Raw genomic sequence first — 57,671 nt, forward strand, 5'->3', positions numbered from 1 at the left:
CGAAGCCAACGCCACCCGTAGGAGGCAGGCCACTTTCGATAGCGTGCATGAAGTTCTCGTCCATCGGGTGCGTTTCGCCTTCGCCACCGCGGCCGCGGCGCACCTGGTCTTCCAGGAGCTCACGCTGACGGATGGGGTCGTTAAGTTCGGTATAGGCGTTGCCCAGCTCCCATCCGTTAGCGTACGGCTCGAACTGTTCGATGAGCCCTTCGATGGTGCGGTGCTTCTTGCAGAGCGGGGTGCTCTCGGTCGGCATGTCCTTGATGAAGGTCGGCTGGATGAGCTTGTCTTCCACGGTAAGCTCGAACAGTTCGAGGATACCGCGGCCGCGGCTGAATTCGCCGTCGAGGTGGCCGCCGAGTTCTTCCATCTTGGCCTTGGTTTCGTCATCGCTCATCTCGTTCACCTTGAGGCCGCCGAACTTCTCGATGGCTTCGATCATGCTGTAGCGGGGCCACGGAGCCTTGAAGTCGATTTCTTTACCCTGGTAGTCAATCTTGGTGGTGCCGTTCGCGGCAATGCAAGCGCGTTCGTAGATGTTTTCGAAGTGCACCATCATGTCGTTGTAGTCGGCGTAGGCTTCGTAGAACTCGAGGCCGGTGAATTCCGGGCTGTGCGTGCGGTCCATGCCTTCGTTACGGAAGTTCTTGGAGAACTCGAACACCTTTTCCATGCCGCCCACGATGCAGCGCTTGAGGTAAAGTTCCGGGGCCACGCGCAGGTAGAGCGTCATGTCGCAGGCGTTGTGGTGCGTGGTGAACGGGCGGGCGTTCGCGCCACCGTAAATCGGCTGGAGCGTCGGGGTCTCGACCTCGATAAAGCCCTTCTCGATGAGGTATTCGCGGATAGCCTGCAGAATCTTGAAGCGCTTGATGAACACGTCCTTCACGTCGTCGTTCAGGGCCATGTCGATGTAACGCTGGCGGTAGCGGGTATCCACGTCGGCAAATTCGTTGAACACGACCTTGTTGCCGTTTTCGTCGACCTTTTCCTTGGCCACCGGAAGCGGTCGCACGGCCTTACTGAGCATGGTCACCTTCTTCACGTGCACGGAGTATTCGCCCGTCTGGGTTTCGAACATAGTACCGTTCACGCCGATGAAGTCGCCCAGGTCGGTCATCTTCACGATTTCGTAGTTTTCTTCGCCCACTTCGTCACGAGCGACCACCACCTGCAAGCGACCATAACGGTCCTTGAGGTGCATAAAGCACATTTTACCCTTGCGATTAAAGCGAACCACACGGCCAGCAAAAGCAATACTTTCGCCCGATGCCATCAGGGCATCCTTATTTTCTTTCAAAACCTTGGAATCATGCGTGCGGTTGAACTTGTGCGGATAAGCCTCCACACCCATTTCCTTAAACTTGTCGAGCTTAGCGAGGCGCGCTTGCACCTGGTCGTTCATATCTTGCATTGCCATAATTTGGTCCTTGTTAATTTTACGGCGATAAATGTAGAAAAATCGTAGCTTTGTCATTCCAATGAAAGCGGGAATCTCCTTTCCTTGCTACCAAAAAACGCCCCGACTAGCGGGGCGTCTCTTCGTCTTCCTTAATATAGGAGTGCTTTAGGAATTTGACAAATTCTTAGCGAGTCACGCGAACCTGCTGGAACTTGCTACCCTGCTTCACCATGTAGATTCCAACCTTCTGGAACTTGGCGAAGAGAGCGTCGGCAACGGAGGCGCCATTGGCAACATCGACCTTGCCGAGGTTACGGCCCTGCATGTCGAACACCTGATAGGTCTTACCAGCGGCGTTCAAGCGCAGCATCGGTGCGATTGCCTGGATTTCACCACCTTCGGAACCCGGTTCAGCATTGGTGAAGACCAGCTTGACGTCACTAATCTTGACTGTACCTGTAGTTTGTCCCAAGTTGAAGGCAAACTGAGCGGCTTCATCAGTATCTTCTTCCATAGCAAAGATAAATGAGTATTCCTTTTCCGTAGTGGTAATGTCAAATTCCTTAGTGGCGTATGCACCCCAGGGGTCTACGGATTGTTGGAAATTAACTTCAATCTTGCGATCTACATCAGCGCTAGCCTTAAAGGACAACTTGTACTTCATGCCCTTATCAAGAGCCAGATTGTACTGAACAAGCTGCGGCTGGTAAGTTTCTGCACCAATAGTGGTAACGTCAACCATAGCCGTGCCACCAGAAACAGATGTCTTTGCAGCAGAGTTACCCCAGTTTGTACCCTGACCCAGGAACCAAGATGCATCTTGGCTTGTAGAAATCACGCTGCTGCTCGGGAAATCACCATCCTTAAGAAGGTTCACCGTGGTTTCACCAACCAATTCAAACTTGGCGACAACAGACTTTTCCTTGTCCATGGTTACAGAAATGGTTTCGGTAGAGCCGGTAGCATCACCTTCCCAACCCACAAACTTCCAGCCTTCGTTGGCTTTGGCGGTGAGCTGTACAGCTGTCTTGGGAGCATAATAGTTAGCGCTGGGGCTCTTTGTCACCGTACCTGCCGCAGCCGGAGAGGCAGTTACATTGAGACCAAGTTCATCGGCACTGCCACCGATTTTCAGCAGGTTCTTCTTAACTTTAGCCCAACCTTTTGCAGTGCCCGTATTTCCGGTGTAGGATTCAATTTTCATGGAAGCAACTTCATACAGTTTACCCATCTTCATACCCGCATCAGCCCATGCTTTGAAGTGCTTGGAAATAGAAATGGTTCCCTTGGTGCGATGCTGGCTCGTATTCGACGGGATGGACCAATACTGCTTAAAGGTGCTGGTACCCGAAAGAGAAGGTTGCTGAATACGGTCGGTAGTATAGAAATCGTAGTCAATACCATCGATCTTTGCAGAACCCCACTTTTTACCGCCCTGGGTAGGATTGTAGGTTCCGCGATCCTGGATAATGTAGTATTCAATTTCATTGCTGAAACCACTGGGAATGTCCTGCTGGTCGTAATAGCCCCAGCCATAGACACTGACATACTTCACGTTGTCGGAGGAGCTCCATTCCACTTCAAATTCGGAGGTAATATTACCCACATTCTGTACGGTAACAGTGGAGTTAGACCCCCAACGCTTTCCGGTACGGGCCAACATGTTGATAGTACCCTGCCATTCAACTTCGAAAGCACCACCATTTTCGGTGCTTGTGTGAAGCGTCATAGTTGCGGTACCGGCACCATTCTGGCTCCAGAGTTCGTAATCATAGCCACCGGCGCTACCCATTTGCTGATCTCTGCCACCAGAGCAGGTAACGGTCTGCCCCCAGGAAATGGATGACGAAATTGCGGCCATGGCAAAGGCTGTTGTTAAAACTTTTTTGATACTCATACTTTTCCTCTCAGGGGGTGGTTTGTACTCCCCTCTAATTTATACTATTCTACATAGGCAATCAAGTTCTACTGGATAAAATCCGTTGTTACCTTTTACAACAGAAAAAAAAGGGAAAAACGGCGATTTTTGAGTAAAAAAGCCTGTTTTTGATACAGAAAAGCCCCTCTCAAACATGAGAGGAGCGTTATTTATATAACAAATTGCATAGGCCCCTTTCGAGGCCCCGCACCATTTTATTCTTCGTCGTTTGCCGGCACACCGATCTGCTGTTCCGGCTTGTCTTCGACCTTTTCCACAGAATCGTCGTCAACTTCGACGCCTTCCACCTTGTCGAAGGTTTCCTTCGCCTCGGCGCTATCCTGTTCGATATCTTCGACGCTCGGGAGCGCTGTTGCATCTTGCACCACATCGCCTTCGCGCAGGCTGATGGCCTTGACGCCCTGGGCGTTACGGCCCGTGAGGCGGATATCGGCAGCCTTGATACGAATCACCTGGCCTTCGCGGCTGGTAATGATCAAGTCGTAGTCATCGGCGACGCTTTCCACGAACACGGCGGAGCCCACCTTATCGGTCACGTTCAGGTTGCGCACGCCCTTGCTTCCGCGACGGGTAATACGGTAGGTCGAAGGTTCGCTGCGCTTGCCGTAGCCGTTTTCAGTGATGGTCACAATCTTGTTGCCGGCCTTGAGCCACAACAGAGAAATCACTTCGTCGCCTTCGGCCAAGGTGATGCCCTTCACACCGTGCGTGCCGCGGCCCATGGCGCGGAAGCAGCTAATCGGGAAGGTCACAGCCTGACCGTTCTTGGTGGCAAGCATCAGCAAGTCCTTCGGAATCGGGCGGCCTTCGATATCTTCGGCGTCTTCGGATTCTTCGGCGATGGCGGCCTCTGCAGCCTGAGTTTCGGTTTCGGCATCGGCTTCTTCACCTTCAGCGGCCTGGCTAGCCTTGAAGTCTTCGGCAGACATGCCCACGAGCTGCACCTTCACCAATTCATCGTCTTCATCGAGGCTAATGGCGTTCACGCCCGCCTTGCGCGGACGGCTAAACAAGGTGAGGTCCATCTTGTTGATGACACCCTTCTTGGTCGCAAACACGAGACAGAAGTAACCGCCGAACTTGCGCACCGGCACAATCGCCTGTACCTTTTCGCCTTCGGTAAGACCGATAAAGTTGATAATCGGGCGGCCCTTGCCGTTGCGGGTACCTTCGGGGAGTCGGTAAACCTTGGTCCAGTAAGCGCGACCCTTGTTCGTAAACACCAGCAGGTAGCTGTGGGTCGATGCCGTGAAAATCTGATCCACGTTGTCTTCGTCCTTGAGGGTCGCACCGATAATTCCCTTGCCGCCACGGTTCTGGGCCTTGAAGGTATCGATCGGAAGTCTCTTGATGTAGCCTTCGCGGCTGAGCGTAATCACCTGTTCTTCTTCGGCAATCAGGTCTTCGTAATCGTAGTCATCGACAGCATCTTCGATAGAAGTACGGCGGTCATCGCCACACTTGTCCACGATTGCATCGAGACGGTCGAGCATAATCTTCACGCGGCGTTCGCGCTTTGCGAGAATATCCTTCAAGTCGGCAACAGTTGCAACAAGTTCGTTGTATTCGTTTTCCAACTTTTCCAAGTTCAGGCCCGTGAGCTGAGCAAGACGCATGTCCACGATAGCCTGGGACTGGATTTCGTCCAGGTTGAAGCGGTCCTGCAAGGCAGTCTTTGCCGCTTCGGTCGTCGGACTCGACTTGATAATCTGCACCACTTCGTCGATGTTCTGCGTTGCAATGCGCAGACCTTCGATAATGTGCAAGCGGGCTTCGGCCTTGTTCAAGTCAAACTGCGTGGAACGCGTAATCACTTCCAAGCGGTGATCCACGTAAACCTGGATAAGTTCCTTGAGGGTCAAAAGCTTCGGCAGGTTGTTGACGAGCGCCAAATTGTAAATACTGAACGTCGTCTGCAACTGCGTATTTTTGAACAAATTATTCAAGACAACTTCGGCGACCACATCCTTGCGCATTTCAATCACGATGCGCATGCCTTCGCGGCTAGATTCGTCGCGGATGTCGGTAATGCCGTCAACGCGCTTGTCCTTTACAAGTTCTGCAATCTTCTTGCAGAGTTCGGCCTTGTTGACCATGTAAGGAATTTCAGAAACGATAATGCGCGGCTTGCCTCGGCTATCCACATCGATTTCGGTACGGGCACGCACGCGCACGCGGCCATGACCCGTGAGGTAAGCATCACGGATGCCCGCGCGGCCGCAAATCACGCCGCCGGTCGGGAAGTCCGGACCGGACACATACTGCAAAAGGTCTTCGCCAGAGATATCCGGATTTTCAGCCACTGCATGAATGGCGTTTGCAATTTCGCGGAGGTTGTGCGGAGCCATCGAGGTAGCCATACCCACGGCAATACCGGTGGTACCGTTCACGAGCATATTCGGGAGAGCGGAAGGCAGCACCTTCGGTTCTTCCAAAGACTCGTCGAAGTTCGGGCCCATATCCACAGTATCTTTTTCCAAGTCTTCCAACATGAGCGCACCCATGTTGTTCATCTTGGCTTCGGTATAACGCATTGCGGCAGCACCGTCACCGTCGATAGAACCGAAGTTACCCTGACCGAACACCAGCGGGTAGCGCAGCGAGAAGTCCTGCGCCATACGCACCAAGGTTTCGTACACGGCAGAGTCGCCATGCGGGTGGTACTTACCGATCACGTCACCCACGATACGGGCGGACTTCACCGTCGGCTTGTTCGGCACCACGCCGAGCTTATGCATACTGTACATCACGCGGCGGTGCACCGGCTTAAAGCCGTCACGCGCATCAGGGAGTGCACGAGCCACAATCACGCTCATGGAATAGCGCAAGTAGCAATCCTGCATGTCCTTTTCGATCAAGGACCTGATTTGCGAACCTGGTACCAATTCTTCTGACATTCTTTTTCCTCAATTAGTGGTTAGTGGTTAGTGGTTAGTGGTTAGGACATCCTAGCCGCAAACACCTCCCGCTAACATCTCGTTTATTACTTCTAAACTTTCTTCGTCGGTCTGGTCGATGCGGTGGGGAGTAATCGTCGCATAGCCCTGATTCAGCAGATAGTCGTCACTATCCTTGGGCTGTTCATCCCACAGTTTATCGCCATCCAGTTGCCACAGTCCATGTTCGTGGGAGTAGTGGTCCGTAAACATTCCAAGAGCCATCTTGGTCGCCTTGTACCCCTTGAAGGTCTCGGCTGTAGCCTTGGGAAAATTCACGTTCCAGAAAACACCAACAGGAATCCGTTCAAACAGGCGGTCCTTGACCACCTTCACGGCAAATTCCTTTGCGGTTTCGAGCATGTTTGCGGTTGAACCTCGGAGTGAAAGCGCAATGCCCGGCACGCCCCAGAGGGCAGCTTCGCGGGCGCCAGCGACCGTCCCCGAATAGAGTGACGACACGCCGGAATTTTCGCCGAGATTCACACCCGAAAAACACACCTCAAACGGACCCGGACCTACCCCCTCGGTAGCCACCCCATGAAGCGCAAAATGACCGAGCGCAAACTTCGCGCAATCGGCGGGGGTTCCTGACATGGAATAGGCTTCCAAGACGCCACAGTCCCCTTTGACCTCGAGTGAAGGATCCTGGGTAAAATCCACCTTCTTTAGCGAAAGTCCACGACGCACCGTAAAGGCCTGCGAAACGCCGCTCTGTTCCACCTCGGGGGCAAAGACGAATACGTCTGCAATACGCGCAAGGGCGAGCGCCAGCGCGCGCATATAGCCGCTCTGAATTCCGTCATCGTTGACGATGAGGACGCGTGTCTTTAAGTTGTTCTGCATGCTTTCAGAAATATAGTAATTATCGTTCCACCCACAAATCAGGGGTCCACATAGAAACGCCTTCAGACTTGATGAATTTATGCACCGAGGAATGTACATAGTCTATTAGGACGATATCGTAAAAATACTCCGCCTTCGTCAGGAGAATTCCCACCTGCGCGGGAATTCCATCAAGCCACTCCACATGTTCAAAAGTGGTTCCATCAAAGGATTTGATGGCGTTCACAATCTTTCCGTCTTCATCCTGGTAAAATACATAGCGGAGCCAAATTCCCGATTCGTCATGGGTAAAATCACGCCCCATGAAGCCAGCCGTTTCCAAAAAGGAAATCAGCTTCGAGGAATCCCGAGACACGGACACATTGCAAACCTGCTGGTCATTGTAACGATCTTCATAGACAAACTCTTCTGCTTCGGACTTATGGAAAAACAGTCGGGATGCGCCGGTAGCAGCAAAGGAGAAATCGTAGGCCAATCCTCCGTTATAGCTTCGACCATAAATTTCCTCCGGCATTCCAAACTTCGCTCCTTTGTACGAAACGCGCCATGTGGCAGAAGATGACCAGCGTTCATTTCTGTCGTCGCCGCTATAGTCCACATAGACAATGACCGTATCGCCATCCATCACATACCACCTGGGAATTGCCGCACTTTCCACATCCAGCGAATCAATGTCTTCGGGATATCTCAAATCCAAAATGTAAAGTTTTGACTCAAACGAAGCCCCTTCGAACGCCGATGAAAAAGCAACCTTGTTTCCATCTGGCGAAAAAGTCGGATGGTACACATCCATCCCTTGCGCTAAAAGCGTCATCTTCACGCTATCGCCCGTATAGTCCAGCAGTACCAGGTTCCCCACGTCTTCGTTACGAAACACGACCTTAAAGCGGTCACTCCCCAAAAGAGTCTTGATAGAATCGGCATCCATCAGCAGCGTAAAGGAATCAACACTTAAGGAAGAATCTCGCTTGATACCATTCTGCGATTCAGCAGACACATTCGAAGAAGTGTCGCCACCACAGGCCACAAGCAAAAATACCTCGAGAACAACAAGCCATCGGAACAACATTTCAAACTCATTTTTTAGACAAATCTATCACCTGCAATATAGCATTTTATAAAACGAAAGCTATCTTTGGAACATGTTTTCCGAAAAGAAATTTCTAGCGACAAAAGAGACTTCCAAGGCCAAGCGCATGGCGGAGCTTTTGCGCGTCATCATCTTACAGTTGGGCGACGATGTGCCCCGCGCCAGGCGTGAATTCGAAACCTACGCCGAATGGATGAAACTCCCCGAAGCTGAGCGCCTCACCGGGAAAAACCAGGCGCAGATGATTGACCTGTACAAGACATTCCGCACGCGGGCGGGCCTCGGGTTTGAACGGGATGTTTACCTGGAGCAGGAACCGGGGGACCGCGAAGTCGCGAACGAGATGCCGATTCCCTTCGCCGTACTCGTGCACAACTTGCGCAGCGCCTTTAACGTCGGTTCCATTATCCGCAGCACGGACTGCTTCGGGCTCGAAGGAGTCCACCTGAGCGGCTACAGCTGCGGCCCCGACCATGTGACGGTCAAGAGTGCAGCTCGTGGCTGCCAGGAATGGATCCCCATCAAGCGCTGGGACTCCCCCTTCGACTGCGTCAAATGGCACAAGGAAAACGGCTACGAAATTATCGCACTTGAAACCGGCGAAGACATTCCGAGCATCAACGATGTCAAATGGCCCGAAAAAGGCCTGATTATCCTCGGGAACGAAGAACTAGGAATCGCTCCGGAACTGATGGCGGAGGCGACGATGAAGGTGACGATACCCATGGCGGGCCGCAAGGCGAGCATGAACGTCGCCGGGGCGTTTGCCATCATGGCTTTCTGCTTGAGAAGCCCCCAGCGCTAAATTTCTAGCGGAAAAGATACATGCCAGGGGCAGCATTTTCAGCCAGGAACAAACCCGCGACAACACCGAAAAAAAAATTCATAAGCCCCATAAAAAACACCTCACTGTATGGGAATAAATGTTTTTTTGACGGGGGCAGATTTCTACTCGGACACGCCAGAATCTTTAATACACCGCACAGAAAGGCCAACCCTTTTTGCCATGCTTGACTTGCCCGCTTTTTCGGAGTAATCGAAAGATGCACCAAGTGTAAAACCAACATCATCCGAATAACTCTCATCATCGGCACTCCAGAAATATGCCGTAGAACCAACAGAGGAAGATGTCTGATTCCAGTACCCCATGGGAATTATCGAAAAGCCAAAGTCATCCGTACCATTACGAGATTCACCATTATACTTACCCCAACCTGACTTGGACTTCAACATCCTACCAGCCGTATTCATGTCACCCGTGGCCGAGAATAAGGTATCCCATTCTGCCATAGACGGAAGATGCCAATTTTCGGGACATACCCCGCGCACTTTTTGGGGCAATTCACAGGAACTAGCCTTGTAGCCGCACTTTTTTCCTGTTTCATTGAAAATTCGTATGGAGTCGATAGCCGCAGCCCACGAGTAGTACCGTCCCCCGATTTCGCAGTACGCACCATTGTTTTGATGGCACCAGGACATTTTTTTCAAGCTAGGCTCACTTAATGTATCAGCGTAGTTTAGATTCTGCGCCATCCAAACTTGATTGCCAATTTTTATGGTTTTGTAAGTTTTCTGGTCTCTCCCGTCCGTCATGGAGCCATAAACCAAGTCATGGTTCATTCTTAGGTCAAGAGCGTATTTCCAGTCCCATTCGGTAATATCGGTCCATACGTTATTAAGACATCCATATGTTATAGCATCCACTCTCACAATAGAATTCTGCAGACGTTCTCGACATCCGCCAATCTGCTGTTCCAAAGCGGACGCACGCTCCCAACCGGAGGAACTATCTTTATCGGAATCCACGAAATCACATACATAAATGTTGGTTTCATCTATACGCCCATTCATCAAAGCACCATCCGTTTGTGCGTTGCAATTTTTTCGAGCTTCATACGTATCGTTATAGATGGCAGGAGCCTTGGTCCAACGATAAGCTGTATCGGACAACGTGGCCGTTTTCTTTGAACATACATAATAAACATCATTAACCTTCACCGAACTCGTATCGTGCAATACAGCGATTTTTCCCGACTGCGTATTCTTTTTCTGTGCACAGGCAAGCCCACCATTCTTATGCAACAGACTATCTAGCGTCGTTCCACGGCGCCAGTTATGACCATCATACACATATACAAAATCCGTATTCAAATTGCCATTTTTGACATCACCTTCAGTATATTCATGTCCCCATGTAGCAGTATCCTTCGCCATATTGCTCGCAATCTTCCAAGTGCCACCATTATCATCAGCAACGCAAATATAGCGGGTCTTAGTTTTGGTTGTATCGGTGAGACTTTTCGCATAATGAGAACTCATTTCATTTGTCACATAACGCACCTCGCCATTCTTTGCCACGGGGATATCGCCCATCGAAGATAAGCCTTCCGCAAGACTTCCACATACGCCAAGGCCCAATTCCTGATACCAATAATTTCTCAGGAACGGTTCAAATTTCGCAGCCCTTGCGGAAAGTTTCCAGGACTCAATGTTTTCACGGATTCTACTGAGCCCTCCCGATGAATCTAAAGCAGCGGCCCAGTCGGCAATAGCAATTTTCGTAGCTGCGGCATCCCATTTTCCGGTTTCCTTTACAGCAGACGAAATTTCAGCAAGCAGTTCCGTTACATTTGCAGCGTTACGAGTTCCTTGTAGTAATATGGAAATTGCAAGAAGAGCGCCATCATCATTGTGAGGGCCGGCAATGTCCAAATCTTCCGACAAGCTAAAATCCCTTGCATCAATATGGAAAATATCCAGAATTTCTGATTGCGCCTGTTTCTTGGCGGCTTTGAATTTCATTTTTTTCTGGGTCACCAAATAGATTACTCGTTCATATTCCAAATGAGTGAGAAGGTTAATGTTCACCATGTTGCGCAAATTCATGTCGGCTATTCCAGATAGCGTAATGGGGGCATCTGAAGTGTACCCCGTGATCTCTTTACGATAATAGCCCGTAGCCAACAACTTTACATACTGGCTCACCAATTTTTGTGTAGACATTTCAAATTCGCCGTTATCGTTTAGAACTTTCCCATTAAAAACTTTATCCGTCTGGGCAAGCGTGCGACCACTTTCCAATTCATAAAAGAACACCTTGGAATCCAAAAGGAACGGTCCTTTCTGAACTACACCCGTAACGCCATCCAATGAAATGGCAATCTTCTCGGAGTCAAGCGTAACCGTTTCGGCACCACTGACAGATCCCGTCGAATCAAGGTTGAGTAAAACCGCAGAAGCACCGCAGGCAATCTTTATCTGCGAGGGCAGCGTTTCCAGGGAACACCCCTCACCAGCTTCACCTTTTTGACCATGAAAAACAACGCCCACAGAATCTCCCCCGCAAAGCACCTTGAGACCAAGTCCGTCAGGAAGAGGTTTAGTCTCGCAACCGGAACTCGCCAAATAAACAGTATCACCCTTGTCGTGTACATAAATGGTGTCGCCCACAACGTAGACGGTATCAGACATCACATAGATGGTATCCCCTGCAATGTAGACGGTGTCCGATCTGTTTACAATCGAGTCCTTTCCCACCGAGCCGAACCACTTGCCATCTGCACATACCCGTATTTCGTGCTCTTTTTTTACCCACACCATTTCACCGTCATTTTCCGAAGTGCACTCTGGAAGCTCCGAAACTTTGTCGACCGATTCAAGGCCCTCGCTAACATATTCTTTTTCGACTATCGTCTCCGTCGATTCTCCGCATGCCGTAAGCACAAACGACAGAGTAACAAATGCCGATAAAAAAACGTAAGCTAAGGGGGAATGGGCTTTATTTTTCATAAAAGCGCTCCTTCTTGGGGATTCTTTTTACAATAGGACTTCTCTAAAAATACATCTTTTTCGTGAAAAAGGTTGTTCCTGCGCATTCGCGACCTGAAAAAACTCCGCTTTTTTTGGGGACTTTTTTACTTTTTGACATACTCGCATTTAATCGTCATACATTTTCGTCTATATTTATTGACATTTTCATAAAAAGTATATATATTTACAAACATCATGGGAAAGAAAGCAGTCGTTTTAATGCCGAAGACGAGCAAGATACTCGAACAGATGGGTGAACAAATCCGTCTCGCCCGTATGCGCCGTAAAATATCGGTCGCATTGGTCGCCGAACGTGCGGCAGTCAGCCGAGCCTCGGTTTGGGCTGTGGAAAAAGGTTCTGCGGCAGTCGCCATCGGGATATACGCCGCAGTCCTTCACGCCATCAACGGCATGGACTCAGACTTGCTCAAAGTAGCCGCCGATGACGAACTCGGTCAAAAGCTCCGCGACATCGAACTCCTTAGGAAATACCACAAGGATAAAACATAATCAAGAAGCGAACAAGCCTTCATGGCTCCCGCATTCACGGAAGCTGAGAAATAGGCCAGCACGATTGTCAGCCGGTACTTTTGCGATTATGGCTTTCTGCTTGAGAAGCGCCCAGCGCTAAATTTTCAATTACTTGGCCGGGGCCAAAGCCTTGACGGCTTCGGTCAGGCGGTCGATGGCCTGAATAAGTTCATCCATCTTGGCTTCGCTCACACCACCAGCTACAGCGGCAGGCACATTTGCAACAGCTGTGGCGGCTTCGGCAGCAGGTTTCAGAGATTCCTTCACCGGAACCTTGCCAAGCCAGATATCCGGCCAGCGGTCGTTGCCCGTGTGGTAGGTAATGCGGGTCGCCGTTTCTACCGGTTCGCCAATCTTCCAGATGTAGAGTTCGTAATCGAACAGGTCATGGTCGTGGCCTTTGTCGGTTGCACCCCACACGAGCCACTTGCCATCGGGAGAAAGACGCGGGAAGTATTCGTGGCTGCGACGGCCAGGCAAGTCCATCAGCTTCACGTTCTTCGGTATGCCGAAGAAACCCACCTTCTCGATTTGCTTGCCTTCCTTGGCCGAAAACCACAGGATTTCGCTCGGGGCAGCCGTACCGCCGTTACCCGTCGGGTTCACACGGTAGAGCTTGCTTCCGTCAAAATTCCAGTCAATTTGGCAGCCGTCACCGGACTTGGTCCACACGGACTTTTCCAGGTCCCACACGCCCGTTTCACGCATCGAGCCACGCAGCGTAATGGCCAAGTGCTTGCCGTCAGGACTCATGTTCGGTTCCTGCAGAATCACGCCCGCCTTGTTGAAGGCCTTTTCGCCATCGAGCACGAGCGTTTCCTTTTGGCTCGCCAAGTCCATGGAAAATACCTTGCCGGCGCGGCTGAACACGATAGACTTGCCATCGGGCCTCCAGGTGCCCCACGTGGCGTTGTCCACCACCTTGCGGGCGTTTTCACCGGAGATGTCGACCATCCACAAATCCCACTTTTCCGGGTAGTTTGCGTCGTTTTCGGGAACCCAGCCGCCCTTGCTGCGGTTAAAGAGCACCGTCGAGCCATCCGGCGAAATCCTCGGGAACCAGTCCACGTTGTCGCCGCTCGTGAGTGCGCGGGCATTGCTGCCATCGGCGTTCATGATCCAGATATCGTGATGGGAATTTGCGCGGCTCGTCGCCCAGACAATCGCACCTTCGAGCTTACCCTTCAGGGCATCGAGAGCTTTCTGTTCGTCAGCGGTAGGATCAATGGCGGCCCCCGTCGGGGCACCCTGCTGGGCAAAAACCGTGGTCACACCAAAAAAGGCACAGGCGCAAATCTTCGCAATCTTATTCATGCCCCTAAAGATACGAAAAAAAAGAAGCAGGAACTGAGAATGCTCCTGCTTTTTTCGTAGAATCAAGAAAATATCGCGCTACTGCAGGCGAATTTTCTGCATGACCGTCGCATTTTTCGTCTGGACGCGAACCACATAGACTCCCGCTGGAATCCCCTGCAGGCTGAGCGCCTTGCCGCCCTTATTCCAAAGGGTCTTCACCGCATTGCCGGTCACGTTGAACACATCGACGCGGGCTGCACCATCGAAATGGACCTGGAGCATGCGACCCTGCAGCAACAGGCTCGGAGCCACCGCACCCTTGGCATTCACCAAGGCATCGGTATCTCCGCTGGAACTGGATCCCGGATTGTCGGAACCGCCCGGATTGGAACCCGGATTCATCAAATTCGGCATGTTGCCCGAAACCAGAAGACCGTTCAAGAGCTTGAGCGACTGGTTAAAGTAGTTTTCATCGCCGAGCGCCACCGCCTCCTTCCAGTATTCGTCGAGCTTGGACTGGTACTTGGAATCGGAAATGAGCGCCGTCATCAAGGATGTCACGAACGTACTGTTGTGGTCGTTGCCGAGAGAGCCCGAAGAACGAATCACGGGACCCTTCATATTCGAAGCATTCACCGTAGACACGAACTCCGCCATCTTCTTGTCGATAGCGAGCGCACGCTGGTCGCCATGCCAGCACACGGCCTTCGCGTTACGCCACGGGGCGCGCGAGGCATCGTAGCTATAATAATCGTCTTCACTCTTGCCGTTTTTGTCGGTCCAGTCGTCGACAAGACCCGTCTTAACTTCGGCGGAACTCGCTTCGTAAAGCTTCATGTTGGCGTCGTAGGCATCCTTGCTCCAGAAGTCGGCATTTTCTTCATCAATCGCCGCGAACAAGGGCATGTAAGCCGGGTCGAAGTAGCCAGGATTCTTGCGCGTATAGCCGCCATCTCCCCAGGAGTCGCCGGGCATGTGCAGGCCGCTACTTTCGAACTCGTACTTCTTCATCGCCTGAATGAGCTTCTTGGCATCTTCCTTGTACTTTTCATCGCCAAACTGGTAATAAGCCATAATCAGAGCCGCTGCGGCATCGATATCGCCATCGAGAGCAGCACCTTTGCCCCAAACTTCGTTCATTTTTCCAATTTGCCAATGCATCAAACCATTGCCATCGTCAAACTTTTTATAAAAGTTCCAGATTTTATCAAACTGGGGCTGGTAACTGGTCGTGTTGTCGCTAAAGTAAACCATCAGAAGCATGCCGTAGCCGACACCTTCCGAAAAATATTCATCGGAACCCGGATTGGAACGAACAGCGGCAATATCCCCCTGCTCATTATACATATCCTTCATCCAATAGGCAAACTGCTGTTTCAGCTGCTCCGAAGCGGCAGCCTTGTCGCTCAGAAGAGTCGCATTGCCACCATAGTCAGACATCTGCGGAAACGGATAGTTCACCGTCGCCTGCGAAAGACCAAAAGCCAACGCCAAGGACGCGGCCCAAACTTTACATCCCATAAATACTCCCTTTCCGCCTTACTTGCGGATTTTTTTATAAAAATAGCGGTTTTTCATGAAAAAACAACTTTTATTTTTCTTTTCTGTGCTGAAAATCACGCAAAAAAACACTAAAAAAGCCAAATTTGGGGCATTTTACAGCTGTAAACAAAAAAGAGAGGCTTTTCGTTTCGCTTTTTCCATTCAAAATTTAATTTCGTGGAAAAAGGAATCCCATATGAAAAACCTATCCATTCCAGCAATGCTCTCTTCCTTGGCCCTTTGCGCCTCGTTTGCAATGGCCCAAGACATCACCCCCACCCGCGTGGGTCCTGTCAGCCAGTATGGCCAGCTGATGACCGGTAAAAACTCACAGGGTCAAGGTCGCATTTACGGTTCTTGCGAAGGCGTGAAAGACGGCGCAGAAGTACAGGTGCGCGGTATGAGCCTCTACTGGAGCCTGATGCCCCAGGCTCTGGAATTTTGGACCGATGAAGGTGTTTCTACCATGGTCCGCGACATGAATATCCAGATTGTGCGCGCCGCCATGGCTACCGGCAACGAAGACTGGAAGGGTGAATGGAACGGAATCCAGCTCAAGGGTTACGCCAGCGATTCCGAACACCAGAAGCAGTTCGTCAAGACCGTCGTCGAGGCAGCCATCAAGAACGATATCTATGTGATTATCGACTGGCACTCCCATACCGCCCACCAGCAGACGGAATCCGCAAAAGAATTCTTCAAGGAAATGGCCGAGACCTACGGCAAGTACGACAACGTCATTTTTGAGCTTTTCAATGAACCCCAGAAGATTTCTTGGAGCGAAGTGAAGAACTATGCAGACCAGGTCATCGGAGTGATTCGCCAGTATTCCGACAACTTGATTCTCGTGGGTAACCCCGAATGGGACCAGAACCCCCATCAGGCACTCGGTAACGAGGTGACAGACAGCAAAAAGAATACTGCATATACATTCCACTACTACGCGAACACCCACAAGTGGGAAGGCAGCAGCGACAAATGGGTCAGCGAAGGCGCCCGCGCCGAACAGGCAATCAACGGAGGCCTCTCCGTATTCATTTCGGAATGGGGAACAGGAAATGCCGATGGCAGCGGCGATCCGGACCAAGGCTGCAACCAGTGCAACCAGAAATGGCAGAATTTCGCTAACAAGCATAAGCTCTCCTGGGCAAACTGGTCAGCCTCCAAGATCGAAGAAGGCACAGCAGCATTCCAGCCTAGCTCCACCAACACATCGCTCCAGTACACCACTGCCGGCAACCTCGTGAAAAGTTACCTCGCTACGAACCCCACAAGCTACACCAAGTGCGGCGGCGATAACGGCGATGAAAACGGCGGGAACAACAACGGCAACAACGAGAACTCCCCGATTTTTGCCAAGACTGACTTGAGCTACAACGTCAGCGTCGTCGGAAACACGCTGCACATTGCAGGTGGTGCCGCAACAGTCGAAATTTTCAGCCTCAAGGGCAACAAGATCATGAGCATAGACCAGGTCAGCGGCACGCTTTCGCTCGCGAGCCTCCCTGTCGGAAGCTACTTCGCCCGAATTCAGATGGGTCCGTCCAAGATGCTGCGCGCCATCCAGATCAAGTAACTATTTGAAATTCGTTTAACCAAACGAGAGAGAAAGGGTCCGGCACTCGCTGCCGGGCCTTTTTATGACCGTATTGAGTAAAATCTTTCAGCGCGGCTAGAATTTATCGAATACAACGAAATAGTCGTCGCGGTAAGCAAGGTGCCAGCGGGGCGCCGTTTCGAGGGCTTGCAGCAGGGAATCCCAGCGAGCGTAGTAGCGCAGCGGGAAAAGGGCGCGATCAATGTTCAAGGAATCGGCATCGGCAAGAAACTGCGAGGGATTTTTAGCGTATTCCAAATAGCGTTCAAAGAAGTCGGCGGTCTTTAGGATAAAGCGTCCATCCATGTAGATGGAATCGGCGGGATTTACAAAGGCCAGGTAGCCACCCGCACGGTCGTCGTTAAAGAGCCTGCCTGCATGTGGATTTTGCCGCATCCAGTTCGCCGCATCGACAGGGACTCGCTGGTACGAGACCATCGAATAGTCGTAAGCCGAAAGGGAGCGCGCCCAGAGACCGAGGATGAAGAAAGTAGGAAGTAGGAAGTAGACAGTAGGCAGTAAACAGTGGTTAGTGATTAGTAAAGTCTTTTTAGAGCAGTCATTCTTGACCGAGAGTAACGAAGAATGGAACCCCAAATTACATTTCGAATAGAAACTACCAAATAATACCGGCAAGAACAGCACAAAGTTGCGCTCAGCAACAAGGGCAAGAATCGCGGTCACCAAGAGAGAGACATTCAAAACATCGGGCCTGCGATCTTGAAACAACCGCCACATGGCAAAACCCATTCCTGCGATGCAGAGCAAAATCATCAACGCACATTCAAGCGTATTCTCCCCCGCCAGCAGAAGCGTAAAAGGAGAACGGTTTTCGGCGATTTGACTTGCAAAAACAGCCGCAGAAGGGGTAAGACCAAGCAGGCGGTCCAGCAGCCCGAACGGATACAGAAACAGCGAAAGGCCTTCGCGATGCAAAAACGGCATTGCAAACAATACCAACACAAAAGCGACACGCCACGCAACAGCCTTTAACGAAAGCTTCTCCCCTGCCCTGCGGGATTCCCTGATAAAGGCAACCAAGACGAGCAATGCAAAAAGCGGACCCAGAATATAAAGTCCCTGGCATTTGCACCATAACCACTGAATGGCAAAGACAAGAACCATTTCCAAAACAAGCCTGGACCTTGAGATTGCCGCCTCTACGCTACGCTCGTGGCAGGCTCTGCTGAGGAGCTCACAATAACGAATAGCCAAAATACTCGGCAAGATTTTCCAATAAATCCCGAGAAACAGGAGCGTAAAAAGCACCGGACGAATCTCAAAATGATAACGGAAAATGAAGATGAGGAGTATCGCCACTAGAGATTGCCACGCCCCTACGGGGCTCGCAATGACGTTCTTTGGAAGCTCGCCATGACGCACGCCACGAACAAACAGCGCAAAAACGGCACCCCACAACACCGCTTTGAAAGCAACCAACAAAGGTGCGCCACCAACGCCGTACACAAAAGCGACAACAACCTGAAAATACTCGTGCACATTCACAACCGGCGTGCGGACAGGCGTCCATGTCGTCACCCACTCGCGCGCACAGGCCAAATGCCACCAAATGTCGGTATCGGTCAACGGGAATAGCGCAAAGAGCAAGGCAAAAAAGGGCACAGCGAACATCAGGAATTATTCCAGCGAATTCAACAGAGAGTCGATCCTTCGAGAAATCTGCTCTGCACCCCGCTTATTCAAATGGTCGTAATCCAAAGCCATGTCGTTTGGATAGTCATGCTCGCCCATCTTATTTTCGTCCATCAAGACAAAATGGGAATGCACATCGTCTAAAGAATTCAAATAGCCGACTATCTTTTCTGCATGGCTACGGCGCATGCCATGCCTACCATAGGCACCCGATTCAGCATAAGCCGGACTAATGGGGAAAATGACCCCGACCACAACGATGTCTAGGCTTTGCGCCAGCGAAATCACGTTTTCCAATGCGGCAATGTTACTCTTGTAAGTGTTGGCATTGTCGCTCCAGGTCGAGTCGTCAATGATTTCGGCCAATCCTGTCTCCAGGTTCACCCATCCACCGGTAAATTCGGATGCAAGGCATCCTAGTCGTTCGATTTGGCCTTCAGATTCTGCAACCGCCTTTTGGCGTACAAGGTCGACAAAGGACTCATCTACGCCCTGGGGCCAAAAGTCATGGTTTATATCATAACGGAAACCCAGCGCATCGCCCATGCTAATCGAGATATCCCTTTCGGGATCTTCGTTATACCACAAATCAAAATCAAGGCTTACCACCAAATATTTCAGCTTTCCATAATGGTTGACTATGTAGTGGCTAAACAGATATTCGATGCAGTGCATATCGCACGGAACGACACCCAAGTTGACCGCATTTCTCTTTATGAAATGGGGATCGAAGCCCGTCCACATGTGGGAATTTCCCAGTCCAACCACTTCAGCAGAATCTCGGAACTCCCACAGCATCGGCATTTTTTCGTATAGAAGGTTAGAGGTCTGATTCGTATTTCCGCGGTATTCTCCGATGCTGTCCAGGTTCCAGCCCGATTCATTGTTCATCGAATAGCTCTGAGTCCACAAATTCGGATGCCAAATTTCATCGCCTTGAAGAAGATCGGTGATGCTGCTGTCGAACAAGTCCACAAGCACTATCCGCTGGTGTACGCCGTTCGAATTTACAAGTGTCGCAACGACCTTGTTTTCTGCGCCGCCGGCCCATTCGCTGTGATCGAAGGTATGGCCGGCGGGGGCCGCTACGGACTGCAGTAATTTTCCGGTGCTGTCGGCAATCAACAGGCGTTCATGGGTAGCATAGCTTTTACCTACAAAGGACCGCCCGGTCTTGCCGCCAAAATCGAGGAACAGCGTACGCTTGCTGCCATCTTTGGCAAGAGACGCGTTGCAGGCCTGTTCGGCATCTTCACCGTTCTTGTACCATACGGTATCGCGGGCTTTTCCCGTAAGCGTCGAGCCTTCCTTTGCAATGCGGGCACGAAGGAGACGCGCGCCCGTAACCGCCAAGGTATTGTCGTCGCTGATGCCACCGTGGTAGGCGCCGTCGAAAAGTTTTTGCGGAGTGCCAAACTTGCCGTTCGAGAATTTTACCTGCCAGGTGGATGTCGACTTGAAAGCAGATTCTTCCTTGTTGTTGCCCGCATCGGTCACATAGACAATCACCGTATCGCCATTTTCAAGTACATGCCAACGCGGAATCGCGGCACTTTCCACCTTGAGCTTTACGAGGTTTGAACCTTCCGCATTCAAGTCGCGCACATAAAGCTCGGACTTGCCCGAAACACCTTCGAGTCCCGTACAGAAGGCGACACGTTTACCGTCTGGGGAAATTTCAGGGTGATACACTTCGATTGAATCTCCAATTTCAACAACGGAGATGATGCCGCTGGAATAATCGATGAAGGCAAGATTCCCCGAAAGGTCATTTCTGAAAGCAAGTTTTGCCTTGTAGGTACCGACAAGGGAACGGATGGTCGCAGAGTTTGCAAGCGGGATAATCCGACTAGAATTCGCACGGCCGTCATCCCCCATCCACACGGCATCGGGAATAGAGCCAAACGCCAAGCGGAAACCCACATAATCGGCGCGGGTAGAAGAGGTTACCGTGTAAACGTCCCCGCGACTGAATAGATTCACAGATTCCGCAACATTGCGGTAGCTGCCGCCCTTCACGATGCGCTGTCCCAGTGCGCCACCGTCAGGGGCACCCACATAATTTTCAAGGGTCGTATCGCGGAAATTGCCAAGCCAATCGTTCACCCACTCCATCGCATTTCCAGCCATGTCACAAAGTTCATTCGACTTCGCCAAAGAATCCACCTTACCGCAGACCTGGTGCAGCTTGTAATCCGAATTTTCCGCAGTCCAGCCATTTTGCGGATTCCAGTTCCAAGTAGCAGCAAGCACCCATTCCGCCTCGGTTGGCAGGCGGTACGCATTCACCTCGGGGTGGTACGCAAACCCTTCCAGGTTCGTACAATGGCCTTCGGCATCAATGCTTGCCGATGTATAGGTATAGGCCGTATCAAAACCTTCCGCCTTGCTGCGTTCATTTGCAAAAAGGACCGCATCATAGTAGGTCACGTTCGTTGCCGGAAGGCTATCCTGCACACAGTTCAGCGCAAGCCCTGTCGCCGGTTTCATCAGCGAATCGAACTCACCGCAGGTCACCTCGTGCACACCCAGCGAATAATCATATTCAAATTTTACCCGCATTGACGGATGCTCAATGACGCGGGCATTTTCAGAATTCGTCCCAAGAATTGCCGTTGCGCCCATCGCCTTGATTCGAAGCATTCCCGAAAGGGAATCCTCAGAAACTTCAACCGGCGCGTCCTGCCCCGACACAGAGAGATTCTCCGAATTGGAACAAGCGCAAAACAGGAACGCGAGTAAAACAAACAAAACAGACATCATTTCAAAGTTCTCAGGAGCGAATCCAGACGCGATGTAAATTGTTCGGCCCCAATATAGCTCAGGTGGATATTGTTATAGGCCATCTTGGGAGTATAATCATGCTTGCCGTCCTTGTTTTCATCAAAGACGACATAGCCTTTTTCGACAAACCTTTTTATGACAGCCCTAGCCACTTCACGACTTGGTCCAAAAACGCCAAATCCCTCGGTTTCAGCATAGGCCGGATTGCGAGGCGTCACAGCCAGGACGAGCTTTATATTTCGCCTATCCATTTCCACCTTCAAAGAATCAATGACTTCCATACTGTGGTTCAAATCATAATTATCAAATGTCATCCAAGTGACATCGGAAAAGATATAAGTGTCGCCCCAAGAAACCGATGGCATTAGGAACGTATTTTCCATATAATCCTGAGAAAAGAAGTTCCTGGGGTAAGTATACTCCAAACTCAAGGCAGCAATGGCATCCTTGTTTTCAGCGTTCAAATGATGCTCGTCGTATATTAGTCCAGGAGAATAATGCCTGACCGAATCCAAATAAAAGCCTTCACTCCTGAAAAGAAGCCCCGGAGAAAGTTCAAGAACAACAGCCTTTACATTGTCCGCATAAGGGAAAATGTAGTTCTGCAAGAGATACCTGAACATGTAGATATCCGCCAGCGTAATCCCCATATTCAGAGACTTATAAGCCGTTATCAAGGAATCGTTCACGGCATCCATCATCATCGAGCTGCCCAGCAAGAAACATTCCCAGTTATGGTAATCGCGCCAGAACATCTGCAACTTCATGGCCGTTTCTACGGAAGACGACTGCACGACATTTTCTGGGTGGCTTTCAAAATAGAAGCCTGCGCTATCCAAATTCAGCAGGGCATCATCCGACGACACGTTGGAATTCACCCAAAAACTCGGGTGCCAAAGTTCATCGCCACTGACAAGCTCGGTCAGACTGCTATCCGTCAAATCGATCGCGACAATTTTCTGGTGCAATCCATTCGAATTGCTCAACGTGGCAACGACCTTGTTGGAAGCACCGACAACCCATTCGCTGTGATCGAAAGTAAAGCCGGAAGGAGCCCCTACGGACTGCAGCAGGTTTCCCGTGCTGTCGGCAATGAGCAGGCGTTCATGGGTGACATAGCTACTCCCGACAAAGGCCCGCCCCGTCTTGCCACCAAAATCCAGGAACAGAGTGCGTTTGCTGCCATCTTTCGCCAGAGACACATTGCAGGCCTGTTCGGCATCGTCACCGTCCTTGTACCAGACTGTATCGCGGGCTTTTCCCGTGAGCGTAGAGCCCGAGTTTGCGATGCGGGCGCGAAGGATACGCGCTCCCGTGACGGAGAGAGAATTATCTTCGCTGATGCCACCGTGGTAGGCCCCATCGAAAAGTTTCTTCGGTGTGCCGAACTTTCCGTTCGAGAATTTCACCTGCCAGGTAGATGCCGACTTGAAAGCAGATTCTTCCTTGTTGTTACCCGCATCGGTCACATAGACAATCACAGTATCGCCATTTTCAAGTACATGCCAACGCGGGATTGCGGCACTTTCCACCTTGAGCTTTACCAGATTCGAGCCATTCGCATTCAAGTCGCGAACATAAAGATTCGACTTTCCCGACACACCTTCGAGGCCCGTACAAAAGGCCACTTTCTTACCATCAGGTGAAATTTCAGGGTGATACACATCGATCGTATCTCCTATTTCAACAACGGAGATGATGCCGCTAGAATAGTCGATAAAGGCCAAGTTTCCCGAAAGGTCGTTTCTGAAGGCGATTTTTGCCTTGTAGGTGCCAACCAGCGAATGAATTGTCGACGAATTGGCAAGGGGAATTATTCTGCTGGTATTCGCGCGGCCATCGTTTCCAAGCCACACTGCATCGGGAATGTTTCCGAATGCCAAGCGGAACCCAACATAGTCGGCACGAGTCGATGAAGTGACCGTATAGACATCGCCACGGCTAAACAGATTGACGGTTTCCGCCGCATTGCGGTAGCTGCCTCCTTTCACGATGCGCTGTCCCAGCGCTCCACCATCGGGGGCCCCCACATAATTGGACAATGTGGTATCGACAAATTTTCCAAGCCAATCGTTCACCCACTCCATGGCATTACCTGCCATGTCGCAGATATTGGAGAGCGTATCGGACCTGGAGCACACTTGATGCAATTTATAATCCGAATTTTCAGCAGTCCAGGCACCTTGAAGATTCCAGTATTGGCTAGCCGCCAAGACCCATTCCGCTTCGGTCGGCAATCGGTACGCATTTGCCTCGGGACGGTAAGCAAAACCTTCTAAATTAGTACAATGTTTTTCGGCATCAAAACTGGCCGAAGTATAGGTGTAGGCCGTATCAAAACCTTCTGCCTTGCTGCGTTCGTTCGCGAACAAAACCGCATCAAAGTAGGTTACATTCGTTGCAGGAAGACTATCCCGCTCGCAGTTCAGCGCAAGCCCCGTCGCAGATTTCATCAGCGCGTCAAACTCGCTGCAGGTCACCTCATGCTCTCCCAGCGAGAAATCATAATCGAAATTCACCTGCATTTCAGGTCGTTCATTGGCGCGAGCTTCCTCAGCATTCGTCCCAAGGATTGCCGTTGCACCCGTCGCCATGATTCGAAGCATTCCCGAAAGGGAATCCTCAGAAATTTCAACCGAAGTTCCCTGCTGCAAAAACGACAGGTCTTCCGAATTGGAACAAGCAACGAAAAAGATGCAAATCAAGACAAAAATTACGAGCCGCATTTGCTAAAAATAGCATTTTCGGCCCCTAGAAGCGCCTAAAGATGATCCGGCAGGCGGCTTTTGGCTATTTCCTGATTCGCCTTAATTCCCGGATACTCCGAGAAAAAAGTTTCCGCCATGCGGTACCAGGTCAGGGCACGGCGCAAATCGCTGTCGAGATAGAGATTTCCCATGTTGAAGGCTGCAAGCCCCACGAACTGCGTGGGGGCAAGCGGCTTAAATTCAAGACCTGTCCAAGGGCCCGCCTTGTATTTTTCGCGATATTCTTGGTCTGAATAACTATAGCCTTCGCGGTTGGGCTCCAAGTTGATTGCCGTCGAAGAATCTGCCTCATAACGCAAAAAGACATGCCCCGGAAGCATGACAACCGAAAGCGGCAAGTTCCGAGCCTCCGCCACCATCATCGCAAGCCAAGAAAGCCCCATGCAGCCGGACTTGTGCGTTTCAAGAACTCTCAGCGGAAGTATAGCATCCTTTGTTACAGCGGCATCGCCAGCACCAGCAAATTCCAGATTCCAATACCCCCAAAGCAAATCCTTCAAGCTTTGCAAGGTATCACCAGACGCCTTCAGTGCGCTATCGTAAAAAGCGAGGCCCGCGTTCCACGCAGGCACGGCATCCAAGCAACCCGGCAAATTGTCTTCAAAGGAACAAGCCGCATCGCGGAATCCCATTCTCTCGGTTTGTCCGCTCCAAAGCACTAGTGCAAGCGATGCCGCAAGCACTATCAGCAGCAAGGGCCAGAAGAGACGTTTTGCAAGAGCGGAGAGCCGAGCGAGCATAGCGGCTAAAGACCATCCCATTCCATCGGGGACTGCCAAAAGTCGCGGGCGGTCATCATATAGATTACGAGGCGCTTGCTCTGCATGTCCTTCTTCATTTTCATCATACGGTGATATACGCCGGGGCCGCCGCCCCAACTCGTCAGCACCTGCACATCAAGGCCCGTCGCATAGGCCAGCAGGGAGCCTGGACCACCCGACTTCTGGTCAACCGACTCAAACACGCCCGTAAAGGAATCTCCCATCAGAAGAATTGGCGAATTCTTGCCGCCCTTGTAGGGCTCCGAGCCCCTGAAGACCTTCATCGCCGCCAGGGTATCGGCAGGATACTTCGGCTTCTCGGCATCGGGCAGGTGCGCCACCAGGTCACCTTCGCGAAGCGTCGTCATCTCCTGCATAGTCAGCGAGCCCGGCTGTGCGCCCGATTCGGCATACCAGGAGTACTGCGTGATGCGAGCCGCGATTTGTTCCAAGGCAGCAAGCATTCCAGGTAGTGCCCAGTGCGTATCATAGCGCTGGTAGCTATAGTGCGAAGCCTCATCGCCCGCCTTCGCCGCCATCAGCGCCGGGTAAAGGTCAACGACATCGAGCCCCGCAGCAAGCATCTCGCGGGTAAATTCGCGACCGGCGGGGTTTACGCAAAGATCCGCGGCAGTACCTTCGACAAGTCGTTCCCCATAAATTTCTTCTTTTACAGGAACCGGCACCACCAGGAGTTGCACATTCAAGGAATCCAGATACTTCTTAAGTTCCAGCAGGCGCGGGAGCGGGTTATGCAGCGAGTCCTGTGCCGTTATTTTGTCTGCAAGCAGGTAGTTGGCATTGCGTCGGAACCAAAGCATTTCATTTGCAGCCCAGGCGTTCTGCTCCTTTGGGAGCTTCGCAAGCTTTTTCGTGAGCGCATCGCGGAACTTCGCAGTAGCATCGTTTGCGGGGCAGGAGCCCTCCAATGCAGCAAGGGTCTGCAAACGGAACGCGGAGCTTGTATCAAGAGTTCGATTCACGGGGACCACTTCGCCAGAAGCTGCCAGTGAATCCGCCACGGCACGCGCACGCAGAGCCTCGTCGCTCAAGCGGAAATCCGGCACTTCAAAAGCGACCCACATCGGAGTCCCCATCGGGTTTCCACGCATCACTGCAAAAGGCCTGCTGCCTTCGAGCGATTCCCACGGGGCTCCCGGCGTATGTACTTCCAGGTCGGTATTCAAGGTTGGATACCAATAAGAAGAGAGCGTGCGCGCCCAGTTCATCGCATCTTCGGCATTCATCTCTGCAGTCAGGTAATAATTAAGGATTTCAGCCGTTTCACCGTGCGACACCAGATTGAGCTTGCCGTAAAAAGCCTTGCGGCCCGTCCATGCGGCCGGAGTCACTTCGACCCACCATTCCACGGAACCATCGCTCATGGGCACACCCCACAAACGCGACACCGTCTGGAAGGCTCGGAAAACGTCGGGTTCATCCCACTTGACCGACTCAACGGAATTGAGTAATGCCCCCAGAGAATCATTTCCCACCTGGGCGTAGAGAATTTTTGAAAGCGGCTCCCACGCAAGGGGGGCTCTCCCCGCAAGAACAGCAGGTTCGCTTTCCGATATGGAACTGAGCATCGGGAAGGGATATTGCGCTACGGTTGTCGCAGCCATCTTTCCGGTATAATTTTCGGGCTTTTCATCCTTGCCAGCCAAGCGAATCGGATTGTTGTAGTAAGCAGCGAAATCAAGGGCGGCAAGCGTCGGCTTTTCCACGACACGCACCTGCCTATCGTCACCCACCTTCTTCGTTTCAAACAGAGTCGTAGGAACCGACTGCGACAAAGGCTGCACAGACGGTTGCGTTTCGGAAACAGTGGGCTGTTCCACCACCGCATCATTCTTACTCGACGCACAAGACGAAAGCGACCAAACGAAAAAGGACAACGCCGAAATGGCGAGCACCATTTTTTTAGGGCAGGATTCTTGAAATTTCATATTTCAAATATACAAAAACTGTCTTTCACGCTAAATTTCTAAATTTAGCCCGCAAACAAGGTTTATCTATGAATTTCAAAGATTTTGGAAAATACAACCAGTTCAAGGAGCAATTCGCCGGCATGTCTCCCGAAATGAAGGAGCAGATGATGCGCATGGCAAAGGAACAGATGAAAGCGAGAATGGCCGCCTTTGTGCAAAAGTGGCTTTCGCTCCCCATTTTGACTCTTGTTGCGGTAATCCTTGGAGCCATCGTCGGGGCACTCACCGCTTTCTTCGGGCAAGTCCTGCTTGCAGCAAGTGCACTCCGCGACGCACACCCCGTCTACTGGATTCCAGGTCTTGCCCTCGCAGGCGTGGCAATCGTACTCGCCTACCGCAAATTTGGGAAAGGCTCCGAGCGTGGCATGGACATGGTCTTTGGCGTGGCACACGGCAAAGAAGATGAAATTCCGCTACGAATGATTCCGCTAGTCGCCGTAGGCACCTGGGCTACACACCTGTTCGGCGGAAGTGCCGGCCGTGAAGGTGTGGCTATGCAGATTGGAGCCACCCTGGGCCACAACATCAGCAAAAAGATCCATCTCGAAAACGCAGGCCGCATTTTGCTTGTCGCCGGCATGGCCGCAGGTTTTGCAGGACTTTTCCAGACACCACTCGCAGCGATTGTGCTTGCCATCGAAATATTGCTGGTAGGGCACCTTGAACTTGCCGCACTCTTGCCCGCAACGGTTGCCGCATTTACCGCCTACAAGGTCTCGGAACTACTCGGACTTGAAAAGTTCTCTGTTGATTTGCAAGCGCTTTTTCCGGATTGGAATGTCGCAGGACTCTTGTGGAACGAAAACGGATTGAACATTCAGTTTGTGCTGAAGCTTGCTGTTCTTGGCATTCTCTTTGGAATCGTCGGTGGCGGTTTCGCAAAGGCGCTTTCGCTTGCGAAGAACCTATTTGCCAAAAAGCTCCCGAACCCCTACAAGCGAATCGCCTTCACAGGAGTCGCCCTAAGTTTCCTGATTCTCCTACTCTGGCAAGGACGCTACGCAGGACTTGGTACAAACCTCATCGACCTTTGCTTCGCGGGCACCTCGGCAAGCATCAACTCCGCCGAATCCGTCTACGCCTGCGACTGGATTTTCAAATTCGTTCTCACCATCGTCACGGTCGCCGTCGGTTTCAAGGGCGGCGAAGTCACGCCATTGTTTGCCATCGGGGCAACCTTTGGTGCAGCCACCGCCGCAATGGTGGGCGTTCCCCTGCCACTCGCCGCAGCCCTTGGCTACGCCGCGGTCTTTGGAGGCGCGACCAATACGCTATTCGCTCCTATCTTTATCGGTGCAGAAATTTTCGGATTTGACACTCTGCCCGCCTTCTTCATCGTCTGCATCTTTGCCTATGTCTGCAACGGCGGGCAAAGCATTTACGCGCAGAAAAAACTGAGAATAAAATAGTCGACAAAACAAGGCTCATCAAACGCAGAATCATGAACGCGGTCTACATCGAAATCACGGATGCTTGCAACTTGAGCTGCAGCTTTTGCCCCTGCGGCAAAGCGGCTTTAGAAGCTTCGCCGATTTCACCAGATAAGCGCCGCGAATTCATGAGTACGGAACTTTTCGAACGCTGCATCGCAGAATCCGCCACCGTCGCTGACAATGTCTACTTTCACGTCTTAGGTGAACCAACGCTGCACCCCGGCTTCGGAGAATTCCTAAAGAAGCTAGAAAAGACACCGCTCAAGCTGAACCTGACCACCAACGGCACCACCATCGCTCGGGTCTCGCAGAGCATCTTGGAATGCCCTGCCGTCCGGCAGGTGAACTTTTCAACGCACGCCTACGCCGAACTTCCACAAAATACTGCCGTGTCACACCTTCAAGACGTTCTTGATTTTTGCAAAATGGCGAATGCGGTACGCCCCGACCTATACATCAATTTGAGGCTCTGGAATGTAGGCGATGCAACCAGCAATTCTTGGAACGAGACGATGCTTGCCAAGGTGAACGAGGCTTTCGGCACCAATGTTGAACTAGGTCAATTCTGCAGTCGCCATAAGAGTTTCAAAGTCACCGGACGCATCTACCTGCACCAGGATTCCCGCTTCGAATGGCCCGAACTAGACGAAACTCGTGTAAAATCCACCGCAGGTTCTTGCCGCGCGCTAGACACTCATGTGGCAATACTACACGATGGTCGCGTCGTCGCCTGCTGCCTAGACTACAGCGGTCAAACGACCCTTGGAAACATTGCCGACCAAAGCCTTGTCGAAATTCTCAGCTCGCCCACCGCTAAAAGCCTCCGTGAAGGCTTCGACAAGCACGAATTACGCCACCCGCTTTGCCAAAGTTGCTCCTTTTGCAAGCGTTTCGGCAAATAAGTTTATATTTTAACCTAGATGCCAATCGTTACCATCCAAAATTTCACAGGTGTTTACACCGAGCAGCCCTTTATGCAAGGGTTGCGTTCTGCCGCAATCCAAGATGCGAACACCCTTTACATAGACTGCGCCGACATTCCGGGCACAGACTGCTACTGCGACGACGAAGCCGCCGAAATGATCCGCAAGCGCATCGCCGACGCGGGCGTTACGGACGCACATGGCATCCATTTCTTCGACAACGGCAACTACCACTACATGAGCAAAATCTGGACGGACATGGTGCAGGAAAACTTTTCGCTCGTCGTTTTCGATCACCACCCCGACATGCAGGAACCGCGATTCGGCAACATCTTGAGTTGCGGTGGCTGGGTCAAGAAAGTCATCGAAGAAAACAAGTTCATCGACAATGTCGTCATCATCGGAGTTGCAAAACTCCTCACCGCGGAAATTCCGTCCCATAAAAATGTTTCTTACATCCACGAAGATGAATACAACGCGATGGTAAGCAAGCCAGGCGAATTCGAAAAATTCATCTCAGGCTTGAAAAACCTAGAGCTTCCGCTTTCGCAAAACATCTACCTATCCATTGACAAGGATGCTCTCGCCCCCACCTACGCCACCACCAACTGGGATCAAGGAACGCTACGCTTGGAGCACATGACGGCAATTATCGAGGCATTAGCGCAACAGCACAAAATTATAGGCGCGGACATCTGCGGAGAACGCTCCCGCGACATGGATTTAGCAGACACATCTACAGCGGACTCACTGAACAATGCGCTAAACGAGAGGCTTTTCCACACACTTGAGGGGCTCCATGGCATACAATAACTGCAAACCGCAAAAGCAAGGCGCCCACGGCGTCGCCCGCGTCATTTCCAAACGCGGCTACTGCAGCCGCAGCCAAGCCGAAAAGCTGGTACGCGAAGGCCACGTAATTCTCCGCAGCAAGCCCGTACGTGACCCCGAATCGCCCGCCTACGAAAACGACGAAATCCTTGTCGACGGCACCCCCGTTACCGCAAGTGAATTCGTCTATTTCGCCATGAACAAGCCCCGCGGAATCGTCACCACCGCAAGCGACGAGAAGGGCCGCAAGACCGTGATGGATTTATTCCGCGAAGAGTACGCCAAGATGTCCCCCGGCAAACCCATGCCGCACATTGCGCCCGTAGGCCGCCTCGACGCAGCCAGCGAAGGATTGCTGCTGTTTACTAACGACACAGCCTGGGCGGACCGCGTCCTTACCGACGCCTCGCACATCAAAATCTACCGCGTGCAAGTCGCGGGCAAACCCACCGCCGACGAACTTACGCAAATGGAAAAAGGCTTCAGCGTCGCGCCCCGCGTCTTCGGCGAAAAAGAAGAATTCATGCACGCCGACCGCGTCACGCTCGTAAGCGAAGGCGAAAAAAACTGTTGGCTCGAATTCACCCTTTCCGAAGGCAAGAACCGCGAAATCCGTCGCATGCTCGCCCACTTAGGCTACGAAGTCATGCGACTCATGCGCATTCAATTCGACAAATACGTCCTCGACGATTTAAAACCCGGCGAAATCAAGGTCATCCAGGCCTAGCTTAATACCAATTCCCCAAATAGATTCTTAGATAAAACCGGGAACCTTTTTTCAGGTCATAGGTATCCTTGACCACATAGGCATACGATGCAGAAATCCTAATCAAGAATACATTCAAGTTTACATCTGCATGGGGTCTAAAATAAAATTCATGCCCGTTATTCTTGCAGTCGAATCAGAATCTTCCCTGTCCTTGTCAGACATAATATGGACATTCAACAAATCAGCCGTCAAATAAAGGCGATTCAAAATGGGAGATCCCCCTTCAACCACCATATTGCAATCAACATGATCGGACCATGTAGAGACATCGGCACCGCCATAAACCACATTGTGGCGGCTATTGTCCTGCCAAATCTCATCCTCCGAATCGTCTTCGGAAGCAAATACAGATAAACTAAAAAAGAGTAAGAAAACGAAGCACCTAGTCCAACAACCCATTCCCAACCCCTCTGAAAAAAAATTAAATCAAGTCTCTCGTCAGGAGCTCGCCGTGGTCAAGCACCAGGCGACGGAAGGGACTATTCAGGTAGAAATCTGGATTATGGGTTGCCATCACGACGGTCGTTCCGCGGGCATTAATTTCCTTGAAAATTTTAAAGACTTCTTCAGCGTTTTTCGGGTCCAAGTTGCCCGTCGGTTCGTCCGCCAAAAGCAGGTACGGGTTGTGCACCATGGCACGCGCAATCGCTACACGCTGCTGCTCACCGCCCGAAAGCGTATAGGGCATGGCAAAACGTTTCTGGCTGATACCCACCAGAGCTAAAGCATCGAATACAGCGGCATTAATCTGCTTGCTCGGAGTCCCCACAATGCGGAGCGCAAGCGCCACGTTTTCAAACACATTGCGGTCCGGCAACAGCTTGAAGTCCTGAAAGATAATTCCCATCTTGCGGCGGAGCGCCTGGATCTTGTTGTCGGGCGTATTCTTACTGTCGTAAAGGCAGTCGCCCGTAAATTTCACCATCACCTGACCGCCGCGTTCCTCATCGGGGCGTTCGTCCATGTAAATCAGCTTCAAGAGCGTCGACTTACCAGCGCCCGAATGCCCCGTCAAGAACACGAATTCACCCTTATGAATACGCAGCGTCACATTGGAAAGAGCCTTCCAATTGTCCTCATAGGATTTCGTGACGTGGTTAAAATGAATCATAAGGGAACGACATTACTCCGTCATGCGGATTTCGATATGGACCTCGTCGCGCCACTTCTTCACCAGCGCGTTGAGCTTCTGATTTTCAAGATGCGTCGCTGCCATCTGCTCGATCTTGCTGTAGTCTTCTTCCAAGTTCAAGTCGCGGGTCTGGCGCGAATCATCGAGACGGAACAGGTGGTAGGCTCCGTCAATCAGAACGGGTTCGGAGACTTCGCCCACGTTCAAGTTCGCCACCGGGTCCACATAGGCCGGTTCCATTTCGTTACGCTGGAACCAGCCGAGACGACCTCCGGCAAAGTTACTGGACTTGTCCTCGCTAAACTTCTTTGCAGCCGCAGCGAAAGCTTCCGCCGTCTTGATATTCTTCTGCAGGGAATCTGCAAGGGCAATCACCGCAGCCGTATCCTTCGCCGTCGGAATCGTGCGGAGCAAAATCTGCGCCGAACGAACGCCGTCTTCTTTGCGACCAAGCACGCGAGGAATGTGCCAACCGATTTTCGTCTTCACCGGACTCGATGAATACTGCCCGTTTTTCAGCTGGTCGAGAGCGCGTTCAAAGGCGGGGTCTAGCTGGCCGCGCTTGAAGTAGCCAAGGTCTCCCCCCTTCGCGGCAGAGGTATCCTGCGAATGGGCCTTCGCCAAAAGTTCAAAGCTCATGCCCAAGTTAAGCGTGTCAATCAAGGCATCTGCAATCTGCTTCACCGAATCCACAATAGCAGAATCGGGCAAGATCGGAAGCTGGATGTGGCTCAGAAGAACGCAGTTGAACTGCTGCGGGATCGAGTCCTTGTATTCGGCAAAGAAGGCATCGACTTCCTTCTTAGTCGGATTAATGGCACCCACATGACGCTGACGCACGCGGGACAACTCGATGTGTCCACGGATCTGCTTCGCCAGCTGGTCGCGGTACTGCGCCATGCTGATTCCGAGCTGAGCGCGAATCGCCTTTTCAAGGGTCGCCAGGTTCGTATTCTGGCTTGCAGCGAGCTGCGACAAATGGGCATTCACACGCTGGTCGACTTCGGCATCGCTTACCACAATAGAGTCACGATCAATGCGGCTGAGCAGCACCTTTTCTTCGATCATCTGGTCAAGCACATACTTGCGCTGGTCCGCCTCGGACATCGCCGAGCCTTCCGGAGTCTCCTGGAAGCGGTACAGGTTGTTCAAGAACTCCGAACGCATAATCGGCTTACCGTCAACCACTGCGGCAACCCCTTCCATCAGCACGGGTTCGGCAGCGGCAAAGGCGGCAAGGCCAAGCAGCACAAAAACAAATCGCTTCATCGTAGCAAGGGACTTCATCATTTATCCTTTTCGCTAAACACATTCATCTGCGAGAAAATCGGGCGAGCCTTTTTCCATTCCTTCTTCAAGTTCGAAAGCACTGCCTTCTGGTGTTCCACCCAGGCGCGCTCCGCCACATCTTCGGCAACTTCTGCATACGGAAGCACATCCGCCGAATCAAGCCTAGAGACAACGACAGCCATCTTGAGAGCACCACCGCAAACCTTCATCACCGAAAGTTTGCCCAGTTCCACATCCTTTATAGACGGAATCATGCAACTGTCGGGAGTCACCGTCGCCGAATCAAATACTTCCATCCGCTTCACAAGGTAATGCTCGGCCGGCAAGGAATCGTAGACCAGCTTCTTGTGGCCCTTGTAGTAGAGGTCCGCCGACTGCCAATCCTTGAAATACAAAAGCGCACCCGTCACCATCGTCTGTCCGCGCAAGAACAGTTCCTGGTGAGCCTGATAGTAATCCAGCTTTTCAGCATCGCCCACCATCATGGTGTCGGCAAAACTCTGCAAAAAATGATCTACCGTCATCTTACGCTCGGTACGCTGGATTTGCGCCTGGAGGGTTTCGTCCTTCAGCACGCCATTGGCAACGGCTTCTTGATAGATTGTTTCTTCGTCAATCCAATGTTCCAGGAAGGTCAGCTTTTCGCGGTCTCCCCAGGAATCCCATTCCGGGGCAACACGGCGAATATCCGATTCACGAAGCTTCGCATCACCCACCGAAACAACAACGGGATCTTCTTTAGTAAACGGAACATCGCAGGCCGCCAACAGGGCCAGCGATACAAGGCCTAAAACACAAAAAAAACGCCTAAACAATTTCATCAGCCTAAAAAATAGAAAATTACGCATTCTCCGGACTAGAACTGGAAATACAGGAACGGATTATAGCTCTGCGTAAACAGCGCAAGAACCGCCAAGATAAAAATGACAAGAGCGATAACAACCCGGTGCGGCAAAACCTTATCACACCAATCGTAACTGCGGAACTTCCAGAATGAAAGCATGAAGGCGATCACCATAAAGAACAGGCAGCTCGGCGTAAAAATTTCAGCCGACAGAATCGCATCGGATTCGCTCACCGCATTGAATCCGAGCATGCACTTCCACATGCGCCAGGCCTCGCCGATATTGTCGGCACGGAACAGCACCCAACCAAACAGAACTAGAATCTGGGTTGCCGCAAGCTGCACCACCTTGGGCAGTTTATAGTAAAGCGCCTGCTTGTTGTTCGCACGTTCCACGATCATAAAGAAGGCATGGTACAAGCCCCAACATACAAACGTCCAGTTAGCCCCGTGCCACACGCCGCTCACAAACATGACCAGGAACAGGTTAAAGTACAGGCGCGCCGTGCCCACACGGTTTCCACCCAGCGGAATGTAAAGGTAGTCACGGAACCAACTTGTAAGCGAAATATGCCAACGCTTCCAGAACTCGGTAATGCTCTTGGAACGGTACGGGCCGTCGAAGTTGCGCGGGAAATGGAACCCAAGCATAAGCCCAAGGCCAATCGCCATATTCGAATACGCCGAGAAATCGAAATAAATCTGGAACATGTAAGCGAGCGAACCCCACCAGCTATTGAGCACGCCCGGAGCATCGGCCGCAAACACGCGGTCGGCAATGATACCCACCTGGTTCGCAAGGAAAATTTTTTCTGCAAAGCCAAAGCAGAAAAAAACCATGCCGCGCACAAAATTCTCGAGCGTATGCGTACGGGTCGCAAGTTCCTCGGCCACGGTATTGTAGCGCACAATCGGGCCCGCCACCAACTGCGGGAACAAGGCCACGTAGCAAGCAAATGTCGCAAAGTCCTTTACCGGAGGAGCAGTCCCGCGCCACACGTCAATAGCGTAACTCATGGACTGGAACGAATAGAACGAAATACCCACCGGCAAGAGCACCGTCATGACAGAGAACGGTTCACAACCGAGCTTTGTAATGACATCGTTCACGATGCCCATGCCGAACATGTAATACTTAAAGTAAGCAAGCGCCCCGAGGTTTACCGCAATAGCGGCCCCCAGTGCCAGATTCCGTTGCAGTTTAGAAGCCCCCGGAGCCGAAATAAAGCGCCCCGCCACATACACCACCAAGGTGCAACCGAACATCAGGAACACAAGCCATGGTTCAAGCCAACCGTAAAAAACATAGCTGAAAATCGTGATGAAAAAATTCAGCGTCGAATGCTTCGCGTGCAGCTTGTACAACACGAAATAGCCGACCAGGAACGTCGGCAAGAAATAGAACAGGAATAACTGGGAAGAAAAAACCACGAACTACTCATTTACTTCGATAGCAAGGTAACGCGGAGATTCGTCGTCAAAGTATTCGTCTTCGACTGCGCCATCCCAGTTGCCTTCGAGCGGCACGAGTTTGAGTTTATGCTTGGCCTTGGCCTTGAATTCACCCACATTGCCCTTGGACTTGTCGGCCATTTTGTCTTTCACCTTGCCGCGAGCAATGAGCGGGTTGTAAACGCCCACCAGCACGTCCTTGGCGTCCAGTTTGCCCGATTCCACCTTGAGCACCTTGTACTTGAACACGTACACGTAGCTGTACAGGTCGTTACTCGGCATCTTGCCCGGAATCTCGGTCAAGCGGCCTTCGATAGAAATAGGATCTGCCACGGCAAAGACCGCGGCGACAAACAGAACGGCAATCAATTTTTTCAGCATAAAAGCCTTCATTAAGATGGTTCATCCAAAATATAAAAAATAGGGACCTAGGCCAAGCCGTCGACCCATTTTGTTGAGCCAAGTACATAAGAAAAAGGTCCCGACTTTCATCGGAACCTTTTTCACTGCTTCACTTGGACTCGAACCAAGGACAACGCGATTAACAGTCGCGGGCTCTACCAACTGAGCTATGAAGCAATTTGCTTCTAACTTTCGTTAGATTTCGCCTTTGAGATTACTCTCATCGACGGCACCAAATATAGATATTACAGATTCTTTGTCAAGGGGGAATGGCAATTTTTTTGCGTTTTTTCGAAAAAAATTTATTTCTCAATGGCGTTTTTCGGCGTTTATGCGCCACTTTTCGCTTTTTCGACGAGTAACTTCATTTCTTCGGGGAACTGGCAGCACTCAAAGGCCCTAGGTTCCTTCCAATAAGGCAACTGAATTTCGACCTTGTAGGCATAGAGCATCTGGGATGACCCGCCGAGGGCCGCTAGGTCTTCGGCGGAAAGTCCCGCTTCGGAATTGTCGACGGAGGGATCGCGAGACCAGGAGCGAGACATTTTCTCGTAGTAGATGCCATCGAAGCTGTACAGGCGATCGCCCAGAATCGGGTACCCGAGCTCGGCGAGGTGCGCCCGAATCTGGTGCTTGCGGCCCGTCAAAAGTTCCGCCTCCACCACCGAGTACATCGACTCGCCACCGACCGGGAGTAACAGTTGGCCGCCGCAGAGTTTCCGAAAGCGGGTGTGGCAGGGCTTGCCGTCAGCAAAGTGGTGCATGCGGAGCCGCAAGCGATCCGCGGGGTCTTCACGCAAAGGCATTGTGCAATCTACAGGCTCGCCCGCAGGGGTTCCTTCAACCGCGAAGTCCCCGCGCACGACCGCCATATAAAACTTTCTCAGCAAGATTCGGTCCAGATTCTTCTGGAACCGCGCCGCAGACTCGGCGTACTTCGCAAACAGCATGAGTCCGCCCGTGTCGCGGTCCAGGCGATGCATCGGGGTTGCCGTCTCACAATCGGTCCCACGGCGCACAATCGAAGTAAACGTATTGTAAAAGATGTGCCCCGTGTGGTGCACCGGCACACCAGCCGGTTTTGCCACCAGCATAAACTCGTCGTCTTCAAAGACGATCTCGTAATTCGTCGGGACCTCGGGCTCGGTGTAGTTCGTTACGTGGTAAACCACCTTGTCGCCACGGTGCGCGATTGTCTCCAAATTCGCGACTTCACCGTTCACCGACACAAACCCGCCGGCAATCTTTTCGCTCCAAAGTTCGCGACTGTGGTAAGTAAAGCGCTTGCACAAGGAATCGAGCAGAAGCCAGCCCTCGTGTTCGGGCTGCACAACGCTCTCGAAATACATATCAGAAGGAACCATAAGATAGTATAGGATGCGAGGTGTGAGATGTGATGTGTGGGGGTATAATTACTCATTACACACGACACATTCCACACTACTCTCTGTACAGGTTATGCTGCTTTATATACTCGTAAACCTTCGGATGCAGCCCCTTCGGCTCTTCGCCACAGAGGAGAGCCTTGCGGATTGCCGTGCTGGAATACACGCCTTCGAAGCCTTCCTCGGGACCAAGCCACCACAGCGGAGCATACCCCTTCGCCTTGTGCGTCTCCACATCCGGCTTCGGGTAGCCGTTTCGGGCAAAGACGATCAGTTCAAATTCCCGCAGCAGCAAGTGTCCGTTGTAGTTGGTTCCAAAAAAGTTCATCGGGTCACGCCAGTGCGGAATGCCATCGTAGGTGTCCGCTCCGGTCAACAGTCGAAAATTCGTATCGGGGAACTTTTCGCGCAGGTTGCACAAGAACACATACGAACCGCGAAAGTCCCCCTGCTCGATTTCTAGGTCAGAAAGAATGAGCCTCGGGTCACCTTCCATGGCAAGTTCAAGCATTGCAAAGCGATCTTCGGGGCTTGCATTCAGCTTCTTGTCCCAACGATCGGGACTCGGCATAAACCAGACCTCGTCGCAGAACTTTTTTTCTAGGCAAGTCTTCGCCACCCTAACATGATCCATGTGGACTGGATCGAAAGCACCGCCCAACACCGCCACATTTTTCTTCACATCAGACAAAATAAATCCTTAAATTGACCTAGCACTCTAAAATACAAAAGAGGTGAAACCAATATTTAGCTGCAGGCGACCTCCGTGGACCTTCTTATCCATAAAGGGGTCATAGTGAGTCAATACCCAGCGGTAGCCCACTTCGGTAAACACCATCGCCTTCGCAAAGACAAACAGAATCGATCCAAAGCCGGCCCCCCATTCATTCCAGGCCACATCGCCCAGGTCGCTCAGTTCCTTGACGCGAGAATAGGAACCCATCGCATACAGGAGGCCTAACAAATGAACACCCAGTTCAAAATCCAGTTCGGAGTGATCGACCTCGTAATCCTTGCCGTCCTCAAAATCTTCCTCGTAACCATACATGCCGTAGCCTACGCGGAAAAAGGCCATACCAGGATACCAGATACCAATCATCGGCTCAATTTGCCGAAGACCGATACCACGATCGGAACCGACACCCGTCCCCGAACCAAAACCGAGCGCACCGCCCACAATCAAGGGAGTTCGAACCCCAGAAAGCGCGGGCGTCCCAGCATCGGCAGTAGCAGCGGCACCTTCCGCAGCCTGTGCAAATCCCTGCGTCCAGGCAAGCAAACAGATGGCACATAAAATCAACAGTCGATTCATAGCAGCCTCACGAAATAGAGATTACCGCAACGGCAAGCCCCGTCAAGATATTGAACACCGAATCCACCTTGGTCAATTTGAACAACGACGGACGAATGGAATCTTCCCTAAAAATCTGGCGGATTTCCAAATGTGAAAAAAACATCGAAACAAGCATCTTAAGGCACACCACAGACACAACCCAGTAGGCCATTCCCGAAAGAAATGTCAGCAGAACAAATACAATCGAAAGTACAGCCGTCAGCACGAAATTCGAGCGGCGCACGGCACTCTCGTCCGAATCGTTTTCCAGCGCCATCGCCTTGAATTCCTTGACCTTTTCGCAAATTGCCTCGTAACTCGTCACCAGCTGGTGCAGGTTATAGCCCACCAGCACAATCGACGCCACCAAGGTAATTTTTACAGCAATATCCATCAAACCTAATTCCTAGAATTCAAAATTCTCAAATAACTCGCGTAGCGGGCCCGCGAAAGCTTACCCGATTCTACCGCCTCGCGCACCGAGCAGCCCGGTTCCTTCAGGTGCTTGCAGTTGCTGTACTTGCAGGTAAACAAGTCGCCCTCGAAAAATCCCGGGAAAATCTTCGCCAACGTTTCGCCGTCCATATCGTCTTCGCCATTCGCAAGACCGATGCTCCGGATCCCTGGCGTATCAATCACGTAGCCGCCACCCGGAAAATCGAACAGGCTCGAAGACGTCGTCGTATGCCTTCCCTTGCCATCGCGTTCGCGCACGGCGCCAGTTTCGAGTTCGGCACCCGGCACCAGGGCGTTCACCAGCGTCGACTTACCCACGCCGCTCTGCCCGCTGAACACAGACGACTTACCCAGGAGTTCTTCGCGCAGGCGTTCAAGGCCCACCCCCGACTTCACGCTCACGGGAATCACCTTGTCCACGATACTCATGAAGTCGCGGATATCGTCGGTCAGGTCAGCCTCGCCGTTCGGCAGCAAGTCCATCTTGGTGAGCACCAGCACAAACGGCAAGTTGTTCAGGTTCGCCGCCAGCAAAAAGCGGTCCATGAATCCGTAGTTGAACTCCGGCTGGGTCACGCTCGCGACAATCACCACCTGGTCAATGTTTGCGGCCAGGGTGAGCTTTCGCCTAAAGCTGTCGCGGGGGCCAGGGCGTTTGAGTTCGCTCTTTCGCGGGAGCACGCGCACCACGCAATACTTCTGCGAACCGACACCTTCGCCGCTATCCTCGTCTTCGTTCACCTGCCCCAAAAGCACGCGGTCGCCCACCGCCGGGAATTCCCCTAGCGCCTTCGAAGTCGTCGCACGGTACATGGCAGTAACAGTTTCACCCTTAATGTCATCCCCGACTTGATCGGGGATCTCCTTTTCTAGTCGAGCCTCGCACGTGCGGCGATGCACTTCCACCACCAGGCCCTCGACGCAGTCCTTTTCGTCGATTTTTTCGAGCGGGTCCTTGATTTTCTTGATGCGGGGATTCTTGAATTCGCGACTGAAGCGTTCCTTGACGGGGCGCTCGTCGACAACGCCGGACTCCATTTCGCGCATCACGTCGATACGCCTGCTGCGGTGATCGCGGCGGGTCGGCCTTACACGTCTAGGTTCGCGTTCATCTTCGAAATCGCTATCAAGCATCACTTTTTGTCTTTAGCGTTCTTTTGGCAATTTAGAAAATCCGGCAAAGTTTCTTCCAGTTCTTCTTCCGAAACGGGCCTGTTCTGGCGAATGGATTCCATCAAGAAATGAATCGCCTTCAAGCGACCATTGCACTTTTCGATGCAATTGTCGTAAAAACCCTTCGTTTTGTAGTCGCCCTCGACCACGCGCTCCGACGCATACAGAAAATGCTCCACGCAAATCGAAAGCTGCTCGGCTTCCGCCCGCAAGTCCACAAGATTACTTTTGGTAAAAAACGGCATAGGCTAAAGATAGAAAATCACCATCTTCCTTCACGCTTTCGTCTCGCAATATCTTCAAAAATGAATCGATTTGGAATCGACCCATAGAGCGAGAAGTAAACGCCCGATGCCATTTCATTCGTGTAGCTCCATCCAATCTCAACCCCCACCAAATCCCCAGCGGTAACAAACGCGCCGGTGCGAAGTGTCGTTCCCATCGTGTTCAGGAGAGCCGTTTCTCGGATACCAAATTCCCACACGCGCCCGATACCAATTTCTGCCGTAACTAGCGGCGAAACAAACACGTCCAAATTTTCAATGTCAGACTCGCCATCCTCATCCACATAGCCAAGATTCAACCAGGAGAATGCCAAGCCTCCGCCAAAGCCGAAATTCAGGCCATCTCTCCCATAATACTTGAACTTGAGCGCTATCGGTATAACGACCCAATTAAGAGAATCCTGGTTATCGTCATAAACCTCTATGTACCTATCTTCCAATCCGCTTTGTTCCAGAATCTTGGTGTACTCATAACCTGCCGAAATCAGGAAACCCCATCCGTAGTAGTTGTCATCATCCTTATTTGAAGCTACTTTGTTCGAAAAACGGGAACCGTTTCGATGGTCGGCATCATCCGAGACGTAGCTTTCTTGGCGAGAGGCGCTATTCAATAGGGGATTGTGACTCAGATGATGAGTATAACGAACGACTTCATGCCACCGTGGAGTCACTTTGACCGTCTCGGACCATCCATCTCCCCTGAGCACGACGTCTGCACATAACGGAATTTCTCCGGAATAGGGAGTCCGTCCCGATTCTTCTCCATCGATGTATACGGCAACCGCCTGGGGTTCGCCCCTATATTCAGCATTCAGCTCAAGACCGCCCTTCCCCCGTTGCATGACGGCATCGAAAGTCTCCGTCTTGTTTCTGGCAATGGTCACAGAAAACTGGACGGGATCATAGCAGGGATGCGTCAGGTAAACACTATGCGTTCCAGGGTCGAGAGCAAATTTTTTTCCTTTTTCTGTACGGCCATCGATTTTTACACTCAACATGTCCCTACCTGCGGGCCCCCTCAAAATGGGATCCACGATAAGCCAGCCAAAATTCGGCGAAAGCTTCAGCTCTACCTTCTGGTTGCTTTCCGATATATCCACGAACATTTCCGCATCGTCATAGCGGTCCATCGACATCACTATGCGGTGGGTCCCCTCCTCTACCGCAATTTTACAGGGGGTCTTTGTACATTTGGGAATCGCCTTGCCGTCTACCGTGGGAATTGCCCCCGCCGGAACAGAAACCAGATTCACGACCACCTTCTTTACGCCCTCAAAACTAAATTCTCCTGCACCGACAACATCACCGATACCAGAAGTCTTCCCCCTTACGCTGCGAAAGAAACTTGGAGCCTTCTGTTTTATAACATTGAGCAGTTCTTCCACATTGGAACCGCGGCCATTGAAACTTGCCACAAGCTTGCTTCCGGCCGTTTCGTAAAGCTCTGCAGAAAGAGTAAGCGACGAGCCAAAGCGCCCCACCCGCGCCTGGCAGACATAGTCTGCCGCAATGTTTCGTCCCGTTTCCGTCAGGCAGGTGCCTTCGCAATCTTCTATGGATTTACCCGGAGGAAGCATTTCCACAATGTTTTCCCGCGTCATGATGGTAAAATTTTCTTCTGCGGGGAGCTGTTTTACGGCAACTTCACGCAAAACATTTGTCATGTATTGGCGGTCAGACAGGTTGGCAAAGTCCCTAGCCCTGTCATCTGCGACTGTTTCAAGAACCGCGACATGCACAGCAAGCAAGTCGGTTGAGAGCACCAGCAAAAGCATCAGTGACAGGACAAGGAATCGCATAGCCATAATATATCTTTTTTCAAATAGTTATATTTGAGCCATGCTCCTAGCGCTCGTTAAAATGTCCCGGCCGGTGAACATCGTCATCGCGATGGTCACGCTCGTAATTGGCTACTACCTTCTTTCGTTCATGCCCATCCAGCAGGGCGGCATTTCTTGGAGTTCACTCGTCTTGCAAACGCTCGGTTTTGCATTTGCCATCGCCTTTGCGAACATTCAGAACGACATTTGGGACTTGGATAGCGATCGTCTGAATCGCCCGGAGCGCCCTCTCGTACGCGGAACCATTTCGGTAAAGACAGCGCAATGCGCCTGGATCATTTTTCTCGTCTTGACGATTGCCTGCGGTATCGCCGACAGCATCGTTTCTGGCACCAACTGGACTGCGGCCATTTTCTTTGTACTCCTGAGTCTCTTGCTCGTCACCTACAACAAGTTCCTGAAGCATATACCGCTACTCAAGAACATGGCGGTGGCACTTCTCTGCGTAACCCCCCTGATACTTTGCTTTTTCTACCCTGCAGGCATCAGCGAGACAGAAAACTTCACGATGGAACCTGCCGACAAGATCGGGTTTCTCTACCCCGCTATGTTGTTCGCCTTTTTACTAACAACCGCTCGCGAAATTTACAAGGACTTGGAAGACGAATCGGGCGACCTAAAAGCAGGCATCATGACTTTCCCGCTCATTGCAGGGGCCCCCACCGCAAGGCGCCTCGCCGGCCTCATTTGCCTTTTCAGCTGGGCCATTTTACCGCTCCCAGTGGTGCAGGGCTACTACCCCACGCTCTTCCTAATTATTACCGGAGCCGTATTTACTCCCGCCATTTTTGCTATTCTCGTGTTCGCCCACAAGCGCAACTACCGCCGCGCCCAAAAACTCGTGAAAGTTGCCATGTTTGCAGGACTTGTCGCCCTGATTGTTAGTTGTTAAAAGCAAAGCCTTCGTTTTTTTACAATTTATGTAATTCCTCAAATTTGGTTTTACATTTAGTGTAAAATATTTTCCAATGATATTCTCAAAAACACTTTTTTTCCGCCCCAAACCCGCATTATCCTGTTCAAAGCAGCAATTCGGCACATTTTTTGCTTAACAAGGGCGGCCGTTCCTTTGCTTGCACCCGTCCGGGTGGGCTATGACCTTCGAGGTAGAGGGAACATACATTTCAAAGAGGCGTTATGCTCGACGAATTGCACGAAGAATGCGGAGTGATCGGCATTTACAATGGCGACACTGTCGTAAGGAATATTACCATGGGGCTTTACGCCCTGCAGCACCGCGGGCAGGAAAGTGCCGGATTCGCGGTCACTGACGGAGACAAGATTCGCGTCCGCAAGTCCATGGGGCTTGTATCAACCCTTCTCCGGGAACACGACATCAACGAATTTGACGGATTTGCAGGCATTGGCCACGTGCGTTACAGCACCACAGGCGCATCAACCTTGGCCAACGCGCAGCCGATTCTCGTAAGTTGCAAATGGGGCCAGATTGCAGTCGCCCACAACGGTAATATCACCAACGCCGCCGAGCTCCGTGCCGAAATGGAAGCCGACGGCCATATTTTTCAGACAACATCTGACTCCGAAATTCTCCTGCACGAAATCGCCCGCACCGAGGCCGCCGACTTAGGAGAAGCCATCAAGAAGGCCATCACCAAGTTTACCGGCAGTTTCTGCCTCGTGTTTATCAGCAAAGACACCATGTACGTCGCCCGCGACGGATTCGGATTCCGCCCGCTGTCGCTTGCCCGCATGGGAAAAGCTTGGTGCGTTGCCAGTGAAACTTGCGCCTTCGACTTGCTGGGCGCCCACTACATTCGCGACATCCAGCCGGGCGAATTCCTGACCATCACCAAGAACGGGCTCCATTCCGAACGCTTCGTGCAAAAGGACCGCTTGGCCCACTGCATTTTCGAATACATCTACTTCAGCCGCCCCGACTCAAAAATTTTCGAACAAAGTTGCGATAAGATCCGCCGCAAAATGGGCAAGCAGCTCGCCAAGGAATGCCCCGTCGATGCCGACATCGTGATTTCAGTACCCGACAGCGCCACTACCGCAGCCCTCGGCTACGCCCAGGCCAGCGGCATTCGCTTTGAAATCGGCCTTCTCCGTAACCATTACGTGGGCCGCACCTTCATCGACCCCACGCAGAACGTGCGCGAACAGAAAGTCAAGCTCAAGTTCAACCCCATCGAAGGCGTACTCAAGAACAAGCGCGTCTGTGTCGTCGAAGATTCTATTGTGCGCGGCACCACGCTCAAGATTCTATCCAAGATGCTGCGCGATGCCGGCGCTCTCGAGGTCCACATTCGCATTGCATCGCCACCTGTGGCGCACCCCTGCTTCTTCGGCATGGATTTCCCGAGCCAGGGCGAACTGGCCGCAAGCTCCATGACACCTGCCGAAATCGCCAAGATGCTCGGCGTCGAAAGCCTCGGTTACTTGAGCGTCGAGGGCATGAAGGAATGTACCGGCGAGGGCGAAAACTACTGCGCCGCCTGTTTCGACAACGACTATCCCGACTACATCGGGACCAATACGAACAAGACCCGCTGCGGTTAACTAAACCTGTTCATAGGTCCACTTGACGTGGTCCATCATGAACTCGTGTGCATCAAAGGCCAGTCCAAACTGGTCTTTGATTTTACCCACATCAAAGAGCATCGGCTCGTCAGCCCAGCCAAGGTCCGTTTCAACGATTTTCGACTTGCAGCCGGGCTTCAGGGAAATCATCATTTCGGCAATTTCCTTCCAGCTCATCCAGACTTCGCCAAGGCCCAGGAAAATTTCCTCATTCTTGTCGGATTCGAGCAGGCTCATGTAGAGCCTAGCCTGCTGGCTTGCATGGATAAATTGCGTGCCATCGTTCTTGATGATGTTGATGTCCTTGTTTTCCTTGACGGCCTGCGCCATGGTAAAGAAACGGCGGTCCGGTTGGCTACATCCGTCAGGCCATGCCGGGTTTCCGAATGTGTAGCCCGGGCGAATAATATTACGCGTCATCTTGACTTCGGGGAACTGCGTTCCGTAGCCATGCGTAAAGCCAAGCACGTAGGCTTCACCTGCGGCCTTGGTGGCACCATAAAGATCCATAGGCAAGTTACTCGTCACTTCGCGCATCGAAGGACGCATACGGCCCATTGCCGCGGTGCTACTGGTATAGATGAACTTTTTACAGCCAGCCTTTGCCGCATTTTCAAGTAGCGCCACAGTCGCCCTGGTGTCGTTCATCAACATGGCAGAAGGAGTGTCACCCCAGCCGAGAGCAATATGGATGCAGGCGTCGCAGCCCTGAAGTCCTTCGGCCATCAGTTCAAAATCCGTCAGGGCACATTCCACGAACGAAACATTCGGCAAAGCCTTGAGCGTCGGAACCTTATTCGGGTGGCGAGTCGCAATCACCACCTCGTGACCTTTTTCGAGCAGGGCCTTCACCACGTAGTGACCAATGAAGCCTGTACCGCCAGTAACAAACACACGCATACATATACCTCTCTAATACCTACAAAATACAAACCTTTCGCCTTACGGGCAACCTAGTTTATAAAAAAATATGGAATGAGGAATACGATACTTCCTACAGTCTACTTCCTACCGCCTACTTCCTACTATTTTACTACATTATTCACAAAGTTTTTTACTAAAGAGGTTTATAATGGCTCGTATGCGCGTACTCGTTTTAATGGGTGGCCCGTCCACCGAACATGATGTTTCCGTTGTCAGTGGCACCGGCGTTGTTCGTGCCATGAACCCGGATCGTTACAACATTCACCCGGTGCTCATCGACAAGGACGGCACCTGGCACTGGTCTTCCCGCGAACTTTCTCCCTACCAGAAGGACAATTTCTCGGTCAATTATTTCCGCGGACTCGAAGGTACGGCCGCTAACTGCAAAAAGTCTCCGGCACTTTCCGAACTTCCCGACGCCGACATCGCCTTCCTCGCGCTCCACGGCAAGTGGGGCGAAGACGGTCACATCCAGGCCATGCTCGAGAACTGGGGAATCCCCTACACCGGTTGCGGCCTACTTGCCTCGGCACTCGCCATGGACAAGGTGAAGACCAAGGAAATCTATAGGGCAAACGGCATCCCGACGCCTCCGTATCGCGTCATCTGGAAGCACGACTTTACCGGCGACACGCTCGTGTCCGTTTCCGATGAACTCGGATTCCCGCTGGTGATCAAGGACCCGCTGGGCGGCTCCTCCATCGGCATCGGCATCGCCAAGGACCTTGACGAAGCAGGCAAAATTGCACAGGACCTGTTCAAGGATTCCAACCGCCTGCTCTGCGAAAAGTTCATTGCCGGCGAAGAAGCAAGCTGCGGCTATATCGAAGGCGAAAAGCCGCTCCCGCCGACCGAAATGCGCATGACCACCCGCGAATACTTTGACTTTGAAGCCAAGTACAACGGCGAATGCAAGGAAGTCACCCCGGCCGAATTCGAGCCCGACCTCACTGCCCGTATCCAAGAACTGGTGAAGAACGCCCACTACGCCATCGGCGGTTCGGGTTACAGCCGCACCGACGTGCGCATCACCAAGGACAAGCAGCTGTTCGCCATTGAAACAAACACGCTTCCGGGAATGACTCCGACCTCGATTTTGCCGGCCGAAGCGGCAAGCATCGGCATTACCTACAGCCAGCTGATCGACATGATCATCGACAAGAGCCTCTACATTAAGCGCTAAGTCCCATGACCTTCGACTTATTTGTAGATACTTCGCGCAAGGGAATCTCGATGGCGCTGCTCCAATCGGACGCCGCCGACCCATGCTACCTGGAAACCGTCGACGAAACGGCCCGCGGCGAGACCGCCTCGGCCATGCTCGACGCATTGCTTGAAAAGGCCCACGCGAGCCTCGACCAAGTCACGCGAGTCATGGTGACGGTCGGCCCCGGATCTTTCAGCGGACTGCGCACGGGAGTCGCCTTCTGCGAAGGCTTATGCTTTAGCGGCAAGCGCAAGCTCTACGGTGTATCCACGTTGCAAGCACTCGAGAGCTTTGCCGACGCGCCCGAAAGTGCGGCAGTCATCATCCGCGCCCGCAAAGGCTACTGGTACCTGCGCCAAGACGAAAACGAAAGCTTTATCGAAACGGCCCAGGTCATCGAAGCCCTCAAGACAAATCCGGTAAAGACCGTCGTCGTAGACGAGGCCGCCCTCGCTGACGAAGTCCTGTCGGACTACATCGCCCATTCTGGCGCCAAGGTCGTGAACGAGAAAGGCCAACCGCTTTCGCTATGGCAAAAGCTTTTCGACAAGGTAGAGCCTAGCCTCACGCAAGAAGCAAACTACATCCAGCCGTCGTATTTCGAAAAGTTGCACTGAGCTTTTCCGCAAAAAACAGGAACTGCGCCATGCCCATACGCCAAATGAATTCCGCCGACATTCCCGCCGTGCTGAAAATTCAGGGTGAACTTTCGTTCCAGGACTGGAACGAGCGACAATACGAGATTGAAATCAAGGCGCCCTACACTTACGCCGTCGTTTACGAAAATGAAGGGGCCATCTTGGGCTATGCGGTATTCCATCTGCTTGGTGCTGATTCCGAACTATTGTCGATTGCAGTCAAAGATACCGAGCAACGCAGTGGAATCGGAGGCAAGCTTTTGCAGTCGGGTCTTTCACAGCTTGACCTGGAAAAGAACGACTGCTGCTTTCTGGAAGTCCGCGAAAACAATCTCAAGGCTCGCCGCTTTTACGAGAAACATGGATTCACGCTGTTTGGAATCCGCAAAAGATATTACGCCGATGGAGAAAACGCAGCCCTCTACCGCACCGAGAACCGCAGCGACATAGACCCATCGCAAAAAGGAGTTCAACTTGTCTAAACTGCCCACCAAGAAACAGATTCAGAAAAAGAAAATCATCTTGAGCGCAACGGTCCTGCTTGCATGCTTTTTAGTCGTTGCATTTTACCTGATTATGACACAAAGTGGGCACTGGCTTGTGCAAGACGACGAATTTGACCATGTAGACTGGATCGTTGTTCTCGACGGACAGTCTGCAGACATGGAACGCACCGATCTGGCCGCAGAGCTCATGGCAAGTGGAAAAGCTGACTCCGTCTTGATTCTCGGTCGCCGCATCATGCGCAATCGGAACAACGCCGAGTTCTACCTTGATGACTTTATGCGGCAAGGACATTTCGACAGCAACGCCGTCTTCATTGTGCGCCACGACGATCCTTCATCCATCGGTGAAGCATCGACCATCATCCCCTGGCTCAAGAATCGACATGCAGACACCGTCCTTCTGCTTACAAGCTCCGCATCGACCTACCGAGTCAAAAACATTTTTGAGACACTTTCCGGCGAAGGGATAGTTTACCTGACCCAGGACAACCACCACCACCAATACAATGCGGACTCATGGTTTTCAAGCCGGGAAGCACGCAAGGAATGGCTGCGCGGCTGGGCCGCCCTATTCGCTTCGTACATAGACCTGTTTTCGGCAAATGTGCTCACCGAAGCGGATTCTTGCTACTATAGACCCATCATTTCAGCAAAGGAATATGAAGCCGAAAAGAATCCCGTCGTGGACTTGCAATCACTGATTCCCAAAGTTTCAGAACAGCCGAGTGTCTCTGACACGCTCAAGGCCGATTCACTCAAGGCGGACACAGCTACGATCGACACGGCACGTGTCGACAGTTCTTCTGCTCTAAAGGCAAAGTAAGGCAAGCACAGCCGCCAATGGGGCATTCCAATTGATGGCCGTTTCGTTGCTCGCAAAAGAGCACCGTTCATCTGTATAGGAGAACCCCGGCAAGGCTCCGGGATAATGCGGAGCTCGGTGCAAGTCCTGCCTGTCGCAGTTGATTCCTCCTACCAAGAGTCCCGGAATCGGTTCCTTGATGCCGTCGGAATGGCTTAGCCTGTGGTGCGGATGCACCGGAGAACTCCACGCTGAGCCCGTCACAAAGCTCACATCTACCGGATTGCGGCCATAGATAAAGTTCACCAGCTCGCGGCTCCAGAAACCAAGGGAATTCCCATCAACGGAGCTTGTCCACCGGTTTACAATCGCAAGAGTCAGAGCATGGTTTGCAATTTCACCATTGCTGCCCCAAATAAACTTGCGAACCGAGATGCCATAAGCATCGTGCTTCTGCAGCTCGATGATCTGCTTAGCCGTATTTTCGAGAGCTGTTTGAGCGCGCAGCTGCAGTTCCTTGTCAAAATCCTGAAGGGCAAGAGCGATCCAGCCGAAATTCTGCGTGTCACGCCAATCCAGTCCAAGCTTCGGCGGCAAAGCGTCCATATCCGCAACGAGCTGCTTGCGGAGTGATTCTGCCGTCAAATCGCCGAACAAGCTACCAAGTTCCTCGCCGCGTGTCTGCAGTTCGCGGTAAAGCATGGCCCGCGCCCAGAAGAATTCATCATCTGCACATTCATCGCCGTAGCCCCCACTGCCTTCGGTATTGTGCGGCCAGTCTACAAACGGGCGCTCGGCCGCCCAGCGGTATGCCGCCACCGCGGCCTGCAGGCAGCGTTTCGCAAACGCTGCATCGCACCCGCGATACACGCGGCTCGCCATCGCAAGCGCTCCTGCAAAATTGAGCGTCGATGTCGTCGACTTGCCCAACACAAAACGTTCCTGCAGCAGGTCAGAATCGCGCGGCGATACAAAGCCATCCCAGTGCCCAGGCGTTATCTTGAAGAACACGCCTCCATCGGAATCCTGCATCCGCAGGAAAAACTCAAGTTCAAAACGAACTTCGTCTTTGAGGCTATGCATCTTAAGGCCGTCCTGTAAAACAAACGGAGCCTCACCGCGAATCACCTGATTGAGCTTGGTACTGTAGTCATAATCGACTGAAACCTCCGCCAATTTCAAGCCGGAACGCTCATACTCCTGTTCAACAAGCTCACAAGCCAGTAGCAGAGTTCCGACCGACACACCGCCATTCACGATATACTTGCCGTAATCCCCGGCATCGTACCAGCCCCCATGCGCATTCCAGGTGCCACTACGGCCCATGCTCGGATGGAACTTGATCGAGTCATCTAGATGCGAAGCCGGTCTCGCCCACTTTCCCGCAAAATCCGCGGTCAGCTCAACGCCGCTTCGCTGATAGTAGAAAGACTTGATGTTTGCCACTAGCTGGCGGAAAAACCATACCGGTGAGATTTCAAACGGAGCTGTTTCATAAAGCAGAGTTTCCCTCTCTGCACCACCTCTACGCCAAATCTGAATTGAATAGAGCCCAGGATCACGGACTTCCGAAAAATTCCCAGTCCAAAGGCCTTCTCCCGTATACTCACATTCTCCACAATGTTCAAATGTTCCAAGTGACAGGATTCCTTCCCAAACCGCTTCACTCCTGACTGTACGGCGCATAATGCTAAAGTAACAGTCTTCGGGCATAATCCGTCCCTGTACCGACAACTCGGCGGGATTCACAAAGAAAATTTTGGCATCATCGGGAGTGTAGCCCACATGATTGTATCGGACAGGAATCTTCATGACGCAAGAATAGCATTTTCAAAGAATCCATCGGGTGTCCAGAGGCTACTTATCTGTTTACCACCGCAACCGCTAGCAGGCCACCTATCTCGATCTTTGTCGCACCAGAGCGATTTCCTTTTCGTACCCGGGCAATTCGTTGGGCGTTTCCAGGTAAAAAGGCAACTTCTTAAGCGAGGGGTGGTTCACGACCCGCAACAGGGCAGAAAGACCGATAAAGCCCCCTCCCAACACCTCATGACGGTCCTTGTGACTACCCATCGGATTCTTCGAATCGTTCAAATGAATCGCCGAGAGCCGATTAAGACCTATCGTCTTGTCAAATTTTTCCAAGACACCATCCAAGTCGTTCACGATATCGTAACCGCCATCAAAGACATGGCAAGTATCCAGGCAGACACCCAGCTTGTCCGAAAGTTCCACACGATCAATGATGGCATGGATTTCCTCAAAGGTCCGCCCCACTTCGGTGCCCTTTCCGGCCATCGTCTCTAACAGCACCAAAGTCCTCTGCTCAGGCTTCAGGATCTTGTTCAAGGCATCAGCAATCAGATCAATTCCGACATCGACCCCCTGCTTCACATGGCTTCCCGGATGGAAGTTGTACATGGCTCCAGGGAAATGGTCCATGCGAAAAATGTCATCCTTCATCACATCGACCGCATATCCGCGAAGACCCTCGTCTGCGGCACAGGCGTTGAGCGTGTAGGGAGCGTGGGCAAGAATCGGACCGAAATGATTCTTTTCGAGCAAGGTGACAAGAGCTGCCGCATCCGCCTTGTCAAAAGGCTTGGCAGCACCCCCGCGCGGATTACGCGTAAAAAACTGGAACACGTTCGCCCCAATCGAAAGGGCGGTCTCCCCCATGGCAAGAAAGCCCTCCGAAGAGGATAAATGACAACCTATATGCAACATAGACATCTTCTTTTAGGAAAACTAGAACTCGTAATTCAGCGCTGCCATCACATAGAAATCCTTATATTCATCGGCACGGTTATCGGGGCGATAATTGAAGAGCGCCCCTAAAGTCCAATCCGAATAAAGCGAAGGCGTATGGTGAACGCGCAATTTCGAAGACGCCTCTATATCGAGTTCCATTTCGTCATACTTTTCATCTTCTATTTCATAGCTTAGGAAATTTTGACGCAGGCTACCCGACAGCGAAAGTTCGAGCAAATCCTTAGTGAGCTCGATATCCAGATTATCCATCACGCTCCATTCAAATTCACTCATCTCGTTACGGTTGTAGGCCTTGTAGCGTGGTGTCACGACAAACATATTGCGAACTCCATCGAGGGAAGTTGTCAAAGAAACTGGATAACGCTGCTCAAAATAGTCGCTACCATGGAAGTAGTAACCAAGGATTCCGTAAGTTTCATTCGTAAAGTTAAACGGAGCAATCAGTTTATCCTGCTCAAAGTCAGACATGTCCGACATGGTCACGATGACTCCACCCACATTCAATACATTCTTCGGGAACTTGAAGGAGAGGCCAAGTTCAAGGGTATGCTTCATCAACTTTTCAGTGAACTGAGTGGCCAAAAAATCTTCATCGGCTAATTCATAGTACTGCATCCAGCGACTGGAATCAATTTCCATCGTATCGAGACCATCAATCACCGTAAGACTCGGACGTCCGCCAGAAGCCTTGAACCATGGATCCTTATAGATCCCCGAACTGATGGAATAGTTCGCATAAAGGCGTTGTGGCGTACTGCGCGTCCTGTAGTTGAACGCATACTTGAACGAAAGCCCCACCTTCTCGTTCAGCTTGAAGGTATTGCTCAGGTAGGCGTCGTGAATATAAAGCGTCCTGTTCTGATCCTGCTCATGTTCCTTGAGCCAGTCGCTTTCCGCCCCCGAGAACATGCCCCACTGGGTTCCTTCGCCCATGCCGAAAATATTGTAAGCGTCACCTTCGCCCGCCGCATTTTCGACATTCATGGTGTAGCCAAACCCAAGATTCCAGAATTCATAGATTTTCTGTTTCAAATTTCCACCGATCATGCGCGTATTCTGCAAAAGATCCGGCGAACCGGCGCTGTAATATTCGCGACCCACATAGCGGAAGAACCCTTCGATAAAGGTTTTGGAATTCGACCACTGGTAAGCTCCCGACACGGCCCAGTGCTCATGTCCCCAGAAGTCCGCATGCGACGGGCGCATTTCATCGACCTTGGTTTCCTTTGCCATGGCTGACGCCTGGGCAAGCAAGCGCTTCAACTCGGCACGCATTTCGGAAGGAGTCATCATCGAATTCTCACCAAATATCGCTTCCAGCTTTTCAACGCTCAAGGAATTCACCCGATTGGGATTCGACATCAACTCGTTTAGCAAAGCAAAATTCGACGGATCAAGTCCAGCATCGGAGAACACCTGGTTAACTGCACGAATCTTTGCGACATTCACCGTATCGGCTCCCCCCACAGCCACCTGACCATTCAGCTTGATATCTCCCGGGAAGAATAACCAGTTTCCATCGGCAAAGAAGTTCTTCGAAGACACCAGCGGATTGGAGGTGTTGGTCGACGACGACATACCATCCCTAAAAAATGGATCTTCCAGGTAATCCTTGCTGGAGATAAATCCAAGGGTTCCATTGAAGCGGCGGTGCATATTCCAGCGCACCTTGCCACCAACGATCATCCGTTGCGCTTCCGCTTCTCCATCGTCCACATAGTCCTTGTAGACATCATAATTGCGACGGCCTTCCTTCTTGGGAGCATTTTCCTCACCTACAAAGACAGATCCCACAAATAGGGGATCCCGCGCCGAATTTTTGAACAGGTTGATATCGTAGGAAGCGCCAAAAGCGTTAAAGCCTGCCATATAGAGCTCACCGGCATTGTTGAAGAAATCTCCCAAGACCAACCGCTGCATGGCATCGGTGTAGCTTGCCTGGAATTGGTAAACTTTAAAGTGGTCCCAAGAATCGCTCGCAACATCTGCAATCAACTCGTAGGTGGCCCCCGACGGAGATTTCATCAAAATGTTCGCGTTCCAGTTCGTAAAGAATCCTGGCACCTGGAAATAGTTGACATAGCGCTCGTGTCGGCACACGGTATCTTCCTGCGACACGTAGGGCTCATTTTCGTGATTGTGTTTCGTCAAGACCTTGTGATAACCGACTTCAACACCGACATTTCCCGAAATGGACCAGACCGAATCGAGCGAAGAATCCATCTGCTTTCCAACAAATTTTCTTCCATCGGCGTAAGGATTCGTCGGTTCTTCACCAAGGACATCGATATGATCATTTATCGCATCAGACAAATCCTTCTGGTTCTTATTCATTGCCAGTTTGATGTCTTCGGAAGGCAAATCACTTGAAACAACGCCAACCATGTTTCCTTCGATGACGGAATTGCGCTGTCTCAGGCTGTTTTCACCAAAATCTAGGATAGCAACGTCGTTTACATCCAGGTGAGACCGCAGCAAAGCGATGGAAGAGCCTTCTCCCGCCACTAAAGCGATGCGATTTCCCGACAAGGACGAAGCATCAATGTCAACCGAAGCGCTGTGGGTTGCCCATACGCCAATGGAGCGGCAATCCTGTATCTGGGTCCACTGCATGGCAACAGATGCATTGCGTACATAGACGCCCGCCCTTTTCGCATTGGATACGATCGCATCGCGGATTTCAAGTGCACCACTTTCTACAGCAAAGCCAAAGGTTGCGTTCTCCACATGGATTCCCTGCACTTCGGCTCGCTTGAGCCCCGTAACAGAAACACCATTCCAATATTTGTTCTTTTCCAAGGAGGTCATGATAACGGGATTGTTCGCCTCCCCCATAATGGCAAGCGAACCACCACGGACATCGACACCGGCCCCTTCGTCAAAGTAGAATTCGACTCCCGCTTCGACAATCAGCGCCTTTCCATCAGGAATCACCAGAGTTTCCTTAACCCGGTATGGCGAATGATCCTTCTTCAAGAAACCGGCCACCGGGCCACCAATAACGCTCTCCTGGGGGAACTCCCTATCAACGGCAAACGCACTCACGTGGAGTGCTGCCATCATAAACAAGGCGAATACCCAACCAGCCCTTGTAATCATCAACGGACCTCGTAATCCTTCTTACCCTTCGACACGTAGCCGCTCTTGTGAACCACCTCTATGTCGAAACGGTTTTTCCCACCCCGCAAAAGTGTCACCGGAATTTGGTAGTCCAGGCTATGAATCTGCGATAGGGATTCCTGTAATATAACTTTTCCATTCTGCCGGACAGTCACCTTGTACAGATATTCAGGATTGTTTTCTGGAATTCTGATTCTAAACTGGAGCGTCTGCAAAATCCGGTCAAGAACGTCCTTCGGTGGGGGCGGTACCTTGAGCACTTCCCTAGCCGCGCCAAAGACCTCAACCGTAAAATGCTTGTTCGGATAGCAGCCCATTATCTTTGAAATTTCAGCCAGGTTTCCGGCCTGGTCCTCGATGCGCAACACATATTCATGCCTACCCTTCTGCAGTTTCACCCTTTTCTGGACATTCTTGGTTACCGTTTCTTCGAGAATTTGGCTACCATCTGCCTGGACGACAAATATTCCAGCATCGTTCTGCATCTCACCGACAGATACATTGGCAATACAGCGCAGCGAATCGTAGGTTGCAATCGAAATGGTCGGAGCCTTCGTGTTGACTTCGGAACAGGCCTTGTTCACCTGCAGTTCAATCGTCTTGCTATTTGTCGCCGAAGCGCTCTTGAACTCAACAACCGCCTTGTCGGCAGTCCAAAGCCCCGTTTCGTCGTTCACCACGATTTTTTCAGCAAAAGAGTGAGCCTTACCATCAGAAGAGCGAATCAGGTTGCCCGAGGTGTATCCGCCAACCTTGACAACCAAGGCCGCAGACTCGTCCGATGTACGGTACGACCCTTCCACGGTAAATCCGTTTTCGCAGATTTCAATCGGAGATTCTGTCTTCAGGATAAATCCATTTTCGGGCAACTGCGCCGCAGCCTTCTTCTCTTCTTCCTTCAGCTGTTCCTGGAAAACAGTATCGGCCTTCAGGATTTCATCTTGCAGCACCTTCACCGACTTGGACTTGGCCGAAAGTATTTTTTCGAGAGTTCTTGCAAAGCGAGCGTTTCCCGAAGAAACAAGCTTCACAACCACGAGCGAATCTGTGCCAAAGGTTGTTTCCCCAGCAATAATAGAAACTGGCTTGCTGGACCCCTTGGGTGTAATTTCAAGCTTTCCAGTCTTTAGGCCCGCAAAGAAAACTCCTTCTCCGCCAATATAGCCTTCCGTTCCGCGAATCGATGCCGTCGCCGTCCCAGTCTTGAAAATGAACTTAGACTTTTTGTCTTTCAGCTTATGTACGGCAAAATTCAAAAAACCCTTGTTGATGTCGATTTGGGTTTCAAAGCCGCCCTCGTCGTTGGGTTCAAATAAATTCACCAACTCCACTTCGGTCTTTTCGGCAATTGAAATAGAACTTCCATCGGGAAATCCAAAAACCACTTCGGATTCTTCCCCAGTACGAACCTTGTCGGACTGGTAGAGTTTGGCACCCGGATGCAGTTCCTGCCAGTTGTCCAGTTTCGCCTTCCAACGAGTTACATCGCCTAGGGTCATGCGCACCTTACCCACGGCAGGTGCTGCAAACAACATTGCCGGCAAAACGGCAACAAACAACATCGCATGCAAAAGCATTCTGCGCGAAACAATAAACCGAACCATACGAAGCCCTCTTCTCTTTCTATCTAGAAAATAGACTTTTTTTTAGAAAAGCGGTTCAATTTTTTTTTGCTGGTGATAAGAATCAACCCAAGGAGACTGTCCTAGCCTCCCGAGAGTTTTACCGTATAGCCCCTTTTTTCCAGCTCGGCCTTCAGGACATTTCGCTTGTCGCCCTGAATTTCGATGTTAAAATCCTTGACGGAGCCACCCACACCGCATTTTTGCTTCAATTCGCGCGATAGTTGCTTCAATTCATCCTCTTCAAGGGCAATTCCCGTGACGACACTAGCCATTTTTCCGCCACCGAGCCTTTTCAGCTGGATCCGCACCACGCCATCGCCCTTCGGAGGAGCGGCCTTCGGCTTTTCTTCCTTGACACGGCCACCCAGAGCCGTCGAATAGACCAAAGTGCTACGTTCTTCTATACCCATACAAAGCTCCTTTTCATCGTGTTTCAAAGCCCCACCAAATTATAGAAAAAGCCCCGGCAAAGCCGGAGCTTCAACTATCTTGAATGAGCTTTACTTGTTAGGCGGTCTCTTGTAGCCGAAGGACTTCAGGAGTTCGTCGCCAGACTTGACCTTGTCGCCCATTTTCTTGCCCGTGGGATCAGCCACCGGCGGAAGCGTACAGCGGAGTTCCGAGCGGATGGACGCTTCCACCTTGTAGAGGTAAGAACCCGTTGCGTAGAGCTTGCCGTTGTCGGCCTTCACAAAGCCATCCTTATCCGGTTTCTTTTCGAAGTACATCTCCAAGAGACCCGCTTCGTTCGCGAAGCTCGGATCGTTCAGGTCCTGCGTAAAGGCGTAGTAATCCACAAAGTTGCCAAGAGATGTGTAGATCCAGATCTGAACATGCATCTTGGACCTGTACATGTTCACCTGGGAAAGGTCACCCGTAAGCTTGAAGCCGTCTTCGCAGTAGTCTTCCACGTACTGTTCCACGGTCACCTTGGTCGCATTCTCGGCGTCAACGCCTTCCAGCGGGATCATGCCATCGGAACTAACCAAGTCATCCATCGTGGCAAGGCCACCCACGGCATTGATCACGGGGAGTTTCA

46 protein-coding genes and 1 tRNA gene (1 of these 47 running past the window's edge) are annotated in these 57,671 nt (G+C 51.7%); 13 read left to right on the top strand and 34 right to left on the bottom strand.

The annotated features are described in order from the left end of the window. From lysS to ACKI61_RS02780, 5 genes are all read right to left on the bottom strand, one after another. The coding region (gene lysS, locus ACKI61_RS02760) for a lysine--tRNA ligase (RefSeq protein ID WP_407456282.1) at nt 1–1,420 on the bottom strand (1,420 nt) is incomplete at its 3' end. A 166-nt stretch (nt 1,421–1,586) separates the two neighbouring features. Then, nucleotides 1,587–3,299: a glycoside hydrolase family 11 protein gene (locus ACKI61_RS02765; protein WP_407456283.1), complete on the bottom strand. Its 1,713-nt coding sequence runs from the start codon at nt 3,297–3,299 to the stop codon at nt 1,587–1,589. 236 nt (nt 3,300–3,535) lie between these two features. Then, nucleotides 3,536–6,238: a DNA gyrase subunit A gene (gene gyrA, locus ACKI61_RS02770; protein WP_407456284.1), complete on the bottom strand. Its 2,703-nt coding sequence runs from the start codon at nt 6,236–6,238 to the stop codon at nt 3,536–3,538. 51 nt (nt 6,239–6,289) lie between these two features. Then, on the bottom strand, nt 6,290–7,123 hold the full coding sequence (gene surE / locus ACKI61_RS02775) for a 5'/3'-nucleotidase SurE (protein WP_407456285.1): 834 nt from the start codon (nt 7,121–7,123) through the stop codon (nt 6,290–6,292). A gap of 19 nt (nt 7,124–7,142) precedes the next feature. Beyond that, entirely contained in the window at nt 7,143–8,192 is a 1,050-nt protein-coding gene (locus ACKI61_RS02780; RefSeq protein WP_407456286.1) for a hypothetical protein, read from the bottom strand. A 73-nt stretch (nt 8,193–8,265) separates the two neighbouring features. On the opposite strand from ACKI61_RS02780, the gene ACKI61_RS02785 reads away from it, so the two are divergent. Continuing rightward, nucleotides 8,266–9,018 (top strand): TrmH family RNA methyltransferase, encoded by a 753-nt coding sequence (locus ACKI61_RS02785; protein ID WP_407456287.1) that lies wholly within the window; start codon nt 8,266–8,268, stop codon nt 9,016–9,018. A 143-nt stretch (nt 9,019–9,161) separates the two neighbouring features. Here the strand turns inward: ACKI61_RS02785 and ACKI61_RS02790 are convergent, their stop codons facing one another. Beyond that, nucleotides 9,162–12,002: a fibrobacter succinogenes major paralogous domain-containing protein gene (locus tag ACKI61_RS02790; RefSeq protein ID WP_407456288.1), complete on the bottom strand. Its 2,841-nt coding sequence runs from the start codon at nt 12,000–12,002 to the stop codon at nt 9,162–9,164. Between the two features lie 216 nt (nt 12,003–12,218). Here ACKI61_RS02790 and ACKI61_RS02795 point away from each other — a divergent pair, with 216 nt between their 5' ends. Beyond that, nucleotides 12,219–12,533: a helix-turn-helix transcriptional regulator gene (locus ACKI61_RS02795; protein ID WP_173567405.1), complete on the top strand. Its 315-nt coding sequence runs from the start codon at nt 12,219–12,221 to the stop codon at nt 12,531–12,533. Nucleotides 12,534–12,662: 129 nt separating this feature from the next. On the opposite strand, the gene ACKI61_RS02800 is transcribed toward ACKI61_RS02795, so the two are convergent. Continuing rightward, complete coding sequence (locus tag ACKI61_RS02800; protein WP_407456289.1) at nt 12,663–13,868, bottom strand: hypothetical protein; 1,206 nt, start codon at nt 13,866–13,868, stop codon at nt 12,663–12,665. Nucleotides 13,869–13,946: 78 nt separating this feature from the next. Beyond that, nucleotides 13,947–15,371 (bottom strand): glycosyl hydrolase family 8, encoded by a 1,425-nt coding sequence (locus ACKI61_RS02805; RefSeq protein ID WP_407456290.1) that lies wholly within the window; start codon nt 15,369–15,371, stop codon nt 13,947–13,949. Between the two features lie 217 nt (nt 15,372–15,588). On the opposite strand from ACKI61_RS02805, the gene ACKI61_RS02810 reads away from it, so the two are divergent. Next, on the top strand, nt 15,589–16,968 hold the full coding sequence (locus ACKI61_RS02810) for a glycoside hydrolase family 5 protein (protein WP_407456291.1): 1,380 nt from the start codon (nt 15,589–15,591) through the stop codon (nt 16,966–16,968). Nucleotides 16,969–17,064: 96 nt separating this feature from the next. Here ACKI61_RS02810 and ACKI61_RS02815 read toward each other — a convergent pair whose 3' ends face one another. The 5 genes from ACKI61_RS02815 to ACKI61_RS02835 are packed head-to-tail and all read right to left on the bottom strand — an operon-like array spanning nt 17,065 to nt 26,904. After that, nucleotides 17,065–18,597, bottom strand: a complete 1,533-nt coding sequence (locus tag ACKI61_RS02815; RefSeq protein ID WP_407456292.1) for a hypothetical protein — start codon at nt 18,595–18,597, stop codon at nt 17,065–17,067. A 30-nt stretch (nt 18,598–18,627) separates the two neighbouring features. Further along, the gene (locus tag ACKI61_RS02820; RefSeq protein WP_407456293.1) at nt 18,628–21,405 is read right to left on the bottom strand and encodes a TIGR02171 family lipoprotein; all 2,778 of its coding nucleotides are present in this window, start codon (nt 21,403–21,405) and stop codon (nt 18,628–18,630) included. Then, a complete protein-coding gene (locus ACKI61_RS02825; protein WP_407456294.1) occupies nt 21,402–24,152 on the bottom strand; it encodes a TIGR02171 family lipoprotein in 2,751 nt (916 codons plus the stop codon). The genes ACKI61_RS02820 and ACKI61_RS02825 overlap by 4 nt, the downstream gene beginning before the upstream one ends. 35 nt (nt 24,153–24,187) lie before the next feature. Then, nucleotides 24,188–24,934 carry a transglutaminase family protein gene (locus ACKI61_RS02830; RefSeq protein ID WP_407456295.1) on the bottom strand — a complete coding sequence of 249 codons (747 nt, stop codon included), beginning with the start codon at nt 24,932–24,934 and terminating at the stop codon, nt 24,188–24,190. A gap of 5 nt (nt 24,935–24,939) precedes the next feature. Beyond that, entirely contained in the window at nt 24,940–26,904 is a 1,965-nt protein-coding gene (locus ACKI61_RS02835; protein WP_407456296.1) for an alginate O-acetyltransferase AlgX-related protein, read from the bottom strand. Nucleotides 26,905–27,074: 170 nt separating this feature from the next. Here ACKI61_RS02835 and ACKI61_RS02840 point away from each other — a divergent pair, with 170 nt between their 5' ends. From ACKI61_RS02840 to ACKI61_RS02855, 4 genes are read left to right on the top strand one after another with little or no spacing between them, the layout of a single operon-like run. Continuing rightward, entirely contained in the window at nt 27,075–28,355 is a 1,281-nt protein-coding gene (locus ACKI61_RS02840) for a chloride channel protein (protein WP_407456324.1), read from the top strand. Nucleotides 28,356–28,387: 32 nt separating this feature from the next. Further along, entirely contained in the window at nt 28,388–29,281 is an 894-nt protein-coding gene (locus ACKI61_RS02845) for a radical SAM/SPASM domain-containing protein (RefSeq protein WP_407456297.1), read from the top strand. An 18-nt stretch (nt 29,282–29,299) separates the two neighbouring features. Further along, complete coding sequence (locus ACKI61_RS02850) at nt 29,300–30,115, top strand: arginase family protein (protein WP_407456298.1); 816 nt, start codon at nt 29,300–29,302, stop codon at nt 30,113–30,115. Then, nucleotides 30,102–30,860, top strand: a complete 759-nt coding sequence (locus ACKI61_RS02855) for a pseudouridine synthase (RefSeq protein WP_407456299.1) — start codon at nt 30,102–30,104, stop codon at nt 30,858–30,860. Before ACKI61_RS02850 ends, ACKI61_RS02855 begins: the two co-directional genes overlap by 14 nt. Before the next feature lie 120 nt (nt 30,861–30,980). Here ACKI61_RS02855 and ACKI61_RS02860 read toward each other — a convergent pair whose 3' ends face one another. From ACKI61_RS02860 to ACKI61_RS02925, 14 genes are all read right to left on the bottom strand, one after another. Continuing rightward, a complete protein-coding gene (locus tag ACKI61_RS02860; RefSeq protein ID WP_407456300.1) occupies nt 30,981–31,301 on the bottom strand; it encodes a hypothetical protein in 321 nt (106 codons plus the stop codon). 22 nt (nt 31,302–31,323) lie between these two features. Beyond that, nucleotides 31,324–32,013 carry a cell division ATP-binding protein FtsE gene (gene ftsE / locus ACKI61_RS02865; RefSeq protein ID WP_407456301.1) on the bottom strand — a complete coding sequence of 230 codons (690 nt, stop codon included), beginning with the start codon at nt 32,011–32,013 and terminating at the stop codon, nt 31,324–31,326. A 12-nt stretch (nt 32,014–32,025) separates the two neighbouring features. Beyond that, nucleotides 32,026–33,321, bottom strand: a complete 1,296-nt coding sequence (locus ACKI61_RS02870; protein WP_407456302.1) for a peptidylprolyl isomerase — start codon at nt 33,319–33,321, stop codon at nt 32,026–32,028. Continuing rightward, a complete protein-coding gene (locus tag ACKI61_RS02875) occupies nt 33,321–34,145 on the bottom strand; it encodes a hypothetical protein (protein WP_407456303.1) in 825 nt (274 codons plus the stop codon). Before ACKI61_RS02875 ends, ACKI61_RS02870 begins: the two co-directional genes overlap by 1 nt. A gap of 35 nt (nt 34,146–34,180) precedes the next feature. Then, a complete protein-coding gene (locus ACKI61_RS02880; RefSeq protein ID WP_407456304.1) occupies nt 34,181–35,599 on the bottom strand; it encodes an MBOAT family O-acyltransferase in 1,419 nt (472 codons plus the stop codon). Between the two features lie 3 nt (nt 35,600–35,602). After that, a complete protein-coding gene (locus ACKI61_RS02885; protein WP_407456305.1) occupies nt 35,603–36,001 on the bottom strand; it encodes a hypothetical protein in 399 nt (132 codons plus the stop codon). 125 nt (nt 36,002–36,126) lie between these two features. After that, nucleotides 36,127–36,199: transfer RNA gene (locus ACKI61_RS02890), tRNA-Asn, on the bottom strand. A gap of 152 nt (nt 36,200–36,351) precedes the next feature. Then, nucleotides 36,352–37,386: an RluA family pseudouridine synthase gene (locus ACKI61_RS02895; protein ID WP_407456306.1), complete on the bottom strand. Its 1,035-nt coding sequence runs from the start codon at nt 37,384–37,386 to the stop codon at nt 36,352–36,354. A gap of 76 nt (nt 37,387–37,462) precedes the next feature. Further along, nucleotides 37,463–38,089 (bottom strand): nicotinate-nicotinamide nucleotide adenylyltransferase, encoded by a 627-nt coding sequence (locus ACKI61_RS02900; RefSeq protein ID WP_407456307.1) that lies wholly within the window; start codon nt 38,087–38,089, stop codon nt 37,463–37,465. A gap of 36 nt (nt 38,090–38,125) precedes the next feature. After that, nucleotides 38,126–38,719, bottom strand: coding sequence for a hypothetical protein (locus tag ACKI61_RS02905; protein ID WP_407456308.1), 594 nt, complete (start codon nt 38,717–38,719; stop codon nt 38,126–38,128). Between the two features lie 7 nt (nt 38,720–38,726). After that, nucleotides 38,727–39,134, bottom strand: coding sequence for a hypothetical protein (locus ACKI61_RS02910; RefSeq protein ID WP_407456309.1), 408 nt, complete (start codon nt 39,132–39,134; stop codon nt 38,727–38,729). Between the two features lie 5 nt (nt 39,135–39,139). Continuing rightward, entirely contained in the window at nt 39,140–40,330 is a 1,191-nt protein-coding gene (rsgA, locus tag ACKI61_RS02915) for a ribosome small subunit-dependent GTPase A (protein ID WP_407456310.1), read from the bottom strand. Beyond that, nucleotides 40,330–40,614 (bottom strand): hypothetical protein, encoded by a 285-nt coding sequence (locus ACKI61_RS02920; protein WP_073317332.1) that lies wholly within the window; start codon nt 40,612–40,614, stop codon nt 40,330–40,332. Before ACKI61_RS02920 ends, rsgA begins: the two co-directional genes overlap by 1 nt. A gap of 17 nt (nt 40,615–40,631) precedes the next feature. Continuing rightward, on the bottom strand, nt 40,632–42,452 hold the full coding sequence (locus tag ACKI61_RS02925) for a PEGA domain-containing protein (protein WP_407456311.1): 1,821 nt from the start codon (nt 42,450–42,452) through the stop codon (nt 40,632–40,634). Between the two features lie 40 nt (nt 42,453–42,492). Between ACKI61_RS02925 and ACKI61_RS02930 the strand changes: the two genes are divergently transcribed. Together ACKI61_RS02930 and purF are read left to right on the top strand one after the other, a co-directional pair. Next, on the top strand, nt 42,493–43,386 hold the full coding sequence (locus ACKI61_RS02930) for a geranylgeranylglycerol-phosphate geranylgeranyltransferase (protein ID WP_407456312.1): 894 nt from the start codon (nt 42,493–42,495) through the stop codon (nt 43,384–43,386). Nucleotides 43,387–43,631: 245 nt separating this feature from the next. Further along, on the top strand, nt 43,632–45,017 hold the full coding sequence (purF, locus tag ACKI61_RS02935; protein WP_407456313.1) for an amidophosphoribosyltransferase: 1,386 nt from the start codon (nt 43,632–43,634) through the stop codon (nt 45,015–45,017). Here the strand turns inward: purF and ACKI61_RS02940 are convergent, their stop codons facing one another. Further along, complete coding sequence (locus tag ACKI61_RS02940) at nt 45,018–45,938, bottom strand: NAD-dependent epimerase/dehydratase family protein (protein WP_407456314.1); 921 nt, start codon at nt 45,936–45,938, stop codon at nt 45,018–45,020. It abuts the gene before it with no gap. A gap of 172 nt (nt 45,939–46,110) precedes the next feature. On the opposite strand from ACKI61_RS02940, the gene ACKI61_RS02945 reads away from it, so the two are divergent. From ACKI61_RS02945 to ACKI61_RS02960, 4 genes are read left to right on the top strand one after another with little or no spacing between them, the layout of a single operon-like run. Next, on the top strand, nt 46,111–47,145 hold the full coding sequence (locus tag ACKI61_RS02945; RefSeq protein ID WP_407456315.1) for a D-alanine--D-alanine ligase: 1,035 nt from the start codon (nt 46,111–46,113) through the stop codon (nt 47,143–47,145). Between the two features lie 5 nt (nt 47,146–47,150). Further along, a complete protein-coding gene (gene tsaB / locus ACKI61_RS02950; protein WP_407456316.1) occupies nt 47,151–47,786 on the top strand; it encodes a tRNA (adenosine(37)-N6)-threonylcarbamoyltransferase complex dimerization subunit type 1 TsaB in 636 nt (211 codons plus the stop codon). Between the two features lie 29 nt (nt 47,787–47,815). Continuing rightward, nucleotides 47,816–48,289, top strand: a complete 474-nt coding sequence (gene rimI, locus ACKI61_RS02955; RefSeq protein WP_407456317.1) for a ribosomal protein S18-alanine N-acetyltransferase — start codon at nt 47,816–47,818, stop codon at nt 48,287–48,289. Continuing rightward, a complete protein-coding gene (locus tag ACKI61_RS02960; protein WP_407456318.1) occupies nt 48,282–49,136 on the top strand; it encodes an ElyC/SanA/YdcF family protein in 855 nt (284 codons plus the stop codon). The genes rimI and ACKI61_RS02960 overlap by 8 nt, the downstream gene beginning before the upstream one ends. Here ACKI61_RS02960 and ACKI61_RS02965 read toward each other — a convergent pair. The 6 genes from ACKI61_RS02965 to ACKI61_RS02990 all read right to left on the bottom strand — a co-directional run. Further along, nucleotides 49,122–50,927 (bottom strand): glycoside hydrolase family 9 protein, encoded by a 1,806-nt coding sequence (locus tag ACKI61_RS02965; RefSeq protein ID WP_407456319.1) that lies wholly within the window; start codon nt 50,925–50,927, stop codon nt 49,122–49,124. The genes ACKI61_RS02960 and ACKI61_RS02965 overlap by 15 nt on opposite strands. Nucleotides 50,928–51,011: 84 nt before the next feature. Further along, a complete protein-coding gene (locus tag ACKI61_RS02970) occupies nt 51,012–51,842 on the bottom strand; it encodes a deoxyribonuclease IV (RefSeq protein ID WP_407456325.1) in 831 nt (276 codons plus the stop codon). Nucleotides 51,843–51,863: 21 nt separating this feature from the next. Continuing rightward, nucleotides 51,864–54,986: a right-handed parallel beta-helix repeat-containing protein gene (locus ACKI61_RS02975; RefSeq protein WP_407456320.1), complete on the bottom strand. Its 3,123-nt coding sequence runs from the start codon at nt 54,984–54,986 to the stop codon at nt 51,864–51,866. Continuing rightward, nucleotides 54,986–56,611, bottom strand: a complete 1,626-nt coding sequence (locus ACKI61_RS02980) for a FecR domain-containing protein (RefSeq protein WP_407456321.1) — start codon at nt 56,609–56,611, stop codon at nt 54,986–54,988. Before ACKI61_RS02980 ends, ACKI61_RS02975 begins: the two co-directional genes overlap by 1 nt. Before the next feature lie 101 nt (nt 56,612–56,712). Beyond that, a complete protein-coding gene (locus tag ACKI61_RS02985; protein WP_407456322.1) occupies nt 56,713–57,042 on the bottom strand; it encodes a stress response translation initiation inhibitor YciH in 330 nt (109 codons plus the stop codon). A 90-nt stretch (nt 57,043–57,132) separates the two neighbouring features. After that, nucleotides 57,133–57,671, bottom strand: part of the annotated coding region (locus ACKI61_RS02990) for a cadherin repeat domain-containing protein (RefSeq protein WP_407456323.1) (this coding region is incomplete at its 5' end). 3,200 nt of the annotated region lie beyond the right edge of the window; 539 of its 3,739 annotated nt are in view.

The sequence above is a fragment of the Fibrobacter sp. genome, assembly GCF_045601785.1.
Taxonomy (GTDB): domain Bacteria; phylum Fibrobacterota; class Fibrobacteria; order Fibrobacterales; family Fibrobacteraceae; genus Fibrobacter.

What these genes read in the sequence shown, in the direction of transcription:
- ACKI61_RS02885 (WP_407456305.1), bottom strand. Translation starts at nt 36,001, where the DNA reads ATGCTGAAAAAATTGATTGCCGTTCTGTTTGTCGCCGCGGTCTTTGCC.
- ACKI61_RS02810 (WP_407456291.1), top strand. Translation starts at nt 15,589, where the DNA reads ATGAAAAACCTATCCATTCCAGCAATGCTCTCTTCCTTGGCCCTTTGC.
- ACKI61_RS02855 (WP_407456299.1), top strand. Translation starts at nt 30,102, where the DNA reads ATGGCATACAATAACTGCAAACCGCAAAAGCAAGGCGCCCACGGCGTC.
- ACKI61_RS02825 (WP_407456294.1), bottom strand. Translation starts at nt 24,152, where the DNA reads ATGCGGCTCGTAATTTTTGTCTTGATTTGCATCTTTTTCGTTGCTTGT.
- gyrA (WP_407456284.1), bottom strand. Translation starts at nt 6,238, where the DNA reads ATGTCAGAAGAATTGGTACCAGGTTCGCAAATCAGGTCCTTGATCGAA.
- ACKI61_RS02975 (WP_407456320.1), bottom strand. Translation starts at nt 54,986, where the DNA reads ATGATTACAAGGGCTGGTTGGGTATTCGCCTTGTTTATGATGGCAGCA.
- ACKI61_RS02830 (WP_407456295.1), bottom strand. Translation starts at nt 24,934, where the DNA reads ATGCTCGCTCGGCTCTCCGCTCTTGCAAAACGTCTCTTCTGGCCCTTG.
- ACKI61_RS02905 (WP_407456308.1), bottom strand. Translation starts at nt 38,719, where the DNA reads ATGAATCGACTGTTGATTTTATGTGCCATCTGTTTGCTTGCCTGGACG.
- ACKI61_RS02850 (WP_407456298.1), top strand. Translation starts at nt 29,300, where the DNA reads ATGCCAATCGTTACCATCCAAAATTTCACAGGTGTTTACACCGAGCAG.
- tsaB (WP_407456316.1), top strand. Translation starts at nt 47,151, where the DNA reads ATGACCTTCGACTTATTTGTAGATACTTCGCGCAAGGGAATCTCGATG.
- ACKI61_RS02930 (WP_407456312.1), top strand. Translation starts at nt 42,493, where the DNA reads ATGCTCCTAGCGCTCGTTAAAATGTCCCGGCCGGTGAACATCGTCATC.
- ACKI61_RS02860 (WP_407456300.1), bottom strand. Translation starts at nt 31,301, where the DNA reads ATGGGTTGTTGGACTAGGTGCTTCGTTTTCTTACTCTTTTTTAGTTTA.
- ACKI61_RS02845 (WP_407456297.1), top strand. Translation starts at nt 28,388, where the DNA reads ATGAACGCGGTCTACATCGAAATCACGGATGCTTGCAACTTGAGCTGC.
- ftsE (WP_407456301.1), bottom strand. Translation starts at nt 32,013, where the DNA reads ATGATTCATTTTAACCACGTCACGAAATCCTATGAGGACAATTGGAAG.
- ACKI61_RS02790 (WP_407456288.1), bottom strand. Translation starts at nt 12,002, where the DNA reads ATGAAAAATAAAGCCCATTCCCCCTTAGCTTACGTTTTTTTATCGGCA.
- rsgA (WP_407456310.1), bottom strand. Translation starts at nt 40,330, where the DNA reads ATGCTTGATAGCGATTTCGAAGATGAACGCGAACCTAGACGTGTAAGG.
- ACKI61_RS02925 (WP_407456311.1), bottom strand. Translation starts at nt 42,452, where the DNA reads ATGCGATTCCTTGTCCTGTCACTGATGCTTTTGCTGGTGCTCTCAACC.
- ACKI61_RS02920 (WP_073317332.1), bottom strand. Translation starts at nt 40,614, where the DNA reads ATGCCGTTTTTTACCAAAAGTAATCTTGTGGACTTGCGGGCGGAAGCC.
- surE (WP_407456285.1), bottom strand. Translation starts at nt 7,123, where the DNA reads ATGCAGAACAACTTAAAGACACGCGTCCTCATCGTCAACGATGACGGA.
- ACKI61_RS02780 (WP_407456286.1), bottom strand. Translation starts at nt 8,192, where the DNA reads ATGTTGTTCCGATGGCTTGTTGTTCTCGAGGTATTTTTGCTTGTGGCC.
- rimI (WP_407456317.1), top strand. Translation starts at nt 47,816, where the DNA reads ATGCCCATACGCCAAATGAATTCCGCCGACATTCCCGCCGTGCTGAAA.
- ACKI61_RS02820 (WP_407456293.1), bottom strand. Translation starts at nt 21,405, where the DNA reads ATGATGTCTGTTTTGTTTGTTTTACTCGCGTTCCTGTTTTGCGCTTGT.
- ACKI61_RS02985 (WP_407456322.1), bottom strand. Translation starts at nt 57,042, where the DNA reads ATGGGTATAGAAGAACGTAGCACTTTGGTCTATTCGACGGCTCTGGGT.
- ACKI61_RS02970 (WP_407456325.1), bottom strand. Translation starts at nt 51,842, where the DNA reads ATGTTGCATATAGGTTGTCATTTATCCTCTTCGGAGGGCTTTCTTGCC.
- ACKI61_RS02840 (WP_407456324.1), top strand. Translation starts at nt 27,075, where the DNA reads ATGAAAGCGAGAATGGCCGCCTTTGTGCAAAAGTGGCTTTCGCTCCCC.
- ACKI61_RS02895 (WP_407456306.1), bottom strand. Translation starts at nt 37,386, where the DNA reads ATGGTTCCTTCTGATATGTATTTCGAGAGCGTTGTGCAGCCCGAACAC.
- ACKI61_RS02910 (WP_407456309.1), bottom strand. Translation starts at nt 39,134, where the DNA reads ATGGATATTGCTGTAAAAATTACCTTGGTGGCGTCGATTGTGCTGGTG.
- ACKI61_RS02965 (WP_407456319.1), bottom strand. Translation starts at nt 50,927, where the DNA reads ATGAAGATTCCTGTCCGATACAATCATGTGGGCTACACTCCCGATGAT.
- purF (WP_407456313.1), top strand. Translation starts at nt 43,632, where the DNA reads ATGCTCGACGAATTGCACGAAGAATGCGGAGTGATCGGCATTTACAAT.
- ACKI61_RS02785 (WP_407456287.1), top strand. Translation starts at nt 8,266, where the DNA reads ATGTTTTCCGAAAAGAAATTTCTAGCGACAAAAGAGACTTCCAAGGCC.
- ACKI61_RS02765 (WP_407456283.1), bottom strand. Translation starts at nt 3,299, where the DNA reads ATGAGTATCAAAAAAGTTTTAACAACAGCCTTTGCCATGGCCGCAATT.
- ACKI61_RS02940 (WP_407456314.1), bottom strand. Translation starts at nt 45,938, where the DNA reads ATGCGTGTGTTTGTTACTGGCGGTACAGGCTTCATTGGTCACTACGTG.
- ACKI61_RS02835 (WP_407456296.1), bottom strand. Translation starts at nt 26,904, where the DNA reads ATGAAATTTCAAGAATCCTGCCCTAAAAAAATGGTGCTCGCCATTTCG.
- ACKI61_RS02980 (WP_407456321.1), bottom strand. Translation starts at nt 56,611, where the DNA reads ATGGTTCGGTTTATTGTTTCGCGCAGAATGCTTTTGCATGCGATGTTG.
- ACKI61_RS02795 (WP_173567405.1), top strand. Translation starts at nt 12,219, where the DNA reads ATGGGAAAGAAAGCAGTCGTTTTAATGCCGAAGACGAGCAAGATACTC.
- ACKI61_RS02870 (WP_407456302.1), bottom strand. Translation starts at nt 33,321, where the DNA reads ATGAAGTCCCTTGCTACGATGAAGCGATTTGTTTTTGTGCTGCTTGGC.
- ACKI61_RS02875 (WP_407456303.1), bottom strand. Translation starts at nt 34,145, where the DNA reads ATGAAATTGTTTAGGCGTTTTTTTTGTGTTTTAGGCCTTGTATCGCTG.
- ACKI61_RS02805 (WP_407456290.1), bottom strand. Translation starts at nt 15,371, where the DNA reads ATGGGATGTAAAGTTTGGGCCGCGTCCTTGGCGTTGGCTTTTGGTCTT.
- ACKI61_RS02945 (WP_407456315.1), top strand. Translation starts at nt 46,111, where the DNA reads ATGGCTCGTATGCGCGTACTCGTTTTAATGGGTGGCCCGTCCACCGAA.
- ACKI61_RS02800 (WP_407456289.1), bottom strand. Translation starts at nt 13,868, where the DNA reads ATGAATAAGATTGCGAAGATTTGCGCCTGTGCCTTTTTTGGTGTGACC.